Annotated in this window: 53 protein-coding genes and 1 pseudogene (2 of these 54 cut by a window edge); 32 read left to right on the forward strand and 22 right to left on the reverse strand. The window is 33.0% G+C overall.

The genetic code is table 11. The annotated features are described in order from the left end of the window. The 6 genes in view from RHP49_02085 to RHP49_02110 are tightly spaced (at most 49 nt apart) and all read right to left on the reverse strand, a layout consistent with a single transcriptional unit that may run on beyond the window. Positions 1 to 155, reverse strand: partial view of a glycoside hydrolase family 88 protein gene (locus RHP49_02085; protein WNH13051.1) — the 5' end (the start) only. The gene continues 952 nt to the left of window position 1, outside the view; only the first 155 of its 1,107 coding nucleotides appear in the window; it begins with the start codon at positions 153 to 155; its stop codon lies beyond the left edge, outside the window. Between the two features lie 35 nt (positions 156 to 190). Next, positions 191 to 1,180: a hypothetical protein gene (locus RHP49_02090; GenBank protein ID WNH13052.1), complete on the reverse strand. Its 990-nt coding sequence runs from the start codon at positions 1,178 to 1,180 to the stop codon at positions 191 to 193. Positions 1,181 to 1,193: 13 nt separating this feature from the next. Then, positions 1,194 to 3,542 carry a glycoside hydrolase family 2 TIM barrel-domain containing protein gene (locus RHP49_02095; GenBank protein ID WNH13053.1) on the reverse strand — a complete coding sequence of 783 codons (2,349 nt, stop codon included), beginning with the start codon at positions 3,540 to 3,542 and terminating at the stop codon, positions 1,194 to 1,196. Between the two features lie 34 nt (positions 3,543 to 3,576). Further along, positions 3,577 to 4,566, reverse strand: coding sequence for an L-glyceraldehyde 3-phosphate reductase (gene mgrA, locus RHP49_02100; protein WNH13054.1), 990 nt, complete (start codon positions 4,564 to 4,566; stop codon positions 3,577 to 3,579). A gap of 49 nt (positions 4,567 to 4,615) precedes the next feature. After that, positions 4,616 to 5,305, reverse strand: a complete 690-nt coding sequence (locus RHP49_02105) for a substrate-binding domain-containing protein (GenBank protein WNH14366.1) — start codon at positions 5,303 to 5,305, stop codon at positions 4,616 to 4,618. After that, complete coding sequence (locus RHP49_02110; GenBank protein WNH13055.1) at positions 5,302 to 5,628, reverse strand: LacI family DNA-binding transcriptional regulator; 327 nt, start codon at positions 5,626 to 5,628, stop codon at positions 5,302 to 5,304. Before RHP49_02110 ends, RHP49_02105 begins: the two co-directional genes overlap by 4 nt. A gap of 284 nt (positions 5,629 to 5,912) precedes the next feature. Between RHP49_02110 and RHP49_02115 the strand changes: the two genes are divergently transcribed. From RHP49_02115 to RHP49_02155, 9 genes are all read left to right on the forward strand, one after another. Further along, positions 5,913 to 7,475: a glycoside hydrolase family 28 protein gene (locus tag RHP49_02115; protein ID WNH13056.1), complete on the forward strand. Its 1,563-nt coding sequence runs from the start codon at positions 5,913 to 5,915 to the stop codon at positions 7,473 to 7,475. A gap of 8 nt (positions 7,476 to 7,483) precedes the next feature. Next, the gene (locus RHP49_02120) at positions 7,484 to 9,250 is read left to right on the forward strand and encodes a hypothetical protein (protein ID WNH13057.1); all 1,767 of its coding nucleotides are present in this window, start codon (positions 7,484 to 7,486) and stop codon (positions 9,248 to 9,250) included. Positions 9,251 to 9,275: 25 nt separating this feature from the next. Next, positions 9,276 to 10,673, forward strand: coding sequence for a hypothetical protein (locus RHP49_02125; protein WNH13058.1), 1,398 nt, complete (start codon positions 9,276 to 9,278; stop codon positions 10,671 to 10,673). An 80-nt stretch (positions 10,674 to 10,753) separates the two neighbouring features. Beyond that, positions 10,754 to 12,016, forward strand: a complete 1,263-nt coding sequence (locus RHP49_02130; GenBank protein WNH13059.1) for a glycoside hydrolase family 88 protein — start codon at positions 10,754 to 10,756, stop codon at positions 12,014 to 12,016. An 85-nt stretch (positions 12,017 to 12,101) separates the two neighbouring features. Beyond that, entirely contained in the window at positions 12,102 to 13,172 is a 1,071-nt protein-coding gene (locus tag RHP49_02135; GenBank protein WNH13060.1) for a PKD domain-containing protein, read from the forward strand. Between the two features lie 36 nt (positions 13,173 to 13,208). After that, positions 13,209 to 15,344 carry a glycosyl hydrolase gene (locus RHP49_02140; GenBank protein WNH13061.1) on the forward strand — a complete coding sequence of 712 codons (2,136 nt, stop codon included), beginning with the start codon at positions 13,209 to 13,211 and terminating at the stop codon, positions 15,342 to 15,344. Positions 15,345 to 15,352: 8 nt separating this feature from the next. Continuing rightward, positions 15,353 to 16,594, forward strand: a complete 1,242-nt coding sequence (locus RHP49_02145; GenBank protein WNH13062.1) for a glycoside hydrolase family 28 protein — start codon at positions 15,353 to 15,355, stop codon at positions 16,592 to 16,594. A 72-nt stretch (positions 16,595 to 16,666) separates the two neighbouring features. After that, complete coding sequence (locus RHP49_02150; protein ID WNH13063.1) at positions 16,667 to 18,301, forward strand: DUF5597 domain-containing protein; 1,635 nt, start codon at positions 16,667 to 16,669, stop codon at positions 18,299 to 18,301. Positions 18,302 to 18,385: 84 nt separating this feature from the next. Beyond that, on the forward strand, positions 18,386 to 21,139 hold the full coding sequence (locus RHP49_02155) for a glycoside hydrolase family 2 TIM barrel-domain containing protein (protein WNH13064.1): 2,754 nt from the start codon (positions 18,386 to 18,388) through the stop codon (positions 21,137 to 21,139). Positions 21,140 to 21,604: 465 nt separating this feature from the next. Here RHP49_02155 and tnpA read toward each other — a convergent pair. Further along, positions 21,605 to 22,047 (reverse strand): annotated as a pseudogene (gene tnpA, locus RHP49_02160) (IS200/IS605 family transposase). Between the two features lie 128 nt (positions 22,048 to 22,175). On the opposite strand from tnpA, the gene cysQ reads away from it, so the two are divergent. The 3 genes from cysQ to cysC are packed head-to-tail and all read left to right on the forward strand — an operon-like array spanning position 22,176 to position 23,985. Then, positions 22,176 to 22,970, forward strand: coding sequence for a 3'(2'),5'-bisphosphate nucleotidase CysQ (gene cysQ / locus RHP49_02165; GenBank protein WNH13065.1), 795 nt, complete (start codon positions 22,176 to 22,178; stop codon positions 22,968 to 22,970). After that, positions 22,970 to 23,392: a DUF2061 domain-containing protein gene (locus RHP49_02170; GenBank protein WNH13066.1), complete on the forward strand. Its 423-nt coding sequence runs from the start codon at positions 22,970 to 22,972 to the stop codon at positions 23,390 to 23,392. Before cysQ ends, RHP49_02170 begins: the two co-directional genes overlap by 1 nt. Continuing rightward, a complete protein-coding gene (cysC, locus tag RHP49_02175; GenBank protein ID WNH13067.1) occupies positions 23,389 to 23,985 on the forward strand; it encodes an adenylyl-sulfate kinase in 597 nt (198 codons plus the stop codon). Before RHP49_02170 ends, cysC begins: the two co-directional genes overlap by 4 nt. 29 nt (positions 23,986 to 24,014) lie before the next feature. Here cysC and RHP49_02180 read toward each other — a convergent pair whose 3' ends face one another. The 6 genes from RHP49_02180 to RHP49_02205 all read right to left on the reverse strand — a co-directional run bounded on the left by RHP49_02180 (position 24,015) and on the right by RHP49_02205 (position 29,186). After that, entirely contained in the window at positions 24,015 to 25,169 is a 1,155-nt protein-coding gene (locus RHP49_02180) for an MFS transporter (protein ID WNH13068.1), read from the reverse strand. 49 nt (positions 25,170 to 25,218) lie between these two features. Continuing rightward, positions 25,219 to 25,902: a sulfotransferase gene (locus RHP49_02185; GenBank protein WNH13069.1), complete on the reverse strand. Its 684-nt coding sequence runs from the start codon at positions 25,900 to 25,902 to the stop codon at positions 25,219 to 25,221. A 30-nt stretch (positions 25,903 to 25,932) separates the two neighbouring features. Continuing rightward, entirely contained in the window at positions 25,933 to 27,588 is a 1,656-nt protein-coding gene (locus tag RHP49_02190; protein ID WNH13070.1) for an aryl-sulfate sulfotransferase, read from the reverse strand. Between the two features lie 154 nt (positions 27,589 to 27,742). Continuing rightward, complete coding sequence (locus RHP49_02195; protein ID WNH13071.1) at positions 27,743 to 27,994, reverse strand: hypothetical protein; 252 nt, start codon at positions 27,992 to 27,994, stop codon at positions 27,743 to 27,745. Between the two features lie 201 nt (positions 27,995 to 28,195). After that, the gene (locus RHP49_02200) at positions 28,196 to 28,852 is read right to left on the reverse strand and encodes a hypothetical protein (GenBank protein WNH13072.1); all 657 of its coding nucleotides are present in this window, start codon (positions 28,850 to 28,852) and stop codon (positions 28,196 to 28,198) included. A gap of 28 nt (positions 28,853 to 28,880) precedes the next feature. After that, positions 28,881 to 29,186, reverse strand: coding sequence for a universal stress protein (locus RHP49_02205; protein WNH13073.1), 306 nt, complete (start codon positions 29,184 to 29,186; stop codon positions 28,881 to 28,883). 261 nt (positions 29,187 to 29,447) lie between these two features. Between RHP49_02205 and RHP49_02210 the strand changes: the two genes are divergently transcribed. From RHP49_02210 to RHP49_02245, 8 genes are all read left to right on the forward strand, one after another. After that, positions 29,448 to 30,887: a PAS domain S-box protein gene (locus tag RHP49_02210; GenBank protein ID WNH13074.1), complete on the forward strand. Its 1,440-nt coding sequence runs from the start codon at positions 29,448 to 29,450 to the stop codon at positions 30,885 to 30,887. A 268-nt stretch (positions 30,888 to 31,155) separates the two neighbouring features. Beyond that, positions 31,156 to 32,298 (forward strand): saccharopine dehydrogenase NADP-binding domain-containing protein, encoded by a 1,143-nt coding sequence (locus RHP49_02215; GenBank protein WNH13075.1) that lies wholly within the window; start codon positions 31,156 to 31,158, stop codon positions 32,296 to 32,298. Positions 32,299 to 32,506: 208 nt separating this feature from the next. Next, on the forward strand, positions 32,507 to 33,829 hold the full coding sequence (locus RHP49_02220) for a TolC family protein (protein WNH13076.1): 1,323 nt from the start codon (positions 32,507 to 32,509) through the stop codon (positions 33,827 to 33,829). Between the two features lie 6 nt (positions 33,830 to 33,835). Then, the gene (locus RHP49_02225) at positions 33,836 to 35,053 is read left to right on the forward strand and encodes an efflux RND transporter periplasmic adaptor subunit (GenBank protein WNH13077.1); all 1,218 of its coding nucleotides are present in this window, start codon (positions 33,836 to 33,838) and stop codon (positions 35,051 to 35,053) included. Continuing rightward, positions 34,995 to 35,798 (forward strand): ABC transporter ATP-binding protein, encoded by an 804-nt coding sequence (locus RHP49_02230; protein ID WNH13078.1) that lies wholly within the window; start codon positions 34,995 to 34,997, stop codon positions 35,796 to 35,798. Before RHP49_02225 ends, RHP49_02230 begins: the two co-directional genes overlap by 59 nt. A gap of 10 nt (positions 35,799 to 35,808) precedes the next feature. After that, positions 35,809 to 37,026, forward strand: a complete 1,218-nt coding sequence (locus RHP49_02235; protein ID WNH13079.1) for an ABC transporter permease — start codon at positions 35,809 to 35,811, stop codon at positions 37,024 to 37,026. Between the two features lie 16 nt (positions 37,027 to 37,042). After that, positions 37,043 to 37,258, forward strand: a complete 216-nt coding sequence (locus RHP49_02240) for a hypothetical protein (GenBank protein ID WNH13080.1) — start codon at positions 37,043 to 37,045, stop codon at positions 37,256 to 37,258. A gap of 7 nt (positions 37,259 to 37,265) precedes the next feature. After that, positions 37,266 to 37,631 carry a hypothetical protein gene (locus RHP49_02245; GenBank protein ID WNH13081.1) on the forward strand — a complete coding sequence of 122 codons (366 nt, stop codon included), beginning with the start codon at positions 37,266 to 37,268 and terminating at the stop codon, positions 37,629 to 37,631. A 64-nt stretch (positions 37,632 to 37,695) separates the two neighbouring features. Here RHP49_02245 and RHP49_02250 read toward each other — a convergent pair whose 3' ends face one another. From RHP49_02250 to RHP49_02265, 4 genes are all read right to left on the reverse strand, one after another. Continuing rightward, positions 37,696 to 39,417 carry a PAS domain-containing sensor histidine kinase gene (locus RHP49_02250; protein ID WNH13082.1) on the reverse strand — a complete coding sequence of 574 codons (1,722 nt, stop codon included), beginning with the start codon at positions 39,415 to 39,417 and terminating at the stop codon, positions 37,696 to 37,698. Between the two features lie 4 nt (positions 39,418 to 39,421). Continuing rightward, positions 39,422 to 42,385 carry a CheR family methyltransferase gene (locus RHP49_02255; GenBank protein ID WNH13083.1) on the reverse strand — a complete coding sequence of 988 codons (2,964 nt, stop codon included), beginning with the start codon at positions 42,383 to 42,385 and terminating at the stop codon, positions 39,422 to 39,424. A 368-nt stretch (positions 42,386 to 42,753) separates the two neighbouring features. Next, entirely contained in the window at positions 42,754 to 43,242 is a 489-nt protein-coding gene (locus tag RHP49_02260) for a hypothetical protein (GenBank protein ID WNH13084.1), read from the reverse strand. A gap of 36 nt (positions 43,243 to 43,278) precedes the next feature. Then, positions 43,279 to 43,668, reverse strand: a complete 390-nt coding sequence (locus tag RHP49_02265; GenBank protein WNH13085.1) for a hypothetical protein — start codon at positions 43,666 to 43,668, stop codon at positions 43,279 to 43,281. Positions 43,669 to 43,799: 131 nt separating this feature from the next. Between RHP49_02265 and RHP49_02270 the strand changes: the two genes are divergently transcribed. From RHP49_02270 to RHP49_02295, 6 genes are all read left to right on the forward strand, one after another. Beyond that, positions 43,800 to 44,150: a carboxymuconolactone decarboxylase family protein gene (locus RHP49_02270; protein WNH13086.1), complete on the forward strand. Its 351-nt coding sequence runs from the start codon at positions 43,800 to 43,802 to the stop codon at positions 44,148 to 44,150. A 60-nt stretch (positions 44,151 to 44,210) separates the two neighbouring features. Continuing rightward, positions 44,211 to 44,597, forward strand: a complete 387-nt coding sequence (locus tag RHP49_02275) for a hypothetical protein (protein ID WNH13087.1) — start codon at positions 44,211 to 44,213, stop codon at positions 44,595 to 44,597. A 148-nt stretch (positions 44,598 to 44,745) separates the two neighbouring features. Then, positions 44,746 to 45,246 (forward strand): hypothetical protein, encoded by a 501-nt coding sequence (locus RHP49_02280; protein WNH13088.1) that lies wholly within the window; start codon positions 44,746 to 44,748, stop codon positions 45,244 to 45,246. A gap of 318 nt (positions 45,247 to 45,564) precedes the next feature. Next, positions 45,565 to 46,590: a trypsin-like peptidase domain-containing protein gene (locus RHP49_02285; protein WNH13089.1), complete on the forward strand. Its 1,026-nt coding sequence runs from the start codon at positions 45,565 to 45,567 to the stop codon at positions 46,588 to 46,590. Positions 46,591 to 46,697: 107 nt separating this feature from the next. Further along, on the forward strand, positions 46,698 to 47,354 hold the full coding sequence (locus RHP49_02290; GenBank protein WNH13090.1) for a BON domain-containing protein: 657 nt from the start codon (positions 46,698 to 46,700) through the stop codon (positions 47,352 to 47,354). Positions 47,355 to 47,356: 2 nt separating this feature from the next. Further along, positions 47,357 to 48,127, forward strand: coding sequence for an exodeoxyribonuclease III (locus tag RHP49_02295; protein ID WNH13091.1), 771 nt, complete (start codon positions 47,357 to 47,359; stop codon positions 48,125 to 48,127). Between the two features lie 10 nt (positions 48,128 to 48,137). On the opposite strand, the gene RHP49_02300 is transcribed toward RHP49_02295, so the two are convergent. Continuing rightward, entirely contained in the window at positions 48,138 to 49,145 is a 1,008-nt protein-coding gene (locus tag RHP49_02300) for a 2-hydroxyacid dehydrogenase (protein ID WNH13092.1), read from the reverse strand. A gap of 179 nt (positions 49,146 to 49,324) precedes the next feature. Continuing rightward, the gene (locus RHP49_02305) at positions 49,325 to 49,774 is read right to left on the reverse strand and encodes a pyridoxamine 5'-phosphate oxidase family protein (protein WNH13093.1); all 450 of its coding nucleotides are present in this window, start codon (positions 49,772 to 49,774) and stop codon (positions 49,325 to 49,327) included. Between the two features lie 125 nt (positions 49,775 to 49,899). On the opposite strand from RHP49_02305, the gene RHP49_02310 reads away from it, so the two are divergent. Beyond that, positions 49,900 to 50,634, forward strand: a complete 735-nt coding sequence (locus tag RHP49_02310) for a TIGR00730 family Rossman fold protein (GenBank protein ID WNH13094.1) — start codon at positions 49,900 to 49,902, stop codon at positions 50,632 to 50,634. 2 nt (positions 50,635 to 50,636) lie between these two features. Here the strand turns inward: RHP49_02310 and RHP49_02315 are convergent, their stop codons facing one another. Then, positions 50,637 to 50,996: a hypothetical protein gene (locus RHP49_02315; protein ID WNH13095.1), complete on the reverse strand. Its 360-nt coding sequence runs from the start codon at positions 50,994 to 50,996 to the stop codon at positions 50,637 to 50,639. Between the two features lie 70 nt (positions 50,997 to 51,066). Next, complete coding sequence (locus RHP49_02320) at positions 51,067 to 51,477, reverse strand: hypothetical protein (GenBank protein WNH13096.1); 411 nt, start codon at positions 51,475 to 51,477, stop codon at positions 51,067 to 51,069. A 602-nt stretch (positions 51,478 to 52,079) separates the two neighbouring features. Between RHP49_02320 and RHP49_02325 the strand changes: the two genes are divergently transcribed. From RHP49_02325 to RHP49_02335, 3 genes are all read left to right on the forward strand, one after another. Beyond that, complete coding sequence (locus tag RHP49_02325; GenBank protein WNH13097.1) at positions 52,080 to 52,748, forward strand: BON domain-containing protein; 669 nt, start codon at positions 52,080 to 52,082, stop codon at positions 52,746 to 52,748. An 89-nt stretch (positions 52,749 to 52,837) separates the two neighbouring features. Next, a complete protein-coding gene (gene ligD / locus RHP49_02330; GenBank protein WNH13098.1) occupies positions 52,838 to 53,737 on the forward strand; it encodes a non-homologous end-joining DNA ligase in 900 nt (299 codons plus the stop codon). Between the two features lie 119 nt (positions 53,738 to 53,856). Further along, a complete protein-coding gene (locus RHP49_02335; protein ID WNH13099.1) occupies positions 53,857 to 55,014 on the forward strand; it encodes a hypothetical protein in 1,158 nt (385 codons plus the stop codon). 193 nt (positions 55,015 to 55,207) lie between these two features. Here RHP49_02335 and RHP49_02340 read toward each other — a convergent pair whose 3' ends face one another. Further along, positions 55,208 to 55,417: a dodecin family protein gene (locus RHP49_02340; GenBank protein ID WNH13100.1), complete on the reverse strand. Its 210-nt coding sequence runs from the start codon at positions 55,415 to 55,417 to the stop codon at positions 55,208 to 55,210. A gap of 170 nt (positions 55,418 to 55,587) precedes the next feature. Here RHP49_02340 and RHP49_02345 point away from each other — a divergent pair, with 170 nt between their 5' ends. Both RHP49_02345 and ppsA read left to right on the forward strand, forming a co-directional pair. Continuing rightward, on the forward strand, positions 55,588 to 56,364 hold the full coding sequence (locus RHP49_02345; GenBank protein ID WNH13101.1) for a PEP/pyruvate-binding domain-containing protein: 777 nt from the start codon (positions 55,588 to 55,590) through the stop codon (positions 56,362 to 56,364). Positions 56,365 to 56,366: 2 nt separating this feature from the next. Then, positions 56,367 to 57,671 carry the 5' portion of a phosphoenolpyruvate synthase gene (gene ppsA / locus RHP49_02350; GenBank protein WNH13102.1) on the forward strand. 327 nt of this gene lie beyond the right edge of the window, so the window shows 1,305 of its 1,632 coding nt (coding positions 1-1,305); it begins with the start codon at positions 56,367 to 56,369; its stop codon lies beyond the right edge, outside the window.

Consider the following 57,671-nt stretch of genomic DNA (forward strand, 5'->3'; position numbering starts at 1 on the left):
GGCTTTTTTTCACTAGCATCTTGGAAATGCTCTATTTGCCAATCGGCAACTTTAGTCATAACTTCTTTTACTTCATCGGACTTAATATCTTGAGCCTGCAATAAACTTGTTATCACTAAAGCTCCTACTACAATAATAAAATTTAACCTTTTCATTTATTTTTTTTTCAGTATTCTATATGAAATCAATATCAACGTTGAAGCTCTCCATTATCAGGGTTGCCAATTTCATCTAACAATTGAATATAAGTACTTGGACCTAAATCTGGGTTGTCCCATGAGGAAAGTTTCCAAACCACTTCTTTGCTAGGAGTCACTTCAAATACTTGTACGGTATTAGCCCATTCTTCGGTGTTTTTAATACCCGCACACCAATTGGTAATTACAGTATTACCATTAGCCAATCTATTCGCTGTTTGGGTATTGTACAACGTAAAAGGCACATCTTTTTGAGTAAGTTCCCACACCGTTTCTCCTTTAGGATTAACTTCTCTGGTGTATTGAGACCTATCACCAGAAATAAGTGTGTTACCATTTTTCAATCGAATAGCTGCCCATGGTGATTTTGATTTAACAGACCATATGGCTTCACCATCCATGGTATATTCTACAACTTTATTTTCAGAAAGATGAGGCACCATGATAGTGCCTTTATTGGTTATACGAACATGACGAAATTGACCATGGGTATTAGTGTTTGTAGTTGGAATCAAAATTTCCTTAAGTAATTTATTTTCAGCTGTATTAAAAATTAAAATTTTGGCAGAGTTAGCGTTCAGCATCATCATGACAGAATCTTTTCCAATAGGTTGAATGGAATGCGTTTCTGTACCCTTTTCACAATGATATTCCCAAATTAAATTCTTTTCAGGCGTTATGATTCCAGCACCAGACATACAAGCGAAAACAATATTACCATTTGAGAGCATGGTAACATCATCAAACTCTTGTATGGCTCCAGTGGCGGTTTTCATAGGAATCGAATATTGCCAATCCAACTTCCCATCTCTAACTATAAACATGGACTGCTCCTTAGGTTTGCGTGTATCCCATTCTCCAACATATAAAAATGGATGTTTGCTTAAACCTTTATCTTTTGATAATGTCTCTTTTTTATTTTGTGAAAAAGCATTAATAAATAGCAAAGAAACTACTACAGAAATAATGAATTTTGTGTTCATTTACGTTTCATATTTATTTTTCAGAGATAATTTCAATAGTCGTATCTCCATCTGCTAACCCATTAACCTTTGCTTTTATGCTTATTTCTCCTTCATTTTTAGTGGCTCTTACAATAGCAATCGCACGCCCCTTATAAGCCCTTCTTTCAGATGCTTTGTAAGGTTCATGACTAATGATATTTCCATTATCAACCCCGATAATTTCACCTGTTTCAGAAATAGAAAACTGTATTAAATCATCTGCATTGGCACATCTATTTCCTTTATCATCAACAACAGTTGCCGTTATAAAGGAAACATCTTCTCGATTATTAGCCAATTTAGAAATACTTTTCGTCAATACTATTTTAGAAGGTTTTCCTGCGGTTGCAAACGCTTCTTCAGCAACAATTTTTCCATTATTTTTCCCAACAGCTTTTAAAGTACCTTCATGAAATGTTACATTCCATTCCCTAGGAGAATCGTCTTCTGGTTTTGTTTTTACTCCTAAAGATTTCTCGTTTAAAAAAAGCTCTACATCATCACAATTACTAAAAACATTAACAACTGCACTATCATAAGTATCTAAATCACTTGGCGTCCAATCGGCAACCCAATCTCCAGCACCAGCATTATCCGATTTTCTCACAATATGAACAACAGGCTCTTCAGACCACCAACTATCGCGTTGTAACGCTTGTTTTTTCCAATTTCCAGCCCTATCAAACAAGCCTTGATTATTCGTGGTTTCAGGCCAATCTGCTTCTCCTAAATAATCATAGCCCGTCCATAAAAACTGCCCAGACATATATGGCTTATCCCTTAAAGCCAACCATTGTACAAGAACATGTGTGTTTTCAGTACCTAATACTTTCCACGTAGGATTTGCTTCATGTGCAGCAATTAATTCGTTCTCACGATAATTTTGTCCAACAACTTCCATTTGTGCTGCAAATCCATTAAGATATACTTTTGAATTTGCTGGTCTAAAGAGCCCCATAGTAACAGGCCTGGTAGGGTCGTATTCTTTCACCAAATCTTCTTGACTTTTATACAGTTTATAACCCTCTGGATAACTTAAATCGTCATGTATTTCATTCCCTATACTATAAATTACTATGGATGGATGGTTTCTATCTTTCATAATAATATCTCTTGTATCTTGTCTCCACCATTCAGAAAAGTATAAGTTGTAACCATTCTCTCCATGATTTTTTGCCGATGTCCAAGTATCAAAAGTTTCAGCCATGACCACAAAACCCATTTGGTCGCAAAGGTCGAGAAACTCTGGTGCAACAGCGTTATGAGAAGTACGGATGCCATTTACACCTACTTCTTTCAACTTTTTAAAACGTTCTTTCCACACGCCTAATGGTACAGCAGAACCAACAGCGCCACCATCGTGATGTAAACAAACTCCTTTAATTTTATAATTTTTATCATTTAACCAAAACCCAGTATCGGCTCTAAACTCGGCATTTTTAATCCCGAAAGTGATAGTTTGATTATCAATAAGCACTTTTCCTAAATATAGTTTTGTTACCGCTGTATATAAGTTGGGGTCTTCAATATCCCATAATTTAGGGTTTTTAACTTCTAATTCTTGGGTGAATGTTTCTGATGTATTGGCTTTAATATTTTTTTCACTTTCAGTAGATTTTACAATTTTACCCTTATTATCAATAATATCAACCTGCATTCTATAAGTTCCTGTAGCACCTTTGTTTTCAATATCGCTTTTAATATTTACAACGCCTTTATTGGCCGTTACAACAGGTGTTGTAATAAATGTACCCCAATGTTTAAAATGTGTTGGATTTACTGTAACCAACCGAACATGACGATAAATTCCCGCACCTGTATACCATCGAGACGCTGGTTGTATGGTATTATCAGCCTTTACAGCAATAACATTTGTTGCATTTTTTCCGAATTTTAAGAATGGCGTCAAATTGTAATTTAAACTGATATAGCCGTTTGGTCGTTTCCCTAAATGTTTTCCATTTATCCAAACATCACTATTAGCCATTATACCATCAAATTCAATGGTTATTATTTTATTAGCATCAGTGTCGTCTAATTTAAAGGTTTTACGATACCAACCTATTCCTGCAGGTAAATAGCCGCCACCTCTACTAGTAGGATTGTTTCTATCATAAGCACCTTCAATACTCCAATCGTGTGGCACATTAAGCAATCGCCATGCGCTATCATCAAATGCTGTTTTTTCTGCTCCAATAACATTTTCTTGAATAAATTTCCAATCATTATCGAAATTAACTATGCTGCGGGCTTGTGCAAATCCATTTGTGGTTACTATAAAAATAAGTAGCAACATTATGAATCTTAAATTCTGAAAAGGTGTTTTCCGTGTGTCTTTCATTTTACAATTTTTTAGTTTTATCTTATTTAGCTTTTTATCTTAGAATTTTATCTATTTTGTTTAATTCTTCTTTGGTGAAATTAATGTTGTCTAAAGCTTTAATCGAATCCAAGATTTGTTCCGGTTTGCTTGAACCTATCAGAACGGTCGTTATTCTTTGGTCTCTTAAAATCCAAGCCAAAGCCATTTGTGCCAATTTTTGACCTCTCTCTTGTGCCATTGCATTAAGCAACTTTATTTTACCTACTCTTTCAGGGGTAATATGGTCAGCATTTAAAAATTGTCCGCTTGTAGCAACTCTTGAATCAGAAGGAATTCCGTTCAAATATTTATCTGTTAACAGTCCCTGAGCCAAAGGAGAAAAAGGGATGCAACCTACTTGCTCTTTTCCTAATAAATCCAAAAGACCATCTTCTACCCAACGTTCAAACATGGAGTATTTTGGTTGATGAATCAAACAAGGAGTTCCCATCTCCTTTAATAATTTAATGGCTTTTTCGGCTTCCTCAGGACGATAATTAGAAAGACCAACGTACAATGCTTTTCCTTGTTGTACCATTAAACTTAATGCAGCCATGGTTTCTTCTAAAGGAGTCTCAGGGTCTGGTCTGTGATGGTAAAATATATCAACATATTCCAAATCCATTCTCTTTAAACTTTGATCCAAACTGGAAACCAAATATTTTTTTGACCCCCAATCGCCATATGGACCATCCCACATGGTGTATCCCGCTTTAGATGAAATAATCATTTCATCTCTATAATCTTTAAAATCCAATTTCAAAATTCTACCTAAACATTCCTCTGATGATCCTGGTGGCGGTCCATAGTTATTAGCTAAATCAAAATGCGTGATGCCATTATCAAAAGCTGTTTTAATAAGGTTTCTGCTGTTTTCGAAATTGCTGTTGTAACCGAAGTTATGCCATAAGCCTAATGAAAAAGCGGAAAGCTTTAATCCCGAATTCCCACATTTTCTATACGCCATATTGTCGTATCTGTCTTTTGCTGGTATATATGTCATTTAAATTATTTTTCCGTAATCGTTTACGGTATTGATTAAAAAATTTTTTTTAACTTTTTTGTGATGATTCTCTAACTATTAATGTAGGCGTTAGAATTCTTTTTTGGTTGTCTTTATCTTTTTTATTATTTTGTATTAATTCATATATTAGATTGAAAGCTTCTTCTCCCATCTCATTTGTCTTTTGGTCAATAGTTGATAATGAAGGTGTAATATGCTCACCAAATAAATCATTACAAAATCCTATCACTCCAAAGTCCTCAGGTACATTAATTGAAAGGTCTTTTAATTCTTTTAAAACGCCAAGTGCTGTAAAATCTTCAACAGCAAAAATGGCATCGGGTTGATTTTTTAAATTTAAAAAAAATCTTAAAGCATTTCGTCCTGTTTCAATGCTTATATCCCCATTAAAAATAAAATCATCATAAACATCTAAATTAGATTCCATTAAAGCATTTTTATACCCCCTAACTCTTTCAGAGAATGCATGAATATGAAGTGGTCCACATATATGAGCAATTTTTGTGTAACCAGATTCAATCAAAGATTTTGTAGCCATAAAACCGCCTAAATAATCATCGATACAGACGGATGATATATTAAGGTCTTCATTGGTTCTATCAAAAAAAGCAATGGGAATATTTTTATCCTTAACAGCTGTAAAATGTGAAAAATCTTTAGTATTTTTTGAAATAGAAACCAAAATCCCATCTACCCTAGCACCAATAAACGTATCTATACCTTTTTTTCAAATTCTTCTAATTCATTTGATTGGTATATTAAAACATCATAACCTTTCTTAGCCGCCAAATTTGATATGCCATGAATTACAGACCCAAAAAATAAGTGTTTAGCGGTAGGAATTAATACCCCAATAACTTTAGTTTTTCCAGATCGCAGCGATGATGCTAATTTATTTTGCCGATAATCAAGGCGTGTGGCTACAACCTTTACCTTCTCCTTGGTTTTATCACTTATCTCTGGATGGTCACTTAATGCTCTTGATACTGTTGCTGGCGCAATACCAAGTTCATTTGCAATATCTTTAATTGTAATTTTCATATATCGTAATCGTTTACGAAAATAAATTATTTATTCAAATAAATAAAAAAATACAACTATATTTTCATTTTTTTATCAATTATTTAAAAACAAAATTATCTTAATTTTTTTTTGAATTCGTAGTAAATTTATGAAACTTTAACATTTAGTTGACTTAAGCAGATTATGCTTAAATATTCATAATTAATCACATAAGCCATTTTGCAATACAGGATAGTACAGGATAGGAGCATTCTAACAAAACCATAAATTGCTGAAATTAATTTTTTAAATTTAATAATCCTTTGAAAAACCTAACTACTACGCTTTTTTTATCGGCATTTACTTTTCTGCTTTTCTTATTTTTTGCAGGATTCTGCTACAGCCAAACAGCAGCACAGGAAACTGTTTTTAATGTAAAAAATTATGGTGCCACGGGAGATAGAAACACATTAGATACAGATGCCATCAACAAAACTATAGATGCTGCAGCAAAGGCGGGTGGCGGTACCGTTTATTTTCCAGCGGGTACTTACCTAAGTTATTCCATTCATCTTCAAAGCCATATTTCACTTTATTTAGAGCAGGGTGCCACCATTTTGGCTGCGAAACCTGAGGGAGATATAGGCTATGATGCTCCAGAACCTGCAATAAACGACACATTCCAAGATTTTGGACATAGCCATTGGCATAATAGTTTGATATGGGGCGAAAATTTGGAAGACATTTCCATACTAGGTCTAGGTGTAATTCACGGAAAAGGTCTCTCAAGAGGAGGTCCTTACCGAACGCCGATTGGAAATAAAGCCATTGCCTTAAAGAATTGTCGCAATGTCACTTTAAAAGATTTCACAATATTATATGGAGGTCATTTCGGCATACTTGCTACTGGAGTAGATAATTTTACTATTGATAATCTAAAAATTGATACAAATCGAGATGGAATTGATATTGATGCATGTAAAAACGTTCGTATTTCAAACTGTACTATTAATTCGCCTTGGGATGATGCTATTTGTCTAAAAAGCTCCTATGCTTTAGGCTATACGCGTGCCACCGAAAATGTAACCATTACCAATTGTAGCGTAAGTGGTTTTGACCGAGGTACTTTTTATAACGGTACGTATTTACGGAATGAACCAGATTTAGTACCTGACAAAGAAGGTCCTACTGGACGCATAAAATTTGGAACGGAGTCAAACGGTGGTTTTAAAAATATTACCATTAGCAATTGTGTGTTTGAATACTGTCGTGGTCTTGCACTTGAAACTGTTGACGGCGGTCTTTTGGAAGATGTTACTATTACTAACATTACCATGAGAGATATTATAAATTCCCCCATTTTTATTCGTTTAGGAGCTCGTATGCGAGGTCCAACTGATACACCTGTAGGTAAGTTACGCCGTATCAATATTAGTAATATAAATGTATATAATGCAGATTCGCGCTTTGCTACCCTCATCAGCGGTATTCCTAATCATAATATTGAAGATGTGCGTCTTAGTAATATCAGCATCTGGTACCGTCCCTTAGATGCCTTAACCTCCCCTATTCAACAAGAAGTACCAGAATATGAAAAGGCATATCCTGAACCACAAAAATTCGGGGTATTACCAACCTACGGATTTTTCATTCGACATGTTAAAAATATCGAACTAAACAACGTAAACCTTCATCTATTGGGAGACGAAAAAAGACCCGCCATGATGCTTACCAATGTAAATAATGTAAAATTACGAAACCTAACCGCAGATAAAGGAAGCCATGAATCTTTGCTTATATTGAAGAATGTAGGTGACATCTCCATAAAAGACAGCAAACTACTAAAAGATATAGATATAAAAGGCATTCAAACTAAAAACTATTAAAACCATTTATGAAATTACATTTTTATCTAATTAGTTTTTTAAAAAATTGCTACACCATTGCAAAAACCGTGCTTACGGTGGCAGTTATTTTTTATGCAGCAAATTTACAAGCACAAAAGGCTTTATCAAATACCATCATCATTCCCGCTTCCGATTTTTTAGATGAAATCCCAAAAGGCAATTACATTACCGATGCGGCTACCCAAAAGGAAGATTGGCTCTTCAACAACACGGGTATTCTCCTTAATTCGAAAACGAATCTAATGACAAAAATCACCGTTTCCGAAGCAGGTGAATATCATCTATTCGTTCGTAGTAGCGGTAATGATAAAAGTTCTTTTAAAGTAGCTATAAACGATAAAGTTACTGATACACTGTTTGGTAAAACCAATCTCAACTGGATTAATGGCGGTAGCTTTTTTCTAAAAAAGGGAGTAAATGACGTAAAAATTACCCGAATTGTATCTGGTGCTATGTTTGATGTGTTAGCTTTAAGTAAAAATTCTCATCTTAAAGAAAATGATATTTTTTCAAAACAACTTGTTACGGATGTTCAGTTATTAAAAGAATATAAAATTCCAGAATCTAATGCCGTAAAATTTGGTGATGTAAACGGCGATGGTAAAACGGATTTTCTTGTGCTGGAACGCGATTTTTCTGCACATGTATTTGATAATGATGGTAAGGAACTTTGGCAGTGGAAAGCACCAAAGGAATATTCAAAAGAGCGCTCAGAATTTGAAGCACCAGGGGTACTTTGGGATTTTGACCAAGACGGAAAAGCCGAAGTAGCCCACTGGCGTATGATGGATGGCAAGGAATGGCTAGTGATAGCAGATGGACAAACAGGAACAATAAAACATAAAACGGAATGGCCTACACAACCACTTCCTCATGTGTATAATAATTTTAGGCTCGCAGTCGGTAAATTGTCCACGGCTTCATCTTTTCATTTAACTGTATTTACAGATTTTGGCGGCACTATATCCGTAAACGTTTACGATAAAAACCTACACCAGCTTTGGGAACATATCGAAAAACGAAAAAAGGATAACTTGGGGCATTACATCTACCCTATCGATTTAAACAAAGACGGCATTGATGAAGTTCTTGTAGGTTCCTTATTATTGGATGCCAAAGGCAAAGAAGTTTGGAACCGGTTCGATTTACTGCCAGATAACCACGACCATGCCGATAACTACAAATTTGCAGATATTAATGGTGATGGCGCGTTAGACATTATTACTGCCAATAGCGAAACTGGTGTTTTTATGTATGAGGGCATGACTGGTAAAATCATTTGGCAAAATGTAGCGGAACACACCCAACAAATAGAGGTGGGACATTTTTTAAAAAACCATGATGGTTTAGAGATAGTCGCAGGTGGTCGTACTTACGGTAACCGTCAGTTAAAAGAACCCTATTTATCAAGCCAGTTATATTGGTTCAATAACACGGGCGATTTGTTATTCAAATGGCCTGGCAACCCTATTAATGGAAATCCTGATTTTGTAAAAGGAAACTGGAATGGTAAAACCGAGCAGTTGTTTTGGTATAAATTTAAGATTGGAGACGATGGAAAAGGAACCTTGTTTTTCCCTGATCCCGTTTTCCATATGTTCGATTTTATGGGTAAAGGAGCTGAAGAAGTCATTACACTTAGCCGAGGAAACCTTAGAGTATGGGGCAGCAAAACAGCTTTTAATTCTGGAGAAGATAAAAAGAAAGATTTAATATATCTAAAAAATACAGTAGTCAATCATACACATTATTAATTTCAATACAAGACAACTAAATCATATGAAACAATTTACCATTATTACCCTTTTTTTAAGCAGTTTTATACTTTTAATGCCAAGTGCCAACGCACAAATTGGCACACGCTTTCCTTCTGAAAAGAAAGTAGTAAAAGACCCCGTAACAGGCACCATGCTTACGTTTCTTACAAGTAAACCTATGGGCGATTCAAAAATTTACCAAACCCATAATCAATGGACATCCGACGGACAGTGGCTCATTTTCCGTTCCAACAGGGTAAAGGGCGAAGCTATGGCTGTAAATGAACAAACTGGTGATATCGTACAGGTAACGGAAGGCGGCTATACGGGTATGTTAAATGTAGCACGCAACAGCATGAAACTATATTTTTTTAGAAAACCTCCAAATGATAGTAATGCGGAGAATAAAAACAATAAGCGAAGGCAATCTACAGTTATGCAAGTGGTTGAAGTAGATTTAGCAAAACTATTTGCTGATAGCAAGGCTGGCAAATTAAAAAAAGCAAATGTTTATCAGCGTATTTGTGGTACTACACCACCTGAAATGGGCGCTGGGGGCGATATGGCTCTAGATGGCGATGAAAACTGGGCTTACTTTCGAGTAAGTAAAGACGAGGCACGAAGGCATTTGGCTCCTGACACAAAATTAGAAGAAGATTTTGGACCTCGAAATATGGGTGCTGGCCCTGGTGGTATTGCTGCAATGAATGTGCATACTGGTGATATTAAATATGTGGTATCTGTTCCGTTTCAAATTGGTCATATACAAACAAATCCATGGGTAGCTGGCGAAATTATTTTTTGCTGGGAAACCGGTGGTAAATCACCACAACGTACTTGGACAGTAATAAGCGATGGAAGCGGTCTTCGTCCCTTGTACCCCGAATCTGAATATGAATGGGTTACTCATGAAGCTGTAATAAGTAAAGATGAAGTGGCCATGGCCATTATGGGGCATCGAAAAGTACAGGGTAACGATACTAGTGGTACGGCTGTAAGCGGTGCAAATCCTGGGCAAGAAGCGGCTTGGGGCCCTTCGGGAACAAGAGAAAAACCTACTGGGCTGGCAATCGTAAACCTCCGAACAAGAGAAATGAGAATTGCTGGACAAACTAAATCAGGCAGCGGATTATGGCATGTAAGCGGTTCACCCGATGGCCGTTGGGCGGTAGGCGATGATTTTTCCCGTGGTATTTATTTGATTGACAGACAAACCGATGAAATGATGCTGCTTTCTACAGGTCATAAAACTACTGCTGCCGACCATCCACATCCCACGATGAGTCCAGATGGAACCAAAATCCAAATACAATCGGCTATGTTAAGCGAAGACAACCGTAGCCTGAATATCTGTATTATCCCTGTACCAGAAGACTGGCTGAAAAGAACGTATAACAATCCAAAGGAAGCTACGGAGTAGTAGCTTTTTAAGTTCAATGCTATTTTTTGGCTGAATACATTTTCATCTATCAACCAAGGTTTATAAAAGAATAATTAAATATGAAAAGATTTATATTACCATTAACCCTTCTAATAACTTGTCAAGTTATCAAGGCACAAAATTCACAAGAATCAATTGATACGGAAGAAGTAATTAGGCGTGTGGCCGATAGAATTGTTGCTAGTACTTCATTTAAATTCATCAATAAAAACACCAAAGAAAAATTTGATGCAGTTAGCAAACTAAAACCTATGCCCGAAATAGCCGCGGAAAGCGACTATAACAGGTGGGGCTATCCAAATGGTGTGATGATGACTGGATTGATACACATGGCTGATATACTTCAGGATAAAAAATATGCTGATTACTGTCGTAACAACTATCAATTTATATTCAACGATTTGCTGTATTTTGAAAAGCTATACAAGGATGCTGTTTCAGCAGATGAAAGGCGTGTTCGTACAGAGTTTTCTGGTCTTTTCAGAATGGCTAAACTAGATGATTGTGGTGCCATGGCAGCTGGTTTAAGCGACGTTTATCTTTTAGATTCTCGTAAAGACTATAGAGCCTATCTTGACCGAGCAGGTGATTATATTTTAAACAAACAAATGCGACTTGCAGATGGTACCTTGTGCAGACCTGATCCTCGAAATGCAACCATTTGGGCAGATGATCTTTATATGAGCGTTCCTTTTTTGGCTCGCATGGGAAAAATAACAGGTGATGAAAAATATTTTAATGATGCTATAAAGCAAGTCGTCAATTTTACTAAATATTTATATGATGACCATACGGGTCTTTTTTATCATTGTTACTATAGTGCTAATGAACAAAACGGAGTAGCTCATTGGGGTCGTGCCAACGGATGGGTAGCAGTTGCTCAAACAGAGCTCTTAAATAATCTTCCTACCTCTCATCCAAAGAGAAAGGAACTCATTACGTTACTGGAAAAAGATATCATTGGATTTTCTCGTTGGCAAAACCAAACAGGTCTTTGGCATCAGGTACTAGATAGAAATGACTCTTACCTTGAAACATCTGTTACCGCCATGTACATATATGCTGTAGCACGTGCAGTAAATGAAGGCTGGATAGATGAACACTATATTAGAGTTGCTAGAGACGGCTGGAGAGCTTTAGCTAATAAAATCACAGAAGATGGTCAAATGCCTGATGTATGTGTTGGTACAGGTATTCAAGATGGAATTAAGTTCTATTACAATCGTCCTACCAAATTAAATGACAATCATGGTCTTGGTCCTTTTTTGCTTGCTGGAACAGAAGTGTTTCGTTATGAAAAAAATAATCCAAACCGAAGATAACTACTAATGATTTCAAAAATCAAGTGATATAAAGCACAAAATTAATTTCAAAAACTATAAAAACATGAAGCTTATGTTATATAAAATGAAGCACCTCCTCTTACTGAATATTTTTTTGTATTTAAGTTCAATTGCATTTGCCCAAGAAGACAGGGGGTATAAAATCTACCAATTCCCTGCCAATATGATTCCAAGAATTGATGGAAATACAGATGATTGGGATAGCTTCCCTACGGAATATATTGTTGGTACCGATCAGTTATGGGACGATTCTAAACATTATCCAGAGACTGACCCTAGTAATTTAGATGTAAAAGTGAAGGTAGCTTGGGTAAAAAATTTAAATCGTCTGTATTTTTTGTATGAAGCCTATGATGATTACTGGGACTTTTCATTACCTGGTTTACATAATGATATTTTTGAAATAGTAGTAGATGGCGACCTGTCTGGTGGCCCACTTATTGACGAGCAACACACAAATCAAAACTTATCTTGGAGGCAACGTTATTTTGACTTTCACGGGGTACATGCACAGAATTACCACATCTTTACACCAGCTGTTGGCAAAGACTGGGCACTGGCATGGGGAAGTCAGCCTTGGATTAAAAATTTACCTTATTCTAACATTGCTTATTCTTATGATTTTAAGCCTGGAGAACCAGGTAAACTGATTGCAGAATTTTGGATTACACCTTTTGATTATGCTGGTGCTGAAGGTCCAGAACGTTCGGTGGAATCTAATTTGTACGATAATAAAAAAATTGGACTTACCTGGGCTATTATTGATTACGATGATGTGAATGATGAAACTAAAAAAGGGTTTTGGAATTTATCTAAAAACCATAAAATGTATGGTAATTCTAGTATCGGAACCATTTTTACGTTGCAACCACTGGAGGAAAAATATCAGAATACTTTTGAAGCCAAATGGTCATTCATAGTGACAAACATGAGTAAACGTGAGGTAACTTTTAAAGACGAAAGCCTAGGAAAAATTAACAAATGGCATTGGGATTTTGGTGACGGTACTAGTTCTGACGAACAAAATCCTATACACCAATATAAAGAACCTGGTAAATATATAGTAGTATTAGATATTGAAGGTCCTGATGGAAAATCCCGTATGGCTAATGTATGGGACGTAGCGGTGTATTAAGTGGAAAATATTTTAAAATAATAAAAACATAAATTCATGTTACAAATGCAACAATGGAATAAGAATCTGGCTCTCATATTAGCATTTATGGCATTTAGTACCATTACACATGCTCAGGAATTTTGGCAAAAGATTTCCAATCCCACCATGGAAGAAATGGCTTCAAAATTTAAAGACTATCCCTCTGTTTATTCACAGACTGTTACTTGGGGGTGGGAAGGCAATATAACAAGAGAAAAAATAGCAGCAAATCTAGATATTTTTAAAAATCACGGGCTTTTTACGGTAAGTATAGAAGCTGGATATGGTATGCCTTTTGAATACCTATCTGAAGGTTGGTTTGAAAGTGTTAAAATAGCTGTTGAAGAAGCAAAAAAGCGAGACATGCATGTTTGGATTATTGATGAAGGTAAATATCCAAGTGGTTTTGCAGGTGGTAAATTCAATAAGGAAAAACCAGAATTGAGAATGCAAGGGCTGGTAGTCAAAGAAAAAATTCCTTTCAAGGGAGGTGAAACTTTTACTAAAAAAACATCTTCAAGCATTATTAGTGCCATTGCTACCAATCAAAACGACCAAAGTAGTCAAGTAATTCCTATCAATTCAAACGGTATTAATTGGAAAGCTCCTGCTGGTAATTGGGAAATATTATTAATTGAGCATAAGTTTAAAACATCAGTTACCCGAGCTGTCAATAATCCTACGCATGGTAAAGACACCACTAATTCTTTATGTGATTATTTGAATCCTCTTGCTACAAAACAATTCCTTGAGTTTACCCATGTTCAATATAAAAAATACATTGGTAGTGAATTTGGAAAGACCGTTTTAGGTTTCCGTGGTGATGAACCAGATTATGGCTTTACGCCTTGGACACCCAAACTGCCAGAAGAATTTAAAAAACTAAAAGGTTATGACATTGTACCTTATTTAGGAGTGATTTTCATAAAATACCTAACCGTTGAACAACAGCGAATGAAAGCTGATTATTGGGATGTTTGGTCTTATATGTTTGGTAAAAACTTCTTTGATGTTCAAGCCGAATGGTGTAAAGCCAATGGTATAGAATATGTAGTACACCTCAATCACGAAGAAAAAATGATGAGTCTTGTACGGTCGGGAGGCGATTTTTTTAGAACTATGAGACATGTTGGCGTTCCTGGTGTAGATGCTATATGGCTACAAATTTGGCCTGATAAGGTGGCAGATTATCCAAAGTTGGCCTCATCGGCTGCTCATATGTATGGTAAACCACGGTCTTTAAGTGAAAGTTTTGCGGCATATACTATTAAACCTAGTGTGCCTCAAGCAAAATGGGTAATTGATTATCAGTTAGTAAGAGGAATCAACTTATTTGAGTATATGTTTTGGCCTATAAACGAAACCAAAGTACCAAATGGATATTTAGGGGATGATGATTTTATACCCGTGGCAAAATATTCCAATAGAGCTTCTTATTTATTATCAAACGGCATTCCCGTAGCACAAGTTGCTCTTTACCATCCTACAGGTAACTTATGGATGGGAGATGAAGCTGCAAATACAAATACTTTAGATATTGCACAATCACTTTCGGAGCATCAGATTGATTATGATTTTGTTGATGATCAAGGTTTAGAATCTGTTTTTACATTAGAAAAGAAAGGCTTTAAAAATTTGAGTGGGCAAATTTATACTACTGTAATTATACCTACCATCAACTATATTTCAAAAAAGGTTTTAAATCGATTGGATGCTTTTACAAAGCATGGAGGACAAGTTATATTTATGGGCAATCATCCAAAACTATCTATTGAAAAAACGTTTTTAAACGCAGAAAATACATCTGAATTTAATTGGGGATACATAGAGCCTACAGGCAAAGTAACAAATGCTATGTTATCTAAAATAACATCAAAAGATGTGAGGTTTGAAACATCAATTCCTAGTATAAAATACCTCCATCGCACATGGAAAGATGCAGAAATGTATTTCTTTTTTAACGAAAGTGACCAAGAACAAACCACAAAAGCAAGGTTTAAGGGCAATGGAGATGTAACGTTATGGGATGCGGCTTCAGGCGAAATCTCACCCATAAAAGTAATTTCAAAAGATGTAGGTGCAATTAGTATTGATTTGCATTTGAATGCTCATGAAACTAAATTCATTGTTATTGGTTCATCAAAAAAATAATTTTATACATGAAGAAAATACTCTTTTTAATCTGTTTTTTTATTGGAATGACCAGTTTAGTTTACGCTGCAAAACCCCATCCTCCAAAAGAATATTTAATCACTCTGTTTGGCGCCAAGGGAGATAGCGCTACTCTGAACACGAAAGCTATACAAGCATGCATTGACAAGTGTAGTGCAGATGGTGGTGGCACCGTAGTGATTCCTAAAGGTGTATTTATAAGTGGAGCGATATTCCTTAAAAACAACGTTAATATTTTGATTGAAAAAGACGGAACATTAAAAGGATCTGTCAATCAAAATGATTACCCGCAAATAGAAACCCGTTGGGAAGGCACAGAGAGAATATGGACAGCTGCGCTATTAAACGCTGAGAGTCTTAAAAACTTCTCTCTAACTGGAGAAGGAACTATAGATGGTTCTGGAGATATATGGAGAGTAAAAAAACTAGAAGCATCTCATAATAAAAGATTAGGACGCCCTCGTTTAATAGGTATTCAAAACTGTGAAAATGTTAACATAGAAGGATTGCGCATACACAATCAAGCATCTTGGGGTTTGTTTGTGCTATATAGTACTGACGTAGCTATTAAAGGGTTAAATATTACTGCCGACCATAATATTCCTAGTTCTGATGGGATAGATATTGATTCGAGCAATAAAATCCATATTTCAGATACTTTTATCGATGTGAATGATGATTGTATCTCTATTAAATCCGGGAAAGATGAAGATGGTCGTCGGGTAAATCGTCCTTCTGAAAATATTCTTATTGAAAATTGCCACTTTGCTTATGGACACGGAGGTGTTGCTATGGGGAGTGAAATGTCAGGTGGCATTAGAAACGTTGAAATACGCAATTGTATTATTGATTCTCAAAATTGGGCACCAATACGTTTTAAATCACAACCAAGTCGAGGAGGCATTGTAGAAAATATTACTTACCGAGATATCACGCTAAACAACACTAGAAAGGCATTTGAGTTTAATATGGCATGGCGAATGATTAATCCAAAACCTCCAGCTAAAAAACTTCCTATAGTGCGAAATATTAAAATTATTAATGTTTCGGGCACTGTAGATTCTGTAGGAGATATGAGCGGTCTTGAGAATAGCCCAATTTTAGGGGTAACGTTCGAAAATTGTAATATAACGGCTAAAAAAGGATTTACATTAAAACATGTAAACGATTTAGATATCTCTGGACTTACCATCAATGGCGTGACGGGTGAAGCTATAATAAAAGAATAAGTAACGAAATAATTAATAACTAAACAAATAACCATGACATTTTCAAAACACATTTTATTAAAAATTTTTATTATGTTTTTGAGCCTTTATACATTTGGGCAATCAAAAAACAACAAACAAATACCGCATTTACAAAAAAAAGGGGAAGCTACCCAATTAATTGTTGATGGAAAACCTTTTCTTGTTTTAGGAGGAGAACTTCATAATTCAAGTACCTCAAATCTTACTTATATGGAACCTATTTTTCCATACCTATCTTCAATCAATCTTAATACCACACTTGCTGCCATAAGTTGGGATTTAGTTGAGCCTAAAGAAGGTAAGTATGATTTCACCCTTCTTGATGGCGTATTAAAACAAGCAAGACAAAACAATATGCGTTTGATGATATTATGGTTTGGTAGCTGGAAAAATGGTCTGTCGCACTACGTCCCTGATTGGGTAAAAGCCGATTATAAGCGTTTTCCTAGAGTAAAATTAGCCGATGGAAATGCCACAGAAACTATTAGCCCTTTGTGTACGGAAGCTAGAGATTTAGATGCCAAGGCATTTGAAGCCCTAATGAAACACCTTAAAAAAAATGATACAGAACGTACTGTAATTATGGTACAAGTGGAGAACGAAGTAGGTATTATTGGTGCTGCTAGAGACCATTCTAAAGCTGCTAATAATGAATTTGCTAAACAAGTTCCTGAAGCTTTAATTTCATATATTAAACAAAACCAAAACGACATACTACCAGAACTTAAAAAGAGATGGGAAGATGCTGGGGCATTAAGTTCGGGTACTTGGACTGAAGTATTTGGAACAGGTTACCGTACAGACGAAATTTTCATGGCATACCAATATGCTACTTATATGGATGCTATAGCCGCGGCAGGAAAAGCCGAATATGATTTACCTATGTTTGTAAATGCATGGATTGTTCAGCCTGAAGACCATATCCCAGGGAATTACCCAAGTGGTGGTCCGCAATCCATCAATCATGACATATATCGTATGGCGGCACCACATATCGATATTTTAACTCCTGATATCTATCTGCCCGATTTTAAAGAAATTACAGATTTATATACCCACAAGTGGAATCCACTTTTCATACCAGAATCATTTACAGATTCCATTGGAGTTGCAAGTGCTTTCTACACTATTGGTTATCATAAAGGCATTGGTTATTCTCCTTTTGGAATTGATGGTTACAGAGGAAAAGAAAACAACAACAATATCAAATTGTCCAAAGGTTATAAGTTATTAGCAGATATGATGCCAGTGATAACAGAGGCACAATCTTCAGGTACCATTACGGCTGCTTATTTAAAAGATGACAAACCTGAACAAACTATTATTTTGGGTGATTATAAAATTGAAGTTGCTTTGAGAAGAACACGTGGGCAAAAAAGCAAACTAAAAATGGGTTATGCCATCATTATAAACAATGCACCAAATGAATTCATTTTAGCGGGTGAGGGACTTCAATTTACTTTTTATCCAGCAACGCCAGGGCCTAAAACCGTAGGTTTTGCTTCAGTATATGAAGGTGAATTTAATAATGGGGAATGGACTGCTGGCAGAAAATTAAACGGCGATAATATTATGCTAAATTACGTTTTGGCAGACGAAGCCGCACAAAACAAAACAGGTAGTGTTGCAAGGTTTGAAAAAAGTGAACCAGAAGCACTTAAAGTAAAGCTTTACCGATTCGAATAAAGTCTATTATTTCAACATAAATCTCTTAAAAAGATAAAACAAGTTGTATCTTTTTAAGAGATTTAAATTCAATTTGTCACTTTCATGAAACTAATTAAACTATTTATTTTACTGTTTTCTACTGTTGTGTTTTCGCAAAAAACCGAAACACAATATCTATCAGGAACAGATGCCACAAATACTGTTGAATGGGATTTTTTCTGTTCAGACGGGATGAATTCTGGTAAATGGTCAACCATTGCCGTACCATCTTGTTGGGAGCAACAAGGTTTTGGAAATTATAATTATGGAACCAATCCATTTGAGGAACGTAAAAATGAAACTGGGCTATATAGATATAATTTCAAAGTACCAAAAAACTGGAAAAACAAAGAAATTACGATTGTTTTTGAAGGTGTGATGACGGATGCTGAAGTTAAAATAAATGGAAAATTAGCAGGCCCTATACATCAAGGAGCATTTTATCAATTTAAATATGATATTACTAAACTCATTAAGACTGACACAGAAAATAAATTGGAAGTTTTTGTAAAAAAACATTCTGATAATAGGTCTGTTAGCCTTGCAGAACGTAAAGCTGATTTTTGGGTTTTCGGAGGAGTTTTTCGTTCCGTATTTTTGGAAGCTAAACCACAAATTAACATAAATCGTGTTGCTATTGATGCCAAAGCAAATGGTTCGTTTCAAGCAGATGTATATATCAAAAATCCAAAGAAAGTTTCCTCATTACAAATAGAAATTCAAAGTTTAACAGGTGAGTCTGAAGCTGTATTTCATCAAGATATTATTTCAGAAATCACCAGAGTTTCGGTGGAACTTAAAAATCCAAAAACATGGAATCCAGAAACGCCTAATTTATATCATGCATTATTTTCTATTTTAGATAAAAACGGTAAAGTAGTTCATCAATATAAAGAACGATTTGGTTTTAGAACTATTGAAGTTCGTGAAAGTGATGGTATTTATGTAAATAACGTAAAAATAAAGATGCAAGGAGTTAACAGGCATACCTTTCATCCAAAATACGGAAGAACCTCATCTAAAGAACTAAGTATAGAAGCCGTTAACTTAATGAAAGAAATGAATATGAATGCTGTGCGAATGTCTCATTATTCGCCCGACAAACATTTTCTTAACGCTTGTGACTCTATTGGATTGATTGTTTTAGATGAACTAACCGCATGGCAAAAACCATCATACGATGATGTTGTTGGAAGGAAATTATTGGAAGAATTAATTGCGGATGATGTAAATCACCCAAGCATTATTCTTTGGAGTAATGGTAATGAAGGCGGAGAGAATAATAATTTAAACGATGATTTTACTCAATTAGACATTCAAAAACGAAAAGTAATTCATCCGTGGCAAGATTATGATTTAACCAATACAATACATTATATCAATTATAATTATTTAGCAAATGACGGTTTTAGCAAACGAAAAGTTTTTTTTCCTACCGAATTTCTCCATGGGCTTTATGATGGTGGACATGGTGCAGGACTAGATGATTATTGGTTTAGAATGTGGAATGACCCGCTTTGTGCAGGCGGTTTTTTATGGGTATTTGCAGATGAAGCTGTTGAGCGTACCGACCGAAATAATGAATTGGACACAGACGGAAACCATGCTCCTGATGGTATTGTTGGGCCTTATAATGAAAAAGAAGGTAGCTATTTTACTATCAAAGATATATGGGCTCCTATTCAATTTGAAAAGCGATATATAACCCCAGAATTTAATGGCATACTAAATATTGAAAACAGATATTTTTATACCAACTTAAATCAATGCTCTATAATAGCTGAATGGGTGAATTTTTCAAAACCCGATGAACAAGCAAACGAAACGATTGGAAAAACAGAAAAAATTTCAATAAATCTAGCTCCTACAAATAAAGGACAATTACAAGTTGAACTTCCCAAAAATTGGCAGCAATTTGATGCGCTTCGTATTGTAGCAACGAATCAATATGGAAAAAACATTAACACTTGGAATTGGCCAGTTAAAAATGCTGTAACAAAAACAGATGAATTAATTCCCCAATCTTCCGCCCCTAAACCGAGGCTGGAAGAAACAGCTTCAGAACTAAACGTAACATTAGAAAATTTGAATATTACATTCAACAAACAAAATGGTACTATTATTAAACTCTTAAAAAAGGGTGTACTTATTCCACTAAGTAATGGCCCTGTTTTTGTTAGTAAGAATAAAAAAGTAAAAGCATCTAAACATTATTTTGAAAACAATAAATTAATCATAGAAGTCACATTCGAAAATAACGATTATTTTAAGTGGAAGATTGACAATAATGGTATGGTTGGTCTTGATATTACTTATGAACCAAGCAATAATTGTTTATTTGCAGGTGTTACTTTTGACTTTCCAGAAAAATACATTACTGGTATGAAATGGTTAGGAAATGGGCCTTATCGTGTATACAAAAATCGTATGAAAGGCGTTAATTTTGGCCTTTGGGAAAAGGCATATAACAACTCCATAACTGGAGAGTCAGGTTACTTGTATCCAGAATTTAAAGGGTATCATTCAAATATTTATTGGGCTGAAATACAAGGAAAGGAAACTCCTGGTTTTAAAGTTTATGTACAAAGTAATGATATTTTTCTACGTATGTTAACTCCAGAAAATGCGACAGATCCAGGTGAAACCAAGATGGAATATCCTTCGGGAGATATTTCATTTCTAAACGGAATAAACGCTATGGGCACTAAATTTAAAGATGCCTCTGCATCAGGTCCGCAATCTATTCCTTATTACTTTAATTCAACAAAAATTCATGGTGGAAAATTACAAATGAATTTGGTTTTTGATTTTAATTAATTTAAAAAATGAACCGTTTAGACTAAAAACCTGTGCACCTTTTTTAATTGGACTTTCTGTGTTTCTACATTTCTATTTACTTGAAAAATAGTCAAATCTAATTCTGAATACAATGAAGCTTCAACCTGCATTTCATAATCCATGGCTTTACCCAATCATCTTTGTTAATGCATTGGGAAAACCTATTTTATAAGTCTTAGTTTCATTCTTTGAACATGAATAAAGACATATTACAAATATGATAAGTAAATATTTTTTGAATAGTTCATTCCTAATTTAAATAAAAAAACTGTTGTACTGCAAGATATTGAAACATTAGAATTAATCCTTTAATCTAATTTATGATTTCATTCCTTTCGAATAATTATTTTATTTGTTAATAGACATAATAACAAATATCTTACAATACCCATTTCGTCCTTTAGATTTGTATTGTTGTTTTTCATATTCTATAAGAATATAACTTTACAAAAAAAGAATGTAATAAACTTTTTTATATTCTTTCTCCATCACTTGATTTTTCACATATGCCCATATCACTTCCTCATTTGAATATTATCCAACAGTATTGGCATAAAAACCGCTAGTCCAAAATTTACCTCCCCACAGTTTTCAACTTAATCTCAGGAAACCTTTTAAACAATTCTTTTGCAGTAATACTTTTTAACATGGCAATCATTTTAGAAACTGAATAATTTGGAACACTTTGAACTAAAAAATAAACGTGATTTGACTCATAACCTATCTCTATAAAATGAACCTCATAACTTTCTGAAATTTCCAAACAAACATCTTTTAACCCTTCTCCTATTTCTTTAGTGATTACTCCCTTTCGATATTTCAACGGAAATACCAAGTGATAAAGTAACAACGTTTTTATTATGTCTCTTAAAAATGTATTCACTCATTATTCGAAAGCACACTTTTTCAAAGTGTTATAAAAAAATCTCATCGTTATTCATTTATTTTTTCTATTTTAATAAGAAATTAAGAGTTTATTAAATTCAAAAAATTAACCAACCTCTAAACATACTCTGTGAACAATTATTTAAATATCTCTATTAAAGCAGCTGTTGAGGCTGGGAAAGAAATTTTAAAAATTTATGAAAATGAATTTAAAATTGTTGAAAAAGAAGATAAATCACCTTTAACAGAGGCAGATACAGCTTCTAATAATATTATTACTCATTATTTAAAGGACACAAAAACACCAATTATTAGTGAAGAAATTAAGAATATCGCATTTTCTGAACGAAAGAAATGGAAAACCTGTTGGATTGTTGACCCATTAGATGGAACAAAAGAATTTATTAAAAGAAACGGTGAGTTTACAGTAAATATAGCTATGGTTGAAAATGGAATCCCAATCTATGGGGTTATATACGTTCCAGTTACCAGAGAACTCTATTATGCCGATGTTTCTAAGGGCGAAGCATATAAAACGCTCTTAAATAATGAACATGAATCGGATAAAGATTTTTTTTTAAAAACAGATTTAATCGCTCCTACAAAAGATACTGAAAATCTTCTAAGAGTGGTTGGAAGTCGTTCGCACATGAATGACCATACCCTTAATTTTATAGATGAACAGAAAAAAAACTACAAAGAAATAGATATAGTTTCTAAAGGTAGTTCCTTAAAATTTTGTCTTGTTGCAGAAGGGAAGGCCGATATTTACCCAAGATTTGCTCCTACCATGGAATGGGATACCGCAGCCGGACATGCTATTTGTAAAGCCGTTGGGCTGTCTGTTATTTCAAAAGAAACAAATAAAGAATTGTTATACAATAAGAATGATCTATTGAATAGCTATTTTGTAGTTAGAAAATAATGGCAGATGATTCACATAAACGTCATGTATTAAAGGCAATAACTTGGAGACTGGTAGGTACTCTTGATACTATAATATTATCTACATTTATTTCAGGGGATGCAACTATAGGTTTAAAGATTGGTATATCAGAATTTATCACCAAAATGATTTTATACTATTTTCATGAGCGTATTTGGTATCGATTCAATTTACCTAACAGTAAGAAAAGACACATATTAAAAACTTTTAGTTGGAGATTTATAGGTAGTTTAGATACATTTATATTATCCTGGATAATTTCTGGAAACCCTTTAACAGGACTAAAAATTGGTATAGCAGAAGTGCTTACAAAAATGATTTTGTATTATCTTCATGAAAGAATATGGTACGGATCTAACTTTGGTTTAGAAAAAAAAAAAAAAAATAGACTTCAAAGATGAAAAACAATGTGTTTCAACAAAATTATATAATTACACGTAAGGAAAGAATGTTAGCCAATGGTCATAATTCTTTCCTAATATTTTTTACGGGATTATCTGGATCAGGCAAATCTACTATTGCGTGTACTTTAGAAGAAAAACTATTTGAAAAAGGGTTTAAAACCTATGTTCTTGATGGCGATAACATTAGAAAAGGAATAAATAGAAATCTAGGGTTTTCACCAGAGGATCGTTCCGAAAACAACCGGCGCATAGGTGAAATTTCTAAACTATTTATAGATGCTGGCATTGTTGTTTTAGCGGCGTTCGTTTCGCCCTATAGAAAAGATAGGGATTTTATAAAGAACACCGTAGGTCACCATAACTTTATTGAAATATTTATGAACACTAGTTTAGAGGAATGCGAGAGAAGAGATGTAAAAGGCTTGTATGCTAAGGCTCGTAAAGGAGAAATAAAAAACATGACTGGTATTAGTGCGCCTTATGAAAAACCTTTGAATCCTGATATTGAAATAACACAACAACGTTCTATAGAAGAAGCCGTTAATATAATTTACAATTATATAGAAGAAAAACTACAATTCAAGAAATAATAAATCTTTTTAGACCTTGAATATTTGATTCATTTTTTTCGTTTTAAATGTAAAATAAAAAACAACAAGCTTAAACCAATTAAAATAATTGAAATAACATAAAATAATTGGGCTAGTGAAATAATTTTTAAAAGTGGCAGCAACAAAATAGGAGATAAAAACTGCCCCATAAACCAAAATGTGGTTAACCTTCCTATTTCTCTACCACGTATTTCTATAGGTGCTAGTTGCATCACCCAAATATTAGCATTTGGTATTAAAACTCCCATGCCCAAACCAGTGAATATAACACCTAATATTACCATTAAAAAACTAGATGATATGGCCATTGTAATAAATCCCAAGGCCATTAAAAAATACCCCAAACAAAACACTTGTTGAAAATTCAGTTTATCCTTTATTTTTGAGTATGAAAAAGCTGAAACAGCCGAAAAAAAAGTACTAGAAGCTATTGCTATACCTATTAATGCGTTTTTTTCAACACCTAATGATTTTAAATAAAAGGGAACCTGAACTGGAATGATGAAAAATATAATCCACATCAGCATGATGTTTATAAAAACAAACCAAATAATTTTAGGTGATTTTATAGATTTATCTAATGGTTTTACTTCTAAATATTTTGTGGGTTCTTTTAAATACAAATAAGTAAATGGTAGGATAAGTATTGAAAAAAAGTAAAGCAAAAAAGGCACTCTCCAATTAATATCAGCCAAAAAACCACCAAGTGTTATAAATATTATACCTCCAATAGACATAACTGCTATTTGTATGCCAGCAAACTTCTGTCTCGCTTTTCCTTGATAATAATCTGCAACCAATGTAGTTACTATCGTCATTGAAATTCCAACACTAATACCCAATAAGGCTCTTCCTGCCAGGATAAGATAAATATTATCTAACCAATACCCTGAACTACCTCCAATTGCATACAAAACAAGTGCTATTCCTAACAATTTAAGACGCCCAAATTTATCAATTATCAATCCTGCACCTATGGCGCTTATGGCTATAAAAAGACCAGGAAATGACAACACAAGCTTAACTAAACTAGCTGCATTAGGTAAATAAGAAAATGATTTCGTCATATCAGGAAGTGACGCCGATATAGTTATCATGGACATGATTGTAAGACTACTCACTAACAATATAGTGGCTTTAACTTGCCAGCTTTCTGAATTCATTCTTGAAAAGAATTAATTAATAAGAAAAAGATAGTGTTGAAATAAATAATTAAACCATTTGACCTTTCATTAATTTTGGAAGCATTTCCTTAAAATTCTCTTTTTTATTTAAATGTGGAAGCGGTTCTTTTGGTTCCTTTACTCCTAAAAATTTACACAACGGCCCCCAACCATCTCTCACATCATAAACTAATAATTTATCGCTTGGCACACTTGCTTTTACGTCGGCAATATGTTCATTCCAAACTTTTTCAGCAAAGGCCTTATCTAGAAACTTACCTTCCAATTCATCAGCAAAAAAGACTTTCTTGAACCATTTAATAACTTTAACTACTTTTCGCGTCCTTGCACTTAAAAGCAATTTACTTATCATTTTAATTTTTTCAACTGGGGTTTGGGGTCCAGCCCTAAACACTGTACTATCAACACTTTTATACCAAGATTCAAAATCCCTAATAGTAAGAATTACCTTTGCATCAGGATAGTTTTTCATATGTTCCTTATACCATGGATACCCAGGAAAATCTACCGTACCATCATATCCTTCATAAAGCGCTTCCCAGTCTGTATTTCCTGTTTCATCGAGAGTTTTCCAATAATGAAGTCGCTCTGGGTTCACTAATAGCTCTTTCATATGGTACACATGTTTGCAGTAGCCCAAAGTTACAAGGGATACTTTTAGCGTATTGGTTCCTGTTCTTGGAAATCCAGCTCCTATAATTTTTATTGACATAATTATATGTTTTTTGGTTGGTTACTTATTTTATTGTCCACTCGCATTTGCCATTGGTGGCGGGGGCGGCATTTTAAAAATAAAAGGTTCTGGTTGTGTGTCAATGGGTTTTAAATCCTTTCCTTGAAATGCAGGATAATCCAAATCAAAATGCGTGCTTCTATATTGTGCATATTTAAAAGGTCCTATTGGTTGGGATGTACTACCATCTGGCAATTTATATTGATCATTATATGGATTCCAGTATTCCCAAACTATTTTTTTGTCGGGAGTAACTTCAAACAAACGACCAGTTACTCCTGAAGTAATTAGCGTGTTTCCGTTTTTTAATCTTTGAGCCCCTGAAATAAATGGTGAGTAGAAAGAGTATTTATCTGGAGCCATATATTCCCAAACTAGTTCAGAAGGCCCAATTGGTCCTTCTTCAGGAATAGAGTAAGATCCATTATCATTAGTTGGAGGAACGAACTCATAAACAGCACTGTAGTTACCAAAATCGCCTACTGCCACTTGTGGGTCTGGCGATTGCGCTTTTTGTAATGCGGCACCTAAACTAGGTAATTTATTGTTTGGATTATGGATGTCATTATTAAAAACAATCAAATGGCCTTCTCCAAGATATCCTTTAGGAATAAATTTAACATCGTGTTGCCCAAATAGCATTTGATCTTCTTTGGTTCCTCTACCATAGTTTTGCGGATTTCCCCACCTGTAAAGCAAGTCGCCTTCAGGACCTTTTGCTTCTTCTGTTGAAACACTATGGTCTATAATATAAATTTCACCAAAACCTGGAGAACTAAAAACTATTTGATCTAATTCGGCATTATACGAAACCGAATTAACATGTGTGAGATCGGAGTGCTGATTGTCAACCGTTGCATTTGATGTCATATTACCCATTTGTTTCATTTGCTCGATTTCTTCTTCATTCATTAGCGGGCCTTCTTCTGCACTTATAATATTAATGTTTATTTTACGTGGATTGTCTTTTATTACACCATAATTATTTTTTGAAGCATCAAAATCCTGTATAAGGTGATCCCATATATCCCATTCCCAAACAACCTCACCTCCATTTGGTTTTGTAGGTTTAATTTCAATGATTTTATCTATCCAAAGACCTCCTTTTAGAAGATTTTCTGGGTTTCTTCCGGCTTCAAGAGATTCTTCGGGAGTTCGAGCTTTATAACAAATGGCCAAAATATTGCCATTGGGCATGATTTCTATATCATGGTGAATAAGTTCAGTCTCATTTGCCAATTTAAAATCCCAAAGTAAATTGCCATCCCAATCATACTCTCTAATATAACCGGCTTGACCACCAAATGCAAAAGTTGGAAAATCATCATCTCTTTCAAGCCTAATTAAATGTCCGTTTTCTAGAAGATAACCATTAAGCATTGAGTTTAATTCACTTTTCCATACGTGAACAACATTACCATCTAAATCCATTAAATATGTTTTAGTACCTTCTGATGGAGAAAATAAAACATATCCTGGGGTCGCTTGGTTGGTCTTTAAAGTCAACCCTCTTTCTACTCTAACTGCAGCAAGAGGCCTAGTGTCTTCGGGCTTCCATTGGCGTACCTCAACCTCAGTCTTTTCAGCTGGTTCTTCTTTATCTGATTTACATGAAAAGGCCAAAAATAGTATGGCCATGAAAGTAATGGTTAAAAATCTTTTCATTATGGTTGATTATTAGTTAAAAATAATGGTAGGTTAATGACAATTATTGGGGAAGAAAATCACACGCCTAAATCTATTTAGGTCATCAGTCAAAAAATTCTATCGAATTTAACTTTTTTAATTGGAATTAAAAAAACTTTTTTTTATGATTGAGTTATTTATTTACTTCATAAACAGATTGATACAAAAAATTTAGAGAAATAGTTTTAAAAAAATGCGGTCTACAATCTATTATTTTTGACAAATCATTCATATACTTATGATAATCTACCAAACTACGAATTCGTTCACAATTACCTTCATATTGTTCTTTATAGATAGCAATATCATGATGTACGTGATATTCTTCATTAGCATATTCAAAATCCCATAACATTTTACTATCCCAACAATAGCACAAATACATACAAACCCGTAAAAAAGGCACTGATAACATTGTATTTAAAACAATATATTCATTATTTATAAGAGTTTTTTAATATTGAAATTTTGGATATGAATGGTCTCTCCGACTCCATAAAAAAACCCCGTAAACAATTAATTTACAAGGCTTTAAATTTTAGTTTGTGATTTTTGAGATAAAAATGTAGATTTTTTAATCTTCTTATTAAAACGCATTGGGTATAATCTGTTCTTTCTCTAACGACTTTATAATCGCTTTTACATAATTTGAAACAGAAGAATTGATTTGTCTCGGATCCACCAGATTATAGGATGCTACCCAAACCAAGGATTTTTCATTATTCGCTTTCAAATTATATAAAGAAGACTCAATGTGGTAAACTTTGTATCTATCGTAATAGCCATCAATGAAATAGGCGTCTTGATATAGGAAATAATACCATCCAAAACCTCGCCAATAATAATCCATCATATATCGATCACCACTGTAAGATTCTTTTTCATCAACACCCTTTACGACAGATATCAATATTGCATCAAAACCGTCTTGAGTAAGTTTTTTTATTTCATTTTGAATATCTTTTTCCGTTTGCTTTAAGCTTGTAAATGTTGACTCAAATACATCATAACTTTCAACAGCTTCTATGCCTCTTTTATTAAGTTCTGTTTTTAATTGCTCTTCAAATATTTTCCTTGCCGTTAGATTTTCTGTTAAACCAACAACTAAAACTTTTTTAGGATGAGAAATAATAAGCGCTTTATTAACCCAAGTGTCTGTCATTCTAGCAGAGGAACAACTCGCTAAAATCAATATTACCATGACATACGTTATTGCTCTAATAATTTTAAATAATTTATACATATTTGTTTTAACTTTTCAAATATTTTCATCACATATCCATCAAAACATCAGGATAATGAATAGGACTAATTAAGAACACAAACACTAAAAACATGATAGTCTGAAACACCCACATTAAAAGCGGAAATGTAATCAACTCACCTTTTGTTGCTGGTGGACGAACGGAATCCGCAATCAATCCATGAACACCAAAGCTAAACACCAAAAATGTAGGATTATCAAAAACATGAATCACTAATAATTTAGCTTTCATTTTAACACTCATGTTATGAGCATACTTTAATGCTAATTCGGAATTTTCTGAATAATCGGTAGCATACAAGATTGTTTTCATTGCACTACTTTTTCAATTTAAAACTCAATTTACGCCCCTAATCAGGTCTAACAAATGACCTAGGTCATTTACCAAGAAATGATGTTTTTCTATCTTTATTTAATAAAATTAAAACCACGAAAAACTTTAGAAACAAATAAAAAAAACATTTCCGAATTACAAATCACTATTAAACTGGTGTATCAATAAATACAAGGTGTTACTTAAAACAATTACAAAAATATTAGAGTGTTCTTTATTCACTAATCTAAATACAATAAAATGAAAGTCTCGTTTGAAAGAAAAATTCTACTAGGCTATATAATTAACATAGTTGTAATCATAGCACTTGGTCTAATTTACTGGAAATACATGCCTTTATCAACCAATAAATTATGGCATTGGATATCTTTAGTATTAATTGTGCTTTCCATAGGCATGTTAACCACTGTTTATTTTATTCTCAAAGCACAACTTAAAGCTAAAAAAGAATCAGAAGAAGAACTACTAAAGAATCAAAAATTAATGCAATCCATTATTAATAACACTACAAATGCGATTTCGGTTAAAAAAATCAATGGAGAATACATATTAGTAAACAAACAATACCAAACATTTTTTGAAGCAAAAGAGACCAATTTAATTGGAAAAACAAATGCCGACTTTTTAACAAAGGACATTGCAGACAAATATAGAAGTGCAGATTTAGATGTTATAAAAGCAGGTAAAGACATTCAAGTCGAAGAAATTATAGAAATATCAGGAACACCTCATACCTTTTTATCAGTTAAGTTTCCATTAAAGGATACTTCAAATAGACTATATGCTATCGGAACCATTTCAACAGATATAACCGAAAGAAAAAAACTATCAGAATCTTTAAAAGCTGCCGATGCTTTTTTTAACATCTCTATAGATAGCTTGGTCATTGCTTCACAAAACAAATTCATAAAAATAAATCCTTCTTTAAGTAAGATATTAGGATATAATGATAAAGAGCTTTTAAAAAAACCGTTTACAAATTTTATTTTTCCTGAAGACATTGAATTAACAAAAGAAGAAATTAAAAAACTTAAAAAAGGAACAAACGTAATCAACTTTAAAAACCGTTGGATATGCAAAGATGGTTCTGTAAAATGGTTGTCATGGAATGCAACAGCCGATAAAACAACTGGAACATTATACGCTATTGCTACAGATATTACTGAAAAAATAAAGCTTGAAGAAGAAAAGGAAAACACTTTAAACGCATTATATGAAAGCCAACAAAAACTAAATATGATTCTGGAAAATATTAATGATGGCGTGCTTGTTGCAAATACCAGTAAAGAAGTGATATTAGCTAACGATGTTGCCAATGCCCTTTTTGGAATAGAAGACGATTCTAAAATTCCTATCAATTTTTCTGACCACTTTAAAGTTCTGTTTCCAGACGGGAAGAAAACATTTCCAGTACAAGACCTTCCTGCCGAACGTGCTTTAGTTGGCGAAGTTACTGACAATGTAGACATCATATTAAAAGATTTAGAAACCAAAGAAATGCATAGGGTTTTATTAAGCGGCAGACCCATAATTGATAATGAAGGTCATGTAGTTGCAGTAGTTGTAACCATTAAAGACATTAGTAGATATAAAAAATTGGAAGAGGAGTTAGAACAAAAAGATCAGGAATCTAGACCAAAGATTGGCTTTAAAAATATAAAGCAAAAAAAGACAAACTAACACCCATCAAGTCATATCGAGTGTTGTATTTATTGTAAATAAAAGCACCACCTACTTTCCTAATTCAATTGATTGATATCATAGTCGTTTACAAGTAGTACTTGTATTTTTACCAAATACTCTGGACTTACTATTAACCTGTAACGGTTACTTATAGTTATCAAATTGTTTTTATTTAACTTTAAGCTTAAGAAACGAGCCTCTTAAAAATATTATCTCCCAAAAGGATGATTCTACAGGTAACGATTAAAAAAACAGATATAATCACATGAAAAAACACCATACTATTATAATAGCAGGAGCAGGTGGCATTGCCCAAGCTGTAGCACTTATATTGTCAGAATGGAGCAAAGTCCCACCAACAATTTACATAGGTAATAGAACACATTCTAAAGCACAAAAACTAGTAGAATGGATTAAAAGTGGCATTACTAAATCTTGTAACATAGAATCATTTCTTCTTTCTGAAGAAGGTCTTACTAAAGAGATGAAAGAAATCTTTAAGCAAGGAGAGATCATCCTAGATTGCCTACCAGGAACCCTAGCACCAAAAATAGCAGGTTATGCTAAAGATTATAATATGCACTATGCAAACCTGACAGAATATATTGCAGAAACCCAACAAATCATAAAATTAGCAAAAGATGCAACTACAGGTTTTGTACTCCAATCGGGTCTTGCGCCAGGCTATATTGACGTATTGGCAAATCATCTTTTTAAAGAATTTTGCACTGATTTTCAAGTAGACAAAGTAGACTCTCTAGTATTTAAGGTTGGAGCACTTACAAAAAATGCTGTTGCACCTCATTATTATGGTTTTACATGGAGTCCTGTAGGTGTTGCTACAGAATATATAAAAGAAGCCGAAGTGATTCGTGATTTCAAGAAAACAAGGCGTCCTTCTTTATCGGAACGTGCTGCAATAATAATTGATGGGATTACCTATGAAGAAGATTTAACTTCAGGAGGTGCAGCCAACTTACCAGATGCTTTATCAGGACAAGTAAATTCACTTGACTATAAGACTTTGAGACATTCAGGACATTATGCTTGGGTACAGGAACAAATTAATAATCTGGGTACTATTGATAGACCTATTGAAGCCTTACAGCTGATTATGGAAAAACAAATTCCGCATATTGAAGATGACCAAATTATAGTATATGCGGCAGTACAAGGTAAAGATACTCATGGAATCTTACGAAGAAATGAAATCTCAAAGAAAATTCTACCACAAAAAGTAGGCAAGCATCAATTAAGAGCCATACAAACAACAACGGCAGCACCTTTAATACAATCGGCTCAATTGCTATTAGAATCCTCTTTTAAAGGAGTCATTTTACAAAGTGAAATTGACCCAAAGGAATTTTTAAACGGAAATTTTATCGTTCCAATTTATGGAAATGTATAAATATATTTTGTTTCCATTATTAACATAGGCTTTGGATACTAATATAACATCTCAAATTCTTTAAGCCGTTTTTTAATTCTAAACTTATTTTAAAATACTTGATTGTATTTAACTAACATAATCTTTTATCTACACTATTCAAACTGACCCAAATCATTGTTTTGTTCCATTTTTAAATATATTTTGTTGTTTTAAATGAGCTTAAAACATGAAATTGAACAAAACAAAAATTCTGTTTCTTTTAGCTATCATTTTAGTTACTCATACAAATTATGCGCAAGACAGTATTCCGCTTAATTTAGAATCCGCAATTAAGCTAGCACTGGATAAAAACACAGATATTATCATTGCAAACTATCAAGTTTACACCTCAGAATTTGCTCTAAAAGAAGCCAAAGGTAATTTTTTACCCAAATTATATGCTTCTGCAAATTATAACAGAAATATTAATCGACAGGTTATTTTCTTGCCAACTGCTTTTGGAATGGGAGGAGGTGTAACTGAGCTTGGAGCGGATAATGATTATAGAGCTACATTAAATCTTTCCGTACCCATATTTTCTCATTTTAATAACAACAATAAAAAGCTTATAGAAACTAGGCTTAACTATCAAAATGAAGTAGCTAGAAATACACGACTAAATGTGATAAATAGCATTAAAAAAGCCTACTTCAACTATTTAATTGCTCAAGAAATGGTGAAAGTGCGACAAAAGCAATTAAAAAGTGCTCAAGAAACTTTTATAGATATAGAAAAAAGAAAGAAACTAGGGACACTAACCGATTATGATTTTACCACCGCAAAAGTTCAAGTAGCCCAAGCAAAAAATAGTTTATTAGAAGCACAAAACACCATACTCCCCTTGGCTAATAATTTAAAATTAGTATTGGGCTTAAAAAAAAATGACATTTTAAAATTAACAGAATCCGTAGCATTATTAGAACACGAACTTGTTTTTGAAGAAAATCCTTCAGAACTATTATCTCAAAACAGTACTTTAAAACAATTAGAAATAGATATTGAAGTAAAAAAAAACCAGATAAAACTAGCAAAATCAGCCTTCTTCCCCACTCTAGATGCTGTAGGAGCTTATAATTACCAAGCACAAGAAGACGGCTTTCATTTCTCAGATTACCGCTGGATAAATACGAGTTTTGTTGGCTTAAAATTACAATTTAGCATCTTTAATGGCAACATCACTAAAAACAAACTACAGCAAGCTAAAATAGCTAAAAACATTTCCGAAGAACAAAAAGAATACACTACAGAAGCTACCAAAATGCAATTACAAGTACTGTTATCGCAACTCGAATTTGCCAAACAAAAAACTGAAGTTCAGAAAGAAAACATGAACCTTACGGAAGAGGCTTTAAGACTCACAAAAAAACGCTATCAATTAGGTGTCGGAACCTTTTTAGAAGTCAATAACGCCGAATTATCATATACCCAAGCGCGTCTTTTCTGGTTACAAGCCATTTCAGATTACAAATCAGCGTACTACGATTACCAATTAGTAATAGGACAATATTAAACAGACATGAAAAAGTCTACCACCATCATATTAGGGATTATAGCACTACTTGTTATAGGTTATTTTGTTGTTAAACCAAAATTAGAAAACAAAAAACAGGAGTTCACCTATACTACTATAAAAAAAGGAGATATTGAAGCTATCGTCTCTAGTACAGGAACACTAGAAGCCATTAATACAGTAGAAGTTGGTACGCAAATATCTGGTACCATTTCAAAAATTTATGTGGATTATAATGATAAGGTAAACGAAGGACAATTATTAGCCGAAATGGATTTAAGACTTTTACAAACTAACCTGTTAACGGCACAAGCAAATTTAGCCGTAAACGAAGCGAGGTTTAAGCAAGCTGAAGAAGACTTTGAAAGAAATAAAGTATTGTACAAAGAAAAGGTGATTTCAGAGCAACAATACAACAGTTCTAAATATACTTACGAGCAGGTGTTAAGCAGTAAAAAAGCCTCCGAAGCTTCAGTAAAAAACATAGAAGTTAGTATGAGTTATGCGCGTATTAAATCACCTATAAATGGCACTATAATCGAACGAACAGTTGAAGAAGGACAAACTGTTGCTGCAAGCTTTGCCACACCTCGAATGTTTATTATAGCAGAAGATTTATCTAAAATGCAAATTCTGGCAGATGTAGATGAAAGCGATATTGGCTATATAAAAGACAGTATGCAAGTGCGTTTTTCAGTACAAACCTTTCCTGAAGTTAAATTTTATGGACTAGTTAGCCAAATCCGTTTACAACCCATAAAAATAAATAACGTGGTTAATTATCAAGTTGTGGTAGATGTAGACAATAAAAATGGAATGTTATTACCTGGAATGACTACGAATCTAGAGTTTATTTTAGATACGGCTTACAATGTTTTATTTATTAATAATTCTGCTTTGCGCTTTAGACCTAACGAAGCCATGCTAAAAGACATAAAACCTGTTCTAAAAGAAAAAACAAAATGGCTATTAGTAGATTCAATTCGACAAAATTTTATAGAAGCGATTACGAACGAAGAAACCTATACCCCTGCTAATTTCAAAAGTAATTTGCCATCACACATCAATGGCTTTTTTTATAAAGACGAAACAGGAAAAATAGATTTCAAATTCATAGAAACAGGAATAACATCTGGATTAGAATCTGAGATAAAAAAGTTTTTAGATGAGACACCACTTAGAGAAGGAGATAAAATCATTAACAGCATTAAAGAAAAAAAGTAAGGTGGAAACAAAAAGAGTCATAGAAACAAAAAAATTAAGTCGTATATTTAAAAATGGAGATATAGAAGTAAATGCCCTTACTGCAATAGATTTGATTATTGAAGAAGGTGAATTTGTTGCTATTATGGGGGCATCTGGTTCTGGAAAATCTACTTTATTGCATATTATTGGATGCTTAGACAGACCAACTTCTGGTGAGTATAACTTAGACGGTGTACGCGTTAATACCTTAAATAAAAATGAATTAGCAGATATTAGAAATCAGAAAATAGGATTCATTTTTCAGAGTTATAATTTGTTGTCTCGAACTACAGCTCTCGAAAATGTTGAGTTACCTTTAGTGTATGATAGAACAGGTCGCTTTTCTAACTCTAAGGAACTTGCTAAAAAAGCATTGGAACAAGTTGGCTTAGCAGATCGCATATACCATAAAATCAATGAACTTTCTGGCGGACAGCAACAACGTGTAGTCATTGCCAGAGCTTTGGTTAACAACCCTGCGCTTATTCTTGCCGATGAACCTACTGGGAATCTGGATAGCATGAATAGTATTGATATTGCAGACCTTTTTGTAAAACTAAATAATGAAGGAAAAACAATTATAATAATTACCCATGAAGAAGAAATTGCACAGTTTGCAAAACGCATGATTTATTTACGTGACGGCAAAATTTTAACCGATAAAATTATTAAAAACAGAAGCACAAAAGCAAGTGCTTTAAAAGATCTGGAAGCAACAGCTTAAATGATATAAAATGAAACAGCTATTTAAGTTATTTAAAGTCGCTTTTAAAGCCATCAATAAAAATAAAGGACGAAGCCTGTTAACTATGCTCGGAATTATTATTGGTGTGGCTGCTGTAATTATGACGATTTCTGCTGGCGAAGGTGCTACCAAACAAATTCAATCTCAAATATCTAATTTAGGAACAAACTTATTAATGATTTATACCAAGCACGAACATAGAGCAGGAGCAGATGTAAGAATGGGAAAACCAATTAATAAAAGGGATTTTGAAATTTTACAAAAAAATGCTGTTTGGATTTCAAAATTGTCGCCATTGGTCATATTTGGTGTCCAAGCCATTGGCCCTAACAACTATAAAACATCAGCTATTTATGGCGTATCTCATGAGTATTTTGATATTTTAAGTAGAGACATAGTTTCAGGAACTATTTTTAAAGAAGAAGATGTTAAAAATGCGAGTAAAGGTTGTGTTATAGGTCAGACCATTAAAGAGGAATTATTTGGAGGACTTGACCCAATTGGAAAACAAATAAGAATAGATAAAATTCCATTTACTGTAATTGGTTTATTAAAAGAAGAAGGCAAAGGCGCTATGGGACAAGATCAAGATGATCTTATTATTGCCCCATATACCACAGTTCAAAATAGACTTCATGGATATCACGGAGGCTATGATATGATTATGGCGAGCGCAATTAATGAAAATGCTATTGATGATGCCAAATTTGAAGCCACTATCTTAATGCGAGAAGCACATAAATTATTACCAACACAAGAAGATGATTTTGATATTACGACGCAAGTGGAATTACAAGAAATAACGGGTAACATTACTGGTATACTAACCATTCTTTTAGGAGCTATTGCAAGTATATCTTTAATAGTTGGAGGAATTGGTATTATGAATATTATGTTGGTATCTGTAACAGAACGCACTCGAGAAATTGGCACAAGACTTGCCATTGGAGCAAGAGAGAGTGATATATTAATTCAGTTTTTAATAGAAGCGATTACCCTAAGTTTAGTAGGTGGTATAATAGGAATTATTCTGGGTATTATAGGAAATCAGGTGGTCTATAAATTAACCAATTTTGTTATTCCTACATCTGTATCTTCTATTTTAATAGGTTTTGGGTTTTCTGTTTTTGTAGGTATAACATTTGGTTATTTTCCTGCAAGAAAGGCTGCCAAATTAAATCCAATTGACGCCTTACGTTATGAATAATCTAAAATTTTACACTATGAATAATTTAAAAAACATCTTAAAAGAAATCACACAGCTCACATTTAATATTGAAACCAATTATCCTGAGCTCTATCGCACGCTGGATGAGAACCCAATGACCATTCCTGCAACTGATCATCCACATATAGATAAAAAAATAATGGAAGACTATTTAGAGAGTCTAAAACAAATCCTTAAGAAATATTTAGAAACACAAAAAACAAATAATTAAACTGTTTATGGGAGAAATAGCGACATCAGACCGACAAATTACCTTGTTTTACAGCTCTAAATCTGTTAGAGCAAAACAAACTTTGGCATACGCCAAAGCCGAAGGATTACCGATTCAAGATATTGATATCTTAAAAGTAAAATTGACAGGAACACAAATCACAGAATTGGCAGATAGATTACATATAGAAATAAAAGATTTAGTTAACCAAGAGCATCCAGCATATACATCGCGTTTTGAGCATCATAATTTTTCTTCAGAAGACTGGATTAAGATGATAAGAAGCAATCCAGAAATCATGAAACAACCTATTGCATTAAGAGGCAAAAAAACTATTTTAGTAGAGACCCCAACCGATATTATTAAAATCTAGTTGTTAGATTATTTCACATAAAACATCAATCAATGCGGGTGCTTTTCAGATACACAATTCAAATTTAGGAATGCAAAGGAAGTGTTAATTTAAAGGTACTACCTTCACCAAGTTTACTAGTAAAAGAAATTGTACTATTAATTAGTTTGACGTAGTGTTTTACAATACTTAAACCAAGTCCTGTTCCTTGAATATTGACAGCATTTTTTGCTCTAAAGAATTTTGCAAAAAGATACTCTTGTTCTTTTTCAGGTATACCAATACCTTTATCTTCAATTTCTATATGCAAAACAGCATTATTTACATAAGTTCTAATTTGCACATCGGTTTTTGAATATTTTGTAGCATTAGAAATTAGATTTAACAGCACATTTCGCAAAATCTTTTTATCTACAAAAACCTCTATAGGACTTTTTTGAACGTAATTAATTTTTTGTTTCTCTTTTAGCATCCAACTAAATTCTTCAATTATATCAATAATGAATGCTTCTAAATCGAAAGTTTCTTTACTAGTTGTAACAATTCCACGTTCAAGCTTTTCCATAGAAAGAAAGTCTTCTAGTATACTCGTTAGCTGATTTACGGAAGATTCAATACGTTGTACATGCGGTCCTACTTTATCATATTGTTTTAACTCGTTATATTTATTAATTAAAATTGCTGAAGATAGAACACTAGTAAGCGGTGTCCGAAACTCATGTGAAGCCATAGAAACAAAGGCACTTTTCATTTCGCTTATAACTTTTTCCTTTTTTAATGCATCATTTAGTCCTTTGGTTCGCTCTTCAACAATTTCTTCTAACTCTTCGGTATATTTTTGCTGTCTTAATTCTAATTTTTTTCGTTCAGTAATATCTTCTCCTGCTATAAGGGTTCCTATAAGTTTATTATTGTCGTCCAAAAGTGTTACGTTAGTCCAAAACATTAAACGCAATTCATCATTTCTGCATTTTAGGAAGCTTTCAAAACAAGGATTTAGCAATCCGTTTTCATTCTCAATACTTTGATGAGAAAGCGGTACTCCATTAGTGCCTACAAAACTAATAAAGTTGTCAAACCAATGCTTTCCTAGTATTTCAGAACTTTCACACTTTAAAAGATCGCATCCTTTTTTATTAATCATTTGCACCTTATACTGAGGGTCTATCAAAAGAAAAACAACAGGTGCCAGATTAAGGTATTCTTGTATTTTCTCTTTTTCCTTTTGTAAACTTTTATGTTGTAATTGTAAAATTTCGGCTTCTTTGAGTTCCGTAATATCTATTAATGATACTCTGCAAACTGTATCATTCGTTTTTTGATTTTTTGTAATAGCTCCTTGAAGTAAAGCAGTAAAGCTACCTTTGGTTTTGTGCTTAATCTCAATTTCAAAAGAATGCAGTATCCCAGTTTCAAAGGCTTTTCTCAGATTTAAAAATAATGTTCGTGATTCTCCATTTGTAATATATGCAGAAAATGGTTTTTCGATAAGAAAAGAACGTTCTATACCCAATAAATCACAGGCTGTAAGATTGATGTTTTTAATAATCGCCTTTTCATCTAATACCAAATAGCCTATTGGTGCAAAATCAAATAAGTCTGTGTATTGATCACGTATTTCCTCTAGTCTGTGCTGAGTTTCCCGCAACTCTTCATTTTGCATTTCTAGCTCTACCTGATGCACTTCTAATTCATGAAGCAAGGATTTAGATTCCTCTAAAGTAAGGTTTTCTATTACATTAGATTTTTCTCTAATTTTTGCTTCTGCCTTAGCACGTAAATTATTTTCCGCAGAGCTTTTAGACATTTTTTTATTCCTTTATAAACTGTTCTGTTTGGACTTCTCTAAGTTCTGTAACATCGGTTGAAGTACAAGCTATACCATTAATAATTTTGTTTTCATACAAAGGTCTAACCGTTAAATCGTAGCGCTTAATTTGGCCACCCATTTCTATTGAAACTGTTTGTCGGATTGACTCACCTGTTTTTAGGACTTTTTTCTTTATTTTTTCAAGTTTTTTTGTGTCTTTTTCTGTAAAGAAATCCTTATCTGCTTTTCCTTCAATATTTCTATATTTAATTTCTGGATACATATTTGCAATACCTGTATAAATAAGATTTTTATCTTGTGTATACACAATAGTCTTGGTTGATTCCAGCAAATGCTCATAATTTTCTTTGATCTTATTTAACTCTTCTGCTAGTGTTTTTTCTACTGTAATATCAACAAAAGTAATAACGACACCTTCTATTACATTTTGTGCAGTTCGATAGGGCATGATTTGCATTTGATACCAAATACCATCATGACTTTTTACAGATGTGGTAAATGAAGTAAGTTTTGCAAGTACATTTTTAACATCAGCCACAAGAGTATCATAATTAATATTAGAAGATAAATGCTCTAAAGGACGTCCTATATCATTTTGAATTAGGTTAATAATTTTAGACATAGATGGTGTAAAACGCTTAATTTTTAATTTATCATCCAGAAAAATAGTTCCTATTTCTGTACTTGCTAATAAATTATTCATATCGTCATAAGCTAAGGCAAGTTCGTCTATCTTACCTTGTAGTTCTGTATTTACAGTAACAATTTCTTCATTAACGCTCTGTAGTTCTTCTTTGGAGGTTTCTAGTTCTTCGTTGGTACTTTGTAATTCTTCATTACTTGATTGTAATTCTTCATTAGAAGATTTTAGTTCTTCGTTAGACACCTCTAATTGATCAATAGTAGATCTGAGATATTCTTTAGTGGTGTCAAGTTCTTGCCGTAAGGCGTTTACCTCAGAAACACTTTCTGGTTCCTCTTTTTTAACTTTAGTATGCTTTTCAATAATTGTATCTATGTCTTCAAAAACAATCATTAAGTGATCAATATCCATTGCTGATTGATTTAAAGGTCTCACAGAAAGCTTAATACTCTGAAAGTCACCATTTGTTTTTACTTTTATATTGGTAGTCTCTTCTAGCTTTTTGCTTTTTCTGGCTTTCGAAATGGTAGCGCGTAACTCTGCTTTAAGACCTTCTCTGGCCATATCTACAATATTTAAACTAGCTTCTCCGGGGGAAGGTTGCAGATATTTTCCAGTATTGCCCGAAAAATAGATGGCATCGCCTTTGTTATCAATAATTGTACAAGCAGGAGCATAATTCGCTAGCAAAAGACGCTGTGTAATCATGGCCAAATTATCTTGCTGAACTTTCTTGAGCATAGGAACAGCCGAAGTTTTTATGGTTGGTTTAGGATCTTGAAATTTATATCCTAGTTGAGGCATTTGGTCGGGCTTAAGATTTTTACGTTTGAAAAATTTATTTTTGCGATCAATCACTTCAAATGCATCAGCATAGTCTCCGAGAGATTCAGAATTACCTAAAAACAAAACGCCATCATCTCTTAAGGCATAATGAAAAATAGAAAACACCTTTTTCTGTGCTTCGATATTCAGATATATTAATAAATTCCTACAACTAATCATATCTAATTTTGAGAATGGCGGATCCTTCATTAGATTATGTTCTGCAAAAACAATTTGGTCTCGTATTTCTTTTTTAATGCGATAGTTTTGCCCTTCAACATAAAAATAAGAATGTAATCTGTCTTTTGCAACATCGGTTACGATAGTATCGGAATAGACACCTAGACGTGCAATACTAATAGCTTTTTCATCAATATCTGAAGCAAAAATCTGTACTTTTATATCCTTTTTTTGTTGAGAAATAACCTCATTAAAAATAATAGCAATAGAATAAGCTTCTTCACCAGTAGAACACCCTGGTATCCATATTCTTATAGTATCTCCATTAGATTTTTTTTCTATGATTTTTGGTATAATATCTTTCTTTAAATTTTCAAAGGGCTCTTTATCTCTAAAAAACCTGGTAACTCCAATAAGTAGTTCATTAAATAATTTTTGGACTTCTTCAGTATTTTTTTGGAGGTATTTAATATAATCTTCAAACTTGGTTATTTGGTTAATCGCCATACGCTTTTCAACGCGACGTATAACTGTGCTATCTTTATAATCACCAAAATTACATCCCGTTTCATTACGTAGTAAAATGAAAATTTTTTCTAATAGATCTTTAGTCTTAACAACTTCTAATGGTTTTTCTATGGGTTTTAAATTCCTGTTTTTAGAATATTTTATCAGCAGTTTTGGGATTTCTTTTATGGGTAATATAAAATCTTGTACACCTGCGGTTATAGCATTACGAGGCATACCATCATATTGGGCCGTTTTAGGATCCTGTACAATGGTTAGTCCTCCATGACCTTTAATATCTTTTAGACCCATTGTACCTTCTGTTCCTGTTCCTGACAAAATAATGCCAACAGCACGTACCCCCTGATCATTTGCTAATGAGCGTTGAAAAAAATCGATTGGCTTTCTAAATCCCCTTGGCAAAGAAGGTTCCATTAAATGCAAAATGCCATTAAAAATAGCCATATCCTTATTTGGCGGAATAATATAAACATGATCTTTTACGACTTCTGTACGATCTTCGACTTCACTAATTTCCATTTTGGTATACTTTTTAAGTAAGTCTACCATCAAACTTTTATGCGTTGGATCTAAGTGTTGTACAATTACAAAAGCCATTCCTGGTGCATCAGGTAATTCTGAAAAAAACGTCTTAAAGGCTTCTAGACCACCAGCAGATGCACCAATACCAACAATAAGAAATGTGTCTTCTTTATTTTGTATTGTTTTTTTATTTGATGCAACTATTTTAGTTGTAGCCTTTGGTGATGTACTTTTTCTTTTTGCCATGAAATCAGTTTCTTTATTGAACTAAAGGGTTGAGCAAATTACATTTTTATGATGTAATAAATATAATTATTCTGTATTAAATAACCCATTTTATTGGTTACTAACATTTCTAAATAGCTTTTAATAAAATTATCAAATCTATTCAGAAAAACAACTAATTTAATGCCTAATATGATGTATTAACCTCTGCTATTTATTGAAAAAAAATAGAAAAGGATATATTTTAAGTAAACACCTACCTTTAAAAAAGGTAGATACTTACTATCCAGATTAGTAATTTTCAATTTCAAAACAAAGATTTCGTTAATCTATTAATCTTGTGGGTTCGGTTTTTAAAAACTTAATAAAAACAATAGAAAACCTTATTATTATAACTTAGTTTCACCCTCAGATTCTAGTAGCCCTGGATGAAAACGCTTTAAAAAAGCATTACGGGAAGAATCCATCTTTTTTATCATTTTATCTAATTCAGAATGTTGACTTTGCCAATTTTTAAAGAAATAGTCTTCCTTAAAAAAATCACTCATAAAAAGAGAATCATTTTCTGGAAAATATGAAAAATCATCCTGCCATTTAAAAGGTGCGTTTTTATCAAAATAGCCTTTAAAGGAATCCATAATGCTATCTAAATTTACCCGAAGAGAATCACCCTCAATATTTGAGTATGACCATGAATAAATAGAATCGTACTTAATAAGATTACCAAACTCGTCATATTCTTTTTTAACATCCCAAGTTTCTTTAGGTTTAACAATTGTTGTATCCTGTTTATCATTTATGACTTGCGTGGTCTCTTTTTTTTGATTTTCACATGCTATAATATTCAAAACAAGTAATAAGATCAATACTTTTTTCATGATACGTTATTTTTAATTCAATTTTATATCGATTTTCTAATTCCTTCTACCCATTGTACTACTTGTGTTTGATCGACGACGTGTAGCATTATTTTCTCTGTGATATTCGCTTATATTATCACCACGATAGGTTTTTACCCGTACAAATCTGCTTCGGTTTAAATTAATAGCTCTGTATCGAGGTGGCAATACATTTACCCGTACCCAAACATTGTTATTTAAATAAATATAGTTTCTTAACGAGAGATCATAATAAATACTATACTCTGGAAAGTAAACATACCTAACCATCTCTACTCTATTTGGATAAAACCAAGGTGGCGGAGGTGTTTCAAGTCTAGATGACAGAACCACGGGACCACAACTTTCTATAGCTAAGGCACTAATGAGTACTAATAGCACCATTACATATCTTCCTTTTATCATAACACTAATATTTATGAGAACAAAGGAATTAAACAATCAAGACTACAGAAATGACCTGCGTCATTTTAAGTATTATTTAATTAAAATAGCTTTGTTAAGGACGTAAAATAATCACTTATAACTTCAAAGTCATGTTAAAAGATTATTCCAATAAATATAACAATCTTACCAAATTAATGGATGAATTGGGAACTAGAATTCCTGAGACGATGAAAGGGTTTAACGACCTACATGAAGCAAGTATTACAAAGGGCATTTTACCTTCTAAAACAAAAGAACTTATTGCACTTGGAATAGCTATTACAGTACGTTGTGATGGCTGTATCTCGTTTCATATACATGATGCTCTTAAAGCAGGAGCTACTTCTGAAGAAATCATGGAAACTATAAGTGTAGCTATACTTATGGGTGGTGGTCCTGCTCTAATATATGGTTGCGAAGCAATGGAAGCATTAGAACAATTTGTTGTTTTAGAACAGTAATTATCATAGAAAAAATCAGGTATAAAGTAATATATATACCAAAAGCCAATAAAATATATCATGGAAAAACAAATCATTTATAATTCAGATTTACATTTTGAACATAAGTTATGGCAAAGCGAACTTGCCTTTTGGGAAGACGAACTTAAATCGTTTAATAATAGGCTAAGCGAATTGGTAACGCGATGGACTGATAAAAAATTCCTGGTGCAATTAGAACATTATCAAAACCAGTTTGTTATGCATGGAGCCGTTATAGACAAATTACAGGATAATATAGCCATGCACGAAGTTAATATGAGCGATCACGACATAAAAGGAGAAGACGTGCTGAACCATTCATTTGTTAAAAAACACATTGAATTTAGAAACAAAATGGAAACACAAAGACAGATTTATGCAGACTTAAAAAAGGAATTTTTCCATTTTCTTTCAAAGCATATGTAACAAGACAGAATCGAATAGAATATGATCCCTTTGCATTAAAAATGCTGAAAAATAAATTTTGAAATACGCATGTTAATAGCTTTATCATCCAAGGCAATAATTAATAGCGAACAGCAAGTGACCTTTAAAAAACAATAAATATAAACACATGAAAACACGAATAATATTCTTAACCATAACCGTTTTTATGGCAGGAATTCTTTTAACAGGCTGTGGGGAAAAATCTAAACAAGATGCAAAAGAAGTTAAAGAAGACTTAAAAGAGCTTAATAAAGACCTAAAACAAGGTGCAAAAGATACAGCCGAAGAAATTAAAATAGCTGTAAATAATGAATGGCAAAAGTTTAAAACAGCTTCAGAAAGCGCCATTGAGAATACCGAAAAAGAGATAAAAGATTTACGTGAAAAAATTTCAAAAACAAATAAAAAAGAGCGTGAGAAATTCACTAAACAACTTGATGAGTTAGAACAAAGGAATATCATTTTAAAAGACAAATTAAATGTACGCACTAGAAAATTTAAAGAAAACATGATTGAATTCAATGAAAAAGCAAAAGACAGCGAAAAAGAATTTGAACGCGAATTTGACCGCGATATGCAAGAGTTAAGCAATGCTTTAAAAGATTTATTTAAAGATAATGTAGATTAGAAACTATGGTTAGGATTATTGTTTGTTGCAGTTTGGATAAATTCTGATGTTGATACAACAAGTTTTATAAATTGGGTTATAGAAAACTTTCAGCAGTTACGCTATACGAGATTATAGTGTAGTTTATAACAGAGGTTTTTTTAAGGAATTTTTCCTATTGGGAATTGCAAGGTGATGTTTGAGATGCACAAAAAGACAAAGCAATAGCATTTTTTTGATGTAGTTATGACCAACTTTTATACGGGTTATTTAAAAACAAATCATTAAACGAAATATTGCTCAAATACAATTTTAAAGGCATAAATAACAGACATAAAAATGAAACCACTACCATACATTATCTTGTTGTTAATTACATTTTCAACAAAGGCACAAAACCTAGCAGAACTTTATAATGAGGTAAAATCTTCAGTCGTGGTTATTGAAATTTTAAACTTTACAACACAAGGTACTGGAGACCACAAAACATTAGTTGCATCTGCTATGCAAGGGTCTGGTGTTTTAATTTCAGAAGACGGATTAATCTGGACCGCAGCTCACGTCGTACAATCTGCAGAAGTACTTGGTGTACAATTTTTAGATGGAGATATTTATGAAGCAGAAGTATTATCTACTAACCCAATGGCAGATGTAGCACTCATTAAAATAAAAGATACATTTAATCTCAAAGAGAAAAAAGTAGCGACTATTGGTAATTCCGACCATGCACAAATAGGTGAAGACATCTTTGTTATAGGCGCTCCATTTGGACTAAAACATTCTGTAACCAAAGGAATTTTAAGTGGAAAACATCATCCTAAAGATCTTAACAATGGTTTTAGAAAAATTGAACTTTTACAAACTGATGCCGCAATCAATAAAGGTAGTTCTGGTAGTCCTATGTTTAATATGAAAGGTGAAATAATAGGTATTACAAGTAGTATTTATAGTGAATTAGGAAAATTTACTGGTGTTGGATTTGCTATTTCGTCTAATGCAGCTCAAAAACTACTTATGGAATCACCTAATTTTTGGACAGGAATGGAATCGGTACTTATATCTGGTGATTTAGCCAAGGCGCTTAATTTGCCACAAGAATCTGGATTGTTAATTATAAATTTATCTAGTAAGGGTATTATGAACAAACTTGGTCTTCAAGGTGGTACTATCCCTATAATCATCAAAGATATTCAGATTGTTATAGGTGGAGATATCATCTTAAATATTGCGGGTATTAAAATTGAAGATATTGATTTCCCCGACTTGGTAAAGCAAAAAATAGACACCTATAAAAAAGGTGAGAAGATTCCAATAACATTTTTAAGAAACGGAAAAATAGAGGTTATTGAGTTTATAAAAGAATAGCAACAGATATAAATCTAAAATACTGTATTAATATGCTTTACATCATTTTAATTCCTGTTTTCTATCCGAAATTTTAAATATAATTGTATAATTTAAAATAACAAGCAATGAGAACAGATGCGCAAATAAAACAAGATATTTTAGATCAATTAGAATTTCAACCTAATATTGAAGAAACCAAAATTGGTGTGGTAGTTAAAGATGGTGTAGCATTACTTACTGGTTCGGTGTTTTCTTATGCCAGTAAAATTGCAATCGTAAAAGCCATAAAAAAAGTAGCTGGTGTAAAAGGTATAGCCGAAGGCATTAAAATAGGCTACATGTCGAATCTTAATAAAACTGATACCGAAATAGCAAATTCAGCAATTAAAGCTATAGAATGGCATACTTCGATACCTAACAATAAAATTATTATTGAGGTAGATAATGGTTGGATTACACTTTCAGGGGAGTTAGAGTGGGCTTATCAAAAAGATGCAGCAAGACGAACCGTAGAATATTTATCTGGTGTAAAAGGGGTAACAAACCATATTACTTTTAAACAGACCTCTATTCATCCGAAAGACATTAAGAAAAAAATCACTAAAGCCTTTGAACGTTCTGCTATGATTGATGCGTTAGGTATTGCTGTTGAAACAACAGATCATGCTGTAAAATTAACAGGTAAAGTCCGATCAATCGCAGAAAAAGAGGCCGCACAAAAAGCAGCTTTTAATGCGCCTGGAGTCTATGCCGTACAAAATGAATTAAAAATAGAATATTAAAGATGATTATTATTTCTTGGAATGTAAATGGAATAAGAGCCATTATAAAAAAAGGTTTTTTTGAGAATATCAATAAAATGAAACCAGACATACTTTGTATACAAGAGACTAAAGCACAAGATAACGAGGTATTGAAAGCTTTATCACCAATGTCTAATTACAACGTATACATTAATTCGGCAACTAAAAAAGGATATTCTGGCACTGCTATACTTTCTAAAATAAAACCTATAGCAATAACTAATGATATGGGTATTGAAGAACACGACAATGAAGGCAGACTAATCTGTGCCGAATACCTGAATTTCTTTTTGGTTAACGTTTATGTTCCCAATTCTGGGCAACAACTTGAGAGGCTTAGTTACAGAAAGCAATGGGATATCGATTTTCTTACTTATATAAAAACATTAGAAAAATTAAAACCTGTAATTATTGCTGGCGATTTTAATGTGGCTCATCAACCCATGGATTTAAAAAACGATAAAGCCAACTATAACAAAACAGCTGGTTATACCCAAACGGAAATTGATGGAATAAGTCATATGATAAACAACGGTTTTGTAGATTCATTTAGACATTTACATCCTAATCAAGTAGCTTATACCTATTGGAGTTATCGTTTTAATGCCAGAGCACTAAATACAGGATGGCGTATTGACTATTTTTTAATGAGTAAATCATTGCTTAAAAATATTAAGTCAGTTGAAATATTATCTCAATATTATGGATCAGACCACTGCCCTATTCATTTGAGTGTGGAATTACAAAATTGAATTAGAAATTTTATGCTATGCTCTCTTTCTTTGTTAATTCATTTTCTGTCTCTTTTCCTGCTTCCCAACAGTCTAAATTATAGATTGTAGTTTCTGCTATATTAGTTAAAGCTTCATCTGTTAAAAAAGCATGATGACCTGTAATTAACACATTAGGTCTGGCATTTAGCGCTATTAATAAATTATCATCTGGAATATTAAGAGAATGATCACTAAAGAAAACACCTTTTTCCTTTTCATACACATCTATACCTAAAGCGCCAATTTTTCCATTTTTTAAACCTTCAAGAACATCTTCCGTTTTAATAACAGCACCTCTAGCAGTATTTATAAGAATAACACCTTGCTTCATTTCAGAAATTAATTCTTTATTTATGAGTTGATGAGTATCTGTATTTAAAGGCACATGTATTGAAATGACATCAGCTAATGCACATAGTTCTTTAAGAGTGGTATAACGTAACTTATAGTTAGTAACTAACTCAGCATTTTGCTCAATATCATACCCCAAAACACAACAACCAAATCCATGCATTATTTTGGTCATTACTGCACCTATTTTTCCAGTGCCAATAATACCAACTGTTTTGGCATTTAGATCAAAACCAATAAGATTATTGAGATTAAAATTAAAGTGTTTTACTCTTAGATTAGATTCTATTAATTTTCTATTAAGTGCTAATAATAACCCTACAGCATGTTCTGCTATTGCATTAGGCGAATATCCGGGTACATTTGCTACTCTAATCTTTAACTTTGTTGCTGTTTTTATATTCACATTATCATAACCAACAGATCGAAGAGTTATATATTTTACACCAAAATCTCTAAGCTTTTCAATAGTAACAAAACAAGCTTCATCAGAAGAGAATATAGATATGGCATCATAGCCTACTGCCTTCATCGCTGTTTTGGATGATAAGGCTTCTTTAATAAAGAATAACTTATGTTTTTTATTATTAGCGTATTCCAAATATGGAATTTCAAAATCTTTGGAGCTGAACACAAGTACTTTCATCTATTTAGGTATATTGTTTTTTTACTATCAGAAGTTGTTTGTTACTAACGATTAAGTTGGACATATTACTTTTAACAAAATCATTTCTTAATAAATTAAAGATTAAAGTAAATTAGACATCTAGTTAAAACCTCTTCTCTAATAAGGTTACTCTTTTAATTTAACAACCCTTTAATTAATTACGTCTTTTCGTACCGTCCTGTTTTCTTTGTCAGTTCAATTCTATACACAACCCCTTTCATGGCTTCAACGGATTTTTGGTGTGAGTCGCTCATTGCATGGCTAATTGTGGTTTCGCCAGTCATTAATGGCATTATAGTATCCATCAATATTTTCATACCTTGTTTGCGCTGTTCGGGCGTTATTAATTCTTCAAATTTTCCCCAAGCAATTACGCTTCTCCAATTACTCATGTTTTCCATAACATCGACTTCAAAACAGACCATAGGATTTTTTCGCATCATCTTAATTTTTAGTCCTTCTTTGGTATGACCGTAAATATATTTTCCGTCATAAGCATAGGTTATAGGCACTACATAGGTTCTATTATCTGCATGGCAACCTATTCTGCCAATAATTAAACTGTGCAATACGTATTCTATTTGTTTGCTATTTAGGTCGCCTAGCATAATTATTAAATTCTGAATAGATTATAATAATGCACAAAATAAGATGAAAAAATAATTCCAGAAATGATCTTCATCAGTTGAAAATTGAGATACGCTTCCTATTTTTGATAAACTATCCTTTATTAATGAAATATAATCATCGCGAAGCACAATTTCTTGGTGGTAAAAGAAGCCGATTCAAGGAATTAATAAGTTTGCTTTCTATAGTATCTGAGTTTATTCATGGCTTTAGAAAACTACATTATGTAAAGCCGTGTATTACATTTTTTGGCTCTGCCAGATTTAAAGAGCATAACTTATATTACCAACAGGCAAGAGCACTTGCACAACTAATTGCTAAAAAAGGATTTACGGTTATGACAGGTGGCGGACCTGGTATAATGGAAGCTGCAAATCGTGGTGCAAAAGATGTTTCTGGCAAGTCCATTGGCTGTAATATAAAATTACCCGAAGAACAGAAACCCAATCCTTATCTAGATTTTAATATTACAATGAACCATTTTTATGTTAGAAAAGTATTGCTACTCAAATACTCGTATGCATTTGCTGTGTTCCCTGGTGGGTTTGGCACTTTGGACGAGCTTTTTGAAACACTAACACTGCTTCAAACTAATAAAATACACAATTTCCCAGTAGTGCTATTTGGTAAGGATTATTGGTCTAAATTGCTAGAACAAACAAAAGTTATGGAAGCGCTTGGAACGATTTCGGAAAAGGATTTAGATTTATTCCTAGTTACCGATTCTGTTACAGAAGGCATGAACTATATCAATACAAAATTAGATATAAAATTAGACGCACCTAGTAAAATTAAGACATCTAAAAACAGATGGTGGTTTGGCGAAAAACAAAGTTTATAACACTAAAAACTATTTTCTAAATACTGTTGCAAAACTTCTACTTGAAACTCGCCAACAACAGATAAATTTGGGTCTGCATTCATAAGTACTAAACCATAACCCAAATGAGAGAGTTTACAGTCCTCAATAACACTATGATTTATTCCACTAAAAACAGGCATAAAATGTGCATTTGTTTCTATTCTAGAAGCATTTGCAATTTTTATGGCAGCAACAACAGCCTCTGAAATTTGTTTTGGGGAGAGCCCTTTATCTAGCAAATCACTCGCTAAATGTTTCATATTTAAAATACGATAAAAATCCATAAAATTAAGGATAGCATCAGCCTGATCATATTTTCTAGCATATATTAATAGTTCCATAGTGTATAGCCTTTTTGAGTTCGTATTTTTTTATTTTCTCATATTAAATCAATATCTAGTTACATTTAATTCAAATAGTTTTCACATAATCGAAAACAATCTTTTTAAATTGATTAAAATTACTTTTAAAAGTATTCATCCTACCTAAAAGATGATGGTGTTTGTCTCTATATTGTCCATCTGACAGACCTTTTTCTCCTTGTTCTAATTTAGATAGCATTCTTTCGTGAGACATAATATCATCTTCAAAATCATTAAAAAGATCCTTGTGGATTTTATCTAAATTCTTCAGCATCTCTGCATATTCTTGCTTACTTGCTTCAGCAGACACTTTTTTCTTTAATAAATTATCAAAAAATCGGACCTCATCTTTCCAAAATGCAATAGTCTCTAACCATTCTTTAGTTTCAAAATGTAAAACGTCTAATCCTGCACCTAATAAAAATTGTGCTTTTAGATTTTTATTTGCTGTAGTGTCCATAATTATATGTTTTAAGTTGTTGTTGTTTTTCTTAAATCTTGTAATTTTTCGTTGTGAATCTCAAAAGTGCGTTTACTACCTTGCTACACCTATAACGTGTAATTGGTATTTCTGCTTGAGTACCACCAACAATAAAAGCAGCTCGTTGCCTTCTGCTTGCTCTATAACACTATTTAAACACACCTATTAATATCGTATTCAATTATTTACTTACAATTACATCTTCCACTAATCTACTTTTATACTTGGGGCAATTTCTTTAGTAGTTGTTCTTAAAAAAACACCTAACCTTCTTCTTTTTTAAATTCTACAAAATCCAGAAAAACAAACATAACACACAAGCTCAAGAGGCTTTTATTTTTGTTTTAGGAAAGGCAAGTGTTCATTTGTTTTTATTCTGAAAATTTGTAATTCCGAGTTATAAAGGTGAGATACTATCCTTAATTACAAAATGACTTAGGTCATTAAAAAAGTAAGTCGCAGATAAAAAGACACCTAAATAAATGTTAAAATTATTTCGACTGATTCAGGTCATTTCCAGACACTTACAATCCGTATACATTTAGATTATAATTTATTGTTTAATTAAAATCTTAAAAAAAATGAAAACAGATGCAAGAATTAGAGAAGATGTTTTAGACCAATTAGCTTGGGAATCTAATGTTGATGACAGGCAAATTGGTGTAGCCGTAGAAAATGGTGTTGTTACACTCTCTGGAGTAGTAGATAGTTACTCTACAAAAATGGCTGCAGAAAAAGCCACTAAAAAAGTAAGTGGTGTAAAAGCTGTGGTTGAAGACATTGAAGTAAAATATGGTGATTCTTTCAAAAAATCGGATAAAGAAATAGCTAAAGCTGCTGTAAATGCTTTAAAGTGGAATATGTCAGTTCCAGATGACAAAATAATGGTTAAAGTAGATGATGGTTGGATTTATCTGACTGGAGAGGTTAAATGGGACTTCCAAAGAAATGCAGCCAAAAAAGCAGTTGAAGATTTACTTGGTGTAAGATATGTGTCTAACAATATTACTTTAAAACAAAATATAGAAGCAACAGACATAAAAAACAAAATTAAAAAAGCGTTTGAACGCGCGGCAGATGTTGATGCTAAACATATTTCGGTTGAAGTAGATGGACATACAGTAACGTTAAGAGGAACAGTACGCTCCTTAGCTGAAAAAGAAGAAGCACGCAAAACAGCTTATGCTTCGCCTGGAGTTTACAACGTAAATAACAAAATAAAAGTAGAGTTTTCTCCTACTTATGCATAAGCGTTATATCTTAATTTCCAGTCTTATTTATTAATTTAAAAAACAGCTTCAATATTACACTGAAGCTGTTTTTTTTTAATTTTTAAAAAATGAAAGCAACAATTAATAAAATAATATTAACGAATAGGGATAAAGTACTATTCCCAAAGTGTGGTATAACCAAACAACAAGTGTTTCACTATTACGAAAACATTGCAAATGCTATGCTTCCATATTTAAAAAATCGCCCATTAACCATGCAACGTTTTTCTAAAGGCATAAAGGAAGCAGGTTTTTTTCAAAAAAACGCACCAGATTATTTTCCAGATTGGATACCAACTATGAAAGTTAAAAAAAAGGATGGTTGGGTTAATCATATTATATGTAATTCTAAAGACACCTTATTATATCTTGTAAATCAATATGTTTTAACGTTTCACGTTGCTTTAAGTAGAACTGACAAAATTGATTATCCTGATAAATTGATTTTTGATATAGATCCTCCAAAAGGAAATTTTCAATTAGCTGTAAAAGCGGCAAAGGTACTTCGTGTTTTTTTAGAAGAAACGCTAAAACTAAAAGCCTATGTTATGACTTCAGGTTCTGAGGGCTTACATATTGCCGTACCTATAAGAGCAGGTAATCATTTTGATGTGGTACACGATTTCACAAAACAGATTGCAAATTATATTTGTAACAATAACCCAACAGAATTTACAACAGCCATTAGAAAAGATAAACGTGAAGGCAGGCTTTATATGGATTTTCTGCGGAATTCTTATGCGCAAACTAGTGTGGTTCCCTATTCTATTAGAGCCTTAGAAAATGCACCTGTGGCAATGCCTTTGTATTGGGATGAATTAAATAACACCTCCCTAAACGCTCAATATTATACCATTGATACTATTTTTAAACACCTAAAAACAGAAGGCAATCCATGGGAAGATTTTGAGCAAAATGCTAAAACAATTAATGCCGCAATAAATACAATGGAAACACTTACTAATTAACGTTAATAACATTATTTAAAATACATCAATACTGATGTGGGTCATTTTAAAAGTCTTGTTTTGATGCTACTTTAGTAAATACTAATTACCTGTATAGGGTTCATTAAATCCGAAATATTATGCCTTTACTCTCTAAAAAAGAAATAGCCGAATTACATCAAATCAATCAAGAAAATTGTATTTCAATTTTTATACCTACACATAGAGCAGGTAAAGAAGTACTACAAGAAAAAGATGCTTTATCCTTAAAAGTACAACTACAAGATGTAAAAAAGAAATTAGCCAAAAAGGGAATTCATAAAACCACCATCAATACCATTACGGCACCTGTGCAACAATTAATTGACAATACTTTGTTTTGGCGACAACAATCTGATGGTCTTGCTATTTTTATAGCCGACAATTATTTTAAAACATACACACTTCCTATTTATTTTGAAGCATTCAATTATATAGCTAATGCCTTTTATTTAAAACCATTGATGCCACTTTTTGTTGGTGATGGTCGCTTTTATTTAATGAACTTAGAAATAGGTAAAGTCAAGTTACATGAATGTACCCAGCATAGCATAACAGAAATTAGTATTGATGATTTAATACCCGAAAATATACAAGATAGTGTAGGTTATGACTACGAAGACAAAAACCTGCAATTTAGAACTCAGCAATCAGGTGCAGTACAAGCTATTTTTCATGGACAAGAAGCCGCCACTGGAAAACGAAAAAATGAAATAAAAACCTATTTTAGAGCTATAAATGACGGAATTAAACCATTATTAAAAGATGAAAAAACACCGTTAATTATAGCATCACAAGACTACCTTTTTGATATCTACAAAGAGGCAAACACCTACTCTAACTTGTATGACAAAAACATCAATACCAACTTAAAAGTCACTAATATTTTGGATTTACATGAGTTGGCATGGGAAAAGATCTCACCCATTTTTGACCAAAAAAGAAAAGATAAAATAGCACGTTTCCTAGAGGTGCAAGGCACTGGAAAAACAGCTATTGGAATTGAAAGAATTTTACCAAAAGCTTTTCAAGGAAAAATAGACACCTTATTCTGCGAAAATCTAGCAGATATTTTTGGGAGTTATAAACTTGAGAACGACACTGTAAGTGTTACCGAAACTGAGGAGAACGACACAACAATCTCATTGATGAATTTGGCTGCTATAAAAACATTTTTAACTGGTGGTGCTGTTTATTTATTGGATAAGGAAACTATGCCTAATCAGCATTCAAAAATCAATGCACTCTATAGATATTAAAAATCATAAGCTTTTAAAGCAACTTAAAATATTAGCAAACTTAGATCACATCAATTTAAATTGTGTGTTACATGTCTCTATCAAAAATATTTAGTAACTGAAGAAGAAGAAGAAGAAGAAGAAGAAGATATTCCTGTATGTTTGCAAAAAATTGAGAGTCTATCTTTTAAGGAACATCTTCTTCTGTTACTAACTAGTCTGTATCCATTATACCAAAACATACTTTAGTCGTTATTCTATACTGAACAACCTCGTTGTTTTCAACGTTAACTTGCATATCCTTTATATAAACAGACTTAATATTTTTCACACTTTTTGATGCTTCATTAACTACATTTTTAACGGCATCTTCAAAACTTACGGTAGAATTCCCTAAGACTTCAATTACTTTTAATACTGACATAACATATGTTTTTAATTGTTAATACTACCACGAAAATAGTTTAGGACACACTATATAGAAATGACCTAGGTCAATTACACCAATTATTTCATTCATTAAATAGTGACGTGGGTCATTTCAAAAAAGGGATACAACAACTAGTTTAGAAACTCTAAATACAACAAAGCAATATGAAAGCTCGTATTAAAAAATTCAATGAAATTGGCATTACAGATGTTGGCAGTGTAGGAGGAAAAAATGCATCTTTAGGAGAAATGTATAATCAATTAACTTCAAAAGGCGTTAATGTTCCTAATGGATTTGCAACCACATCGTATGCGTTTTGGGAATTTTTAAAAGCCAATAAAATTGAAGAACCGCTCAAAGAATTATTGACTAAACTCGATAGAAAAAATTATTCCAATTTAAAAACTATTGGACAGCAAGCACGTGAGCTTATTTTAATTGGAAGTTTTTCGTCTGCGTTTTCCAAAGCAATAAAAAAGTCATATATAAATTTATGTGGCAAAGATTTAAAAGAAGTCGCCGTTCGGAGTAGTGCCACAGCAGAAGACCTTCCAGATGCTAGTTTTGCTGGTCAACACAATACTTATTTAAACATTAAAGGAGAAGATCAATTATTAGAAGCTGTAAAAAAATGTTTTGCATCTTTATATACCAATCGTGCTATAAAATATCGTGAAGATAAAGGATATAAACATCATGATATTGCCTTATCAGTAGGAATTCAACTTATGGTACGTTCAGACAAAAGCTGTTCTGGAGTAGGATTTACCATTGAACCAGAATCAGGATTTGAAAATGTTATAGTATTGTCTGGTGTATGGGGGCTGGGAGAAAACATTGTACAAGGCACTGTAAATCCCGATGAGTTTTATGTATTTAAACCCGCTTTAGCCCTAAACAAATACCCCATTATTCAGAAAAAAAGGGTGATAAAAAACTAACCATGGTTTATGCCAATAAATGGAATGATAAAACCATTGTAAATACAAAAACACCTAAAAATAAACAGCAACAATTTATTTTAACAGATGACGAGATTATCACTTTAGCAAATTGGGCAAAATTGATAGAAGACCATTATCAAAAGCCAATGGATATAGAATGGGCAAAAGATGGTATAACCAACACATTGTTTATTACACAAGCACGACCAGAAACGGTACACCAAATGCGTGATAAAAATATTCATATCGAATACAAGCTTTTAGAAAAAGGAACTATTTTATCTCAAGGCAATGCGGTTGGTTCTAAAATAAAAGTTGGAAAAGCCTGCTTTTTAAAATCCCCAAAAAATGCTGGTTCATTAGCACCAAATACTATTATTGTTACCGATACCATAACACCAGATTGGGATCCATTATTAAAGCAAGTTACAGGTATTGTCACCAATAAAGGTGGCAGAACAAGTCACGCTGCTATTGTAGCACGAGAGCTTGGTGTGCCAGCAATTGTAGGTTGCAGAAATGCCACAACAACAATTACAAATGGCGAAACCATTACCATATCTTGCTCGCAGGGAAAAACAGGATATATTTATCAAGGCGAATTAGCTTTTAAGGAAGAAAAAATAGACTTTTCAAATATTAAAATGCCTGCAACTGAAGTAAAAATGATTCTTGCCGATCCTGAAAATGCTTTTTCCCTATCCTTTTACCCTAATAATGGTGTAGGTCTTTTACGAATGGAATTTATCATTACGCATAATGTGAAAGTACATCCTATGGCATTAGTAAACTTCGACCAGGTAAAAAACACTTCAGTAAAAAAAGAGATTGAAAAGATTACGAAAAACTATGCAAATAAACACGACTATTTTGTAGAAACACTTTCGCAAGGTATTGCCACTATTGCGGCTACATTTTATCCTAAAGAAGTGATTGTAAGGTTAAGTGATTTTAAGACCAATGAATATGCTAATTTAATAGGCGGAAAATATTTTGAACCTAAAGAAGAAAATCCAATGTTGGGTTTTAGAGGTGCATCACGCTATTATAACAATTTGTATAAAGCAGGTTTTGCTTTAGAATGTGAAGCTATTAAAAAAGTACGAGAACACATGGGCCTTACAAACCTAAAAGTGATGATTCCTTTTTGCAGAACCTTAGAAGAAGGCAAAAAAGTGGTGGCTACAATGGCAGAAAATGGATTGAAACAAAATGAAAACGGCTTGGAAATATATACCATGGTTGAAATTCCGAGCAATGTCATTTTAGCTGAAAAATTTGCCGAGATATTTGACGGTTTTTCA

It is taken from the genome of Flavobacteriaceae bacterium HL-DH10 (assembly GCA_031826515.1).
GTDB lineage: Bacteria > Bacteroidota > Bacteroidia > Flavobacteriales > Flavobacteriaceae > Thalassobellus > Thalassobellus suaedae.

Coding starts and splice junctions, on each gene's coding strand:
- RHP49_02130 (WNH13059.1), top strand. CDS start 10,754: ATGAAAAGATTTATATTACCATTAACCCTTCTAATAACTTGTCAAGTT.
- RHP49_02300 (WNH13092.1), bottom strand. CDS start 49,145: ATGAAAGTACTTGTGTTCAGCTCCAAAGATTTTGAAATTCCATATTTG.
- RHP49_02195 (WNH13071.1), bottom strand. CDS start 27,994: ATGTATTTGTGCTATTGTTGGGATAGTAAAATGTTATGGGATTTTGAA.
- RHP49_02215 (WNH13075.1), top strand. CDS start 31,156: ATGAAAAAACACCATACTATTATAATAGCAGGAGCAGGTGGCATTGCC.
- RHP49_02210 (WNH13074.1), top strand. CDS start 29,448: ATGAAAGTCTCGTTTGAAAGAAAAATTCTACTAGGCTATATAATTAAC.
- RHP49_02325 (WNH13097.1), top strand. CDS start 52,080: ATGAAAACAGATGCAAGAATTAGAGAAGATGTTTTAGACCAATTAGCT.
- RHP49_02295 (WNH13091.1), top strand. CDS start 47,357: ATGATTATTATTTCTTGGAATGTAAATGGAATAAGAGCCATTATAAAA.
- RHP49_02110 (WNH13055.1), bottom strand. CDS start 5,628: ATGAAAATTACAATTAAAGATATTGCAAATGAACTTGGTATTGCGCCA.
- RHP49_02155 (WNH13064.1), top strand. CDS start 18,386: ATGAAACTAATTAAACTATTTATTTTACTGTTTTCTACTGTTGTGTTT.
- RHP49_02280 (WNH13088.1), top strand. CDS start 44,746: ATGAAAACACGAATAATATTCTTAACCATAACCGTTTTTATGGCAGGA.
- RHP49_02340 (WNH13100.1), bottom strand. CDS start 55,417: ATGTCAGTATTAAAAGTAATTGAAGTCTTAGGGAATTCTACCGTAAGT.
- RHP49_02245 (WNH13081.1), top strand. CDS start 37,266: ATGGGAGAAATAGCGACATCAGACCGACAAATTACCTTGTTTTACAGC.
- RHP49_02145 (WNH13062.1), top strand. CDS start 15,353: ATGAAGAAAATACTCTTTTTAATCTGTTTTTTTATTGGAATGACCAGT.
- RHP49_02255 (WNH13083.1), bottom strand. CDS start 42,385: ATGGCAAAAAGAAAAAGTACATCACCAAAGGCTACAACTAAAATAGTT.
- cysC (WNH13067.1), top strand. CDS start 23,389: ATGAAAAACAATGTGTTTCAACAAAATTATATAATTACACGTAAGGAA.
- RHP49_02250 (WNH13082.1), bottom strand. CDS start 39,417: ATGTCTAAAAGCTCTGCGGAAAATAATTTACGTGCTAAGGCAGAAGCA.
- ligD (WNH13098.1), top strand. CDS start 52,838: ATGAAAGCAACAATTAATAAAATAATATTAACGAATAGGGATAAAGTA.
- RHP49_02180 (WNH13068.1), bottom strand. CDS start 25,169: ATGAATTCAGAAAGCTGGCAAGTTAAAGCCACTATATTGTTAGTGAGT.
- RHP49_02170 (WNH13066.1), top strand. CDS start 22,970: ATGGCAGATGATTCACATAAACGTCATGTATTAAAGGCAATAACTTGG.
- RHP49_02305 (WNH13093.1), bottom strand. CDS start 49,774: ATGCTAGGCGACCTAAATAGCAAACAAATAGAATACGTATTGCACAGT.
- RHP49_02285 (WNH13089.1), top strand. CDS start 45,565: ATGAAACCACTACCATACATTATCTTGTTGTTAATTACATTTTCAACA.
- RHP49_02290 (WNH13090.1), top strand. CDS start 46,698: ATGAGAACAGATGCGCAAATAAAACAAGATATTTTAGATCAATTAGAA.
- RHP49_02240 (WNH13080.1), top strand. CDS start 37,043: ATGAATAATTTAAAAAACATCTTAAAAGAAATCACACAGCTCACATTT.
- RHP49_02120 (WNH13057.1), top strand. CDS start 7,484: ATGAAATTACATTTTTATCTAATTAGTTTTTTAAAAAATTGCTACACC.
- mgrA (WNH13054.1), bottom strand. CDS start 4,566: ATGACATATATACCAGCAAAAGACAGATACGACAATATGGCGTATAGA.
- RHP49_02205 (WNH13073.1), bottom strand. CDS start 29,186: ATGAAAACAATCTTGTATGCTACCGATTATTCAGAAAATTCCGAATTA.
- RHP49_02090 (WNH13052.1), bottom strand. CDS start 1,180: ATGAACACAAAATTCATTATTTCTGTAGTAGTTTCTTTGCTATTTATT.
- RHP49_02345 (WNH13101.1), top strand. CDS start 55,588: ATGAAAGCTCGTATTAAAAAATTCAATGAAATTGGCATTACAGATGTT.
- RHP49_02135 (WNH13060.1), top strand. CDS start 12,102: ATGAAGCACCTCCTCTTACTGAATATTTTTTTGTATTTAAGTTCAATT.
- RHP49_02230 (WNH13078.1), top strand. CDS start 34,995: ATGAGACACCACTTAGAGAAGGAGATAAAATCATTAACAGCATTAAAG.
- RHP49_02315 (WNH13095.1), bottom strand. CDS start 50,996: ATGGAACTATTAATATATGCTAGAAAATATGATCAGGCTGATGCTATC.
- RHP49_02320 (WNH13096.1), bottom strand. CDS start 51,477: ATGGACACTACAGCAAATAAAAATCTAAAAGCACAATTTTTATTAGGT.
- RHP49_02140 (WNH13061.1), top strand. CDS start 13,209: ATGTTACAAATGCAACAATGGAATAAGAATCTGGCTCTCATATTAGCA.
- RHP49_02310 (WNH13094.1), top strand. CDS start 49,900: ATGAAATATAATCATCGCGAAGCACAATTTCTTGGTGGTAAAAGAAGC.
- RHP49_02125 (WNH13058.1), top strand. CDS start 9,276: ATGAAACAATTTACCATTATTACCCTTTTTTTAAGCAGTTTTATACTT.
- RHP49_02235 (WNH13079.1), top strand. CDS start 35,809: ATGAAACAGCTATTTAAGTTATTTAAAGTCGCTTTTAAAGCCATCAAT.
- RHP49_02190 (WNH13070.1), bottom strand. CDS start 27,588: ATGAAAAGATTTTTAACCATTACTTTCATGGCCATACTATTTTTGGCC.
- RHP49_02265 (WNH13085.1), bottom strand. CDS start 43,668: ATGATAAAAGGAAGATATGTAATGGTGCTATTAGTACTCATTAGTGCC.
- RHP49_02185 (WNH13069.1), bottom strand. CDS start 25,902: ATGTCAATAAAAATTATAGGAGCTGGATTTCCAAGAACAGGAACCAAT.
- RHP49_02200 (WNH13072.1), bottom strand. CDS start 28,852: ATGTATAAATTATTTAAAATTATTAGAGCAATAACGTATGTCATGGTA.
- RHP49_02335 (WNH13099.1), top strand. CDS start 53,857: ATGCCTTTACTCTCTAAAAAAGAAATAGCCGAATTACATCAAATCAAT.
- RHP49_02225 (WNH13077.1), top strand. CDS start 33,836: ATGAAAAAGTCTACCACCATCATATTAGGGATTATAGCACTACTTGTT.
- RHP49_02150 (WNH13063.1), top strand. CDS start 16,667: ATGTTTTTGAGCCTTTATACATTTGGGCAATCAAAAAACAACAAACAA.
- RHP49_02220 (WNH13076.1), top strand. CDS start 32,507: ATGAAATTGAACAAAACAAAAATTCTGTTTCTTTTAGCTATCATTTTA.
- RHP49_02260 (WNH13084.1), bottom strand. CDS start 43,242: ATGAAAAAAGTATTGATCTTATTACTTGTTTTGAATATTATAGCATGT.
- RHP49_02095 (WNH13053.1), bottom strand. CDS start 3,542: ATGAAAGACACACGGAAAACACCTTTTCAGAATTTAAGATTCATAATG.
- RHP49_02275 (WNH13087.1), top strand. CDS start 44,211: ATGGAAAAACAAATCATTTATAATTCAGATTTACATTTTGAACATAAG.
- RHP49_02270 (WNH13086.1), top strand. CDS start 43,800: ATGTTAAAAGATTATTCCAATAAATATAACAATCTTACCAAATTAATG.